This window comes from Acidobacteriota bacterium, assembly GCA_029861955.1.
In the GTDB taxonomy this organism is placed as follows: Bacteria; Acidobacteriota; Polarisedimenticolia; order Polarisedimenticolales; family Polarisedimenticolaceae; genus JAOTYK01.
Genome location: JAOTYK010000027.1, coordinates 1 through 47985, shown reverse-complemented (window position 1 = coordinate 47985; position 47985 = coordinate 1). Strand labels below are relative to the sequence as shown.

At 63.3% G+C, this 47985-nt stretch carries 40 protein-coding genes; 24 read left to right on the top strand and 16 right to left on the bottom strand.

The window, feature by feature from the left end; genetic code table 11:
- The 5 genes from OES25_13200 to OES25_13180 form a co-directional block, all read right to left on the bottom strand.
- On the bottom strand, positions 1-2223 hold a 2223-nt coding region (locus OES25_13200; protein ID MDH3628596.1), incomplete at its 3' end, for a hypothetical protein.
- Entirely contained in the window at positions 2220-3464 is a 1245-nt protein-coding gene (locus tag OES25_13195; GenBank protein ID MDH3628595.1) for a hypothetical protein, read from the bottom strand. The genes OES25_13200 and OES25_13195, both read right to left, overlap by 4 nt.
- 35 nt (positions 3465-3499) lie before the next feature.
- The gene (locus OES25_13190; GenBank protein ID MDH3628594.1) at positions 3500-4639 is read right to left on the bottom strand and encodes an alpha/beta hydrolase-fold protein; all 1140 of its coding nucleotides are present in this window, start codon (positions 4637-4639) and stop codon (positions 3500-3502) included.
- Positions 4636-5559: a hypothetical protein gene (locus OES25_13185; GenBank protein MDH3628593.1), complete on the bottom strand. Its 924-nt coding sequence runs from the start codon at positions 5557-5559 to the stop codon at positions 4636-4638. Before OES25_13185 ends, OES25_13190 begins: the two co-directional genes overlap by 4 nt.
- 149 nt (positions 5560-5708) lie before the next feature.
- The gene (locus OES25_13180; GenBank protein ID MDH3628592.1) at positions 5709-6176 is read right to left on the bottom strand and encodes a hypothetical protein; all 468 of its coding nucleotides are present in this window, start codon (positions 6174-6176) and stop codon (positions 5709-5711) included.
- Positions 6177-6564: 388 nt separating this feature from the next.
- On the opposite strand from OES25_13180, the gene OES25_13175 reads away from it, so the two are divergent.
- From OES25_13175 to OES25_13140, 8 genes are read left to right on the top strand one after another with little or no spacing between them, the layout of a single operon-like run.
- On the top strand, positions 6565-7017 hold the full coding sequence (locus tag OES25_13175) for an SUF system Fe-S cluster assembly regulator (protein MDH3628591.1): 453 nt from the start codon (positions 6565-6567) through the stop codon (positions 7015-7017).
- Between the two features lie 4 nt (positions 7018-7021).
- Positions 7022-8473 (top strand): Fe-S cluster assembly protein SufB, encoded by a 1452-nt coding sequence (sufB, locus tag OES25_13170; protein MDH3628590.1) that lies wholly within the window; start codon positions 7022-7024, stop codon positions 8471-8473.
- A 23-nt stretch (positions 8474-8496) separates the two neighbouring features.
- Positions 8497-9249 (top strand): Fe-S cluster assembly ATPase SufC, encoded by a 753-nt coding sequence (gene sufC, locus OES25_13165; protein MDH3628589.1) that lies wholly within the window; start codon positions 8497-8499, stop codon positions 9247-9249.
- Positions 9246-10577, top strand: a complete 1332-nt coding sequence (gene sufD / locus OES25_13160) for a Fe-S cluster assembly protein SufD (GenBank protein MDH3628588.1) — start codon at positions 9246-9248, stop codon at positions 10575-10577. Before sufC ends, sufD begins: the two co-directional genes overlap by 4 nt.
- The gene (locus tag OES25_13155; GenBank protein MDH3628587.1) at positions 10574-11827 is read left to right on the top strand and encodes a cysteine desulfurase; all 1254 of its coding nucleotides are present in this window, start codon (positions 10574-10576) and stop codon (positions 11825-11827) included. Before sufD ends, OES25_13155 begins: the two co-directional genes overlap by 4 nt.
- Positions 11828-11850: 23 nt before the next feature.
- Positions 11851-12303, top strand: coding sequence for an SUF system NifU family Fe-S cluster assembly protein (locus OES25_13150; protein MDH3628586.1), 453 nt, complete (start codon positions 11851-11853; stop codon positions 12301-12303).
- A gap of 13 nt (positions 12304-12316) precedes the next feature.
- Entirely contained in the window at positions 12317-12646 is a 330-nt protein-coding gene (locus tag OES25_13145; GenBank protein ID MDH3628585.1) for a DUF59 domain-containing protein, read from the top strand.
- A 37-nt stretch (positions 12647-12683) separates the two neighbouring features.
- The gene (locus OES25_13140) at positions 12684-13310 is read left to right on the top strand and encodes an adenylate kinase (protein MDH3628584.1); all 627 of its coding nucleotides are present in this window, start codon (positions 12684-12686) and stop codon (positions 13308-13310) included.
- Here OES25_13140 and OES25_13135 read toward each other — a convergent pair.
- From OES25_13135 to OES25_13110, 6 genes are all read right to left on the bottom strand, one after another.
- Entirely contained in the window at positions 13269-14231 is a 963-nt protein-coding gene (locus OES25_13135; protein MDH3628583.1) for a metallophosphoesterase, read from the bottom strand. The two genes, OES25_13140 and OES25_13135, sit on opposite strands and share 42 nt — an antisense overlap.
- 45 nt (positions 14232-14276) lie before the next feature.
- Positions 14277-14738 (bottom strand): DUF4442 domain-containing protein, encoded by a 462-nt coding sequence (locus OES25_13130; protein ID MDH3628582.1) that lies wholly within the window; start codon positions 14736-14738, stop codon positions 14277-14279.
- Positions 14739-14817: 79 nt separating this feature from the next.
- On the bottom strand, positions 14818-15825 hold the full coding sequence (locus OES25_13125) for a tetratricopeptide repeat protein (protein ID MDH3628581.1): 1008 nt from the start codon (positions 15823-15825) through the stop codon (positions 14818-14820).
- Positions 15826-16059: 234 nt separating this feature from the next.
- On the bottom strand, positions 16060-17412 hold the full coding sequence (locus tag OES25_13120; protein ID MDH3628580.1) for a sigma-54 dependent transcriptional regulator: 1353 nt from the start codon (positions 17410-17412) through the stop codon (positions 16060-16062).
- A 2-nt stretch (positions 17413-17414) separates the two neighbouring features.
- Positions 17415-19028, bottom strand: a complete 1614-nt coding sequence (locus OES25_13115; GenBank protein MDH3628579.1) for an ATP-binding protein — start codon at positions 19026-19028, stop codon at positions 17415-17417.
- Entirely contained in the window at positions 19025-20401 is a 1377-nt protein-coding gene (locus tag OES25_13110; GenBank protein ID MDH3628578.1) for a hypothetical protein, read from the bottom strand. The genes OES25_13115 and OES25_13110 overlap by 4 nt, the downstream gene beginning before the upstream one ends.
- A gap of 100 nt (positions 20402-20501) precedes the next feature.
- Here OES25_13110 and OES25_13105 point away from each other — a divergent pair, with 100 nt between their 5' ends.
- The 3 genes from OES25_13105 to OES25_13095 are packed head-to-tail and all read left to right on the top strand — an operon-like array spanning position 20502 to position 22208.
- Positions 20502-21086: a hypothetical protein gene (locus tag OES25_13105; protein ID MDH3628577.1), complete on the top strand. Its 585-nt coding sequence runs from the start codon at positions 20502-20504 to the stop codon at positions 21084-21086.
- A gap of 26 nt (positions 21087-21112) precedes the next feature.
- Positions 21113-21580 (top strand): hypothetical protein, encoded by a 468-nt coding sequence (locus tag OES25_13100; protein MDH3628576.1) that lies wholly within the window; start codon positions 21113-21115, stop codon positions 21578-21580.
- A gap of 58 nt (positions 21581-21638) precedes the next feature.
- Positions 21639-22208 (top strand): tetratricopeptide repeat protein, encoded by a 570-nt coding sequence (locus OES25_13095; GenBank protein MDH3628575.1) that lies wholly within the window; start codon positions 21639-21641, stop codon positions 22206-22208.
- Here OES25_13095 and OES25_13090 read toward each other — a convergent pair.
- A complete protein-coding gene (locus OES25_13090) occupies positions 22205-23236 on the bottom strand; it encodes a DUF1573 domain-containing protein (GenBank protein MDH3628574.1) in 1032 nt (343 codons plus the stop codon). The genes OES25_13095 and OES25_13090 overlap by 4 nt on opposite strands.
- A 171-nt stretch (positions 23237-23407) precedes the next feature.
- On the opposite strand from OES25_13090, the gene OES25_13085 reads away from it, so the two are divergent.
- Complete coding sequence (locus OES25_13085; protein ID MDH3628573.1) at positions 23408-24736, top strand: M23 family metallopeptidase; 1329 nt, start codon at positions 23408-23410, stop codon at positions 24734-24736.
- On the opposite strand, the gene OES25_13080 is transcribed toward OES25_13085, so the two are convergent.
- Both OES25_13080 and OES25_13075 read right to left on the bottom strand, forming a co-directional pair.
- Positions 24733-25293, bottom strand: coding sequence for a TlpA family protein disulfide reductase (locus tag OES25_13080; GenBank protein ID MDH3628572.1), 561 nt, complete (start codon positions 25291-25293; stop codon positions 24733-24735). The genes OES25_13085 and OES25_13080 overlap by 4 nt on opposite strands.
- A gap of 25 nt (positions 25294-25318) precedes the next feature.
- Positions 25319-26020 (bottom strand): site-2 protease family protein, encoded by a 702-nt coding sequence (locus OES25_13075; protein ID MDH3628571.1) that lies wholly within the window; start codon positions 26018-26020, stop codon positions 25319-25321.
- A gap of 36 nt (positions 26021-26056) precedes the next feature.
- On the opposite strand from OES25_13075, the gene OES25_13070 reads away from it, so the two are divergent.
- The 11 genes from OES25_13070 to OES25_13020 all read left to right on the top strand — a co-directional run bounded on the left by OES25_13070 (position 26057) and on the right by OES25_13020 (position 38076).
- Entirely contained in the window at positions 26057-26752 is a 696-nt protein-coding gene (locus tag OES25_13070) for a hypothetical protein (GenBank protein ID MDH3628570.1), read from the top strand.
- Positions 26753-27172: a helix-turn-helix domain-containing protein gene (locus tag OES25_13065; GenBank protein ID MDH3628569.1), complete on the top strand. Its 420-nt coding sequence runs from the start codon at positions 26753-26755 to the stop codon at positions 27170-27172. It abuts the gene before it with no gap.
- The gene (locus OES25_13060; protein ID MDH3628568.1) at positions 27169-28287 is read left to right on the top strand and encodes a hypothetical protein; all 1119 of its coding nucleotides are present in this window, start codon (positions 27169-27171) and stop codon (positions 28285-28287) included. The genes OES25_13065 and OES25_13060 overlap by 4 nt, the downstream gene beginning before the upstream one ends.
- Positions 28288-28312: 25 nt before the next feature.
- On the top strand, positions 28313-29296 hold the full coding sequence (locus tag OES25_13055; GenBank protein MDH3628567.1) for a tetratricopeptide repeat protein: 984 nt from the start codon (positions 28313-28315) through the stop codon (positions 29294-29296).
- On the top strand, positions 29293-30042 hold the full coding sequence (locus OES25_13050) for a Stp1/IreP family PP2C-type Ser/Thr phosphatase (protein MDH3628566.1): 750 nt from the start codon (positions 29293-29295) through the stop codon (positions 30040-30042). The genes OES25_13055 and OES25_13050 overlap by 4 nt, the downstream gene beginning before the upstream one ends.
- Before the next feature lie 162 nt (positions 30043-30204).
- Positions 30205-31848 (top strand): hypothetical protein, encoded by a 1644-nt coding sequence (locus OES25_13045; GenBank protein ID MDH3628565.1) that lies wholly within the window; start codon positions 30205-30207, stop codon positions 31846-31848.
- A gap of 60 nt (positions 31849-31908) precedes the next feature.
- Positions 31909-33933, top strand: a complete 2025-nt coding sequence (locus tag OES25_13040; protein ID MDH3628564.1) for an arginine--tRNA ligase — start codon at positions 31909-31911, stop codon at positions 33931-33933.
- 214 nt (positions 33934-34147) lie between these two features.
- Positions 34148-35776, top strand: a complete 1629-nt coding sequence (locus OES25_13035) for an ABC transporter substrate-binding protein (GenBank protein MDH3628563.1) — start codon at positions 34148-34150, stop codon at positions 35774-35776.
- Entirely contained in the window at positions 35773-36750 is a 978-nt protein-coding gene (locus OES25_13030) for an ABC transporter permease (GenBank protein MDH3628562.1), read from the top strand. The genes OES25_13035 and OES25_13030 overlap by 4 nt, the downstream gene beginning before the upstream one ends.
- Positions 36743-37636, top strand: a complete 894-nt coding sequence (locus OES25_13025; protein MDH3628561.1) for an ABC transporter permease — start codon at positions 36743-36745, stop codon at positions 37634-37636. The genes OES25_13030 and OES25_13025 overlap by 8 nt, the downstream gene beginning before the upstream one ends.
- On the top strand, positions 37633-38076 hold the full coding sequence (locus OES25_13020; protein ID MDH3628560.1) for a S26 family signal peptidase: 444 nt from the start codon (positions 37633-37635) through the stop codon (positions 38074-38076). The genes OES25_13025 and OES25_13020 overlap by 4 nt, the downstream gene beginning before the upstream one ends.
- Here OES25_13020 and larE read toward each other — a convergent pair.
- Entirely contained in the window at positions 38037-38849 is an 813-nt protein-coding gene (larE, locus tag OES25_13015; GenBank protein MDH3628559.1) for an ATP-dependent sacrificial sulfur transferase LarE, read from the bottom strand. The two genes, OES25_13020 and larE, sit on opposite strands and share 40 nt — an antisense overlap.
- A gap of 324 nt (positions 38850-39173) precedes the next feature.
- On the opposite strand from larE, the gene OES25_13010 reads away from it, so the two are divergent.
- On the top strand, positions 39174-46910 hold the full coding sequence (locus OES25_13010) for a S8 family serine peptidase (protein ID MDH3628558.1): 7737 nt from the start codon (positions 39174-39176) through the stop codon (positions 46908-46910).
- A 218-nt stretch (positions 46911-47128) separates the two neighbouring features.
- On the opposite strand, the gene OES25_13005 is transcribed toward OES25_13010, so the two are convergent.
- A partial coding sequence (locus tag OES25_13005; GenBank protein ID MDH3628557.1) for a hypothetical protein occupies positions 47129-47985 on the bottom strand: 857 nt, incomplete at its 5' end.

The following is a 47985-nucleotide window of genomic DNA, read 5'->3' as shown; positions in this document are numbered from 1 at the left end:
CTCGTCGAATCGGCCGAACGCGGAAAGCACCCCGTTGGTATCGTATTCAACCAATCGCCTGCGGGGGGCGACTCCGTAGATGTCGTAGAGCGTCTCGATGCGAGTTGCGTTCTCGGAGAATCGATGGGCGAGGTCGAGGGTCGTCGTCGGTCCGTGAGCGGGAATCGTCGGCCTTGGCATGCCGACCGGATCAACCGCCCACTCCGCCCGTGGTCCTGCGGCACGCCCACCGGCCGCGGACGCCGCTGCGAGACTCGCCGGGAGCACCGCCGAGGCTCCCGACGTAGCGCCGAACCCCAGTTTCCGCCCTTCCGCCCGGGCCAGCGCGCTCTTCATATCCAGGTCGAGTCCACCGATCGCGACGCTGTAGACCCGAATCCCCTCGCCGGCGCGGACCCGTGGCGCAACACGCTCACGGACATCGTCGCCGGGAGTACCGATCACGGTTTTATGCATTCGCAAACGCTCGGCGCCGAACGCGAGCTGGTCGGCGGCGCTGGCCGACAACAGGCTGCGATCCCTGCCTTCGATCGTCGCCATGAACTGCCTGGACTCCGGTTGATCCGGATCCAGAGCCGCGATCGCCCGTTCAAGGCGTGCATGGGCCGGACCGGGACGATCAGTGGGGTTCAGTCGATCGAGGGCCTCTCCGAATGGAACACGATCGAACACATCCACAGCAACCTTCGAACCGGCGGCCGGGAGTGCCGTGAACGTCAACAACTGTGGGTAGGTGCGTGGCGTGGACATGCCCGGAAGCTCGGCGTTGAGCAGGACGTCGAGATCGGGAATCGTGAGCCCCTCGAGTTGCGCCTGACGCAACCACGTGAACAACGAGAGGAGACGTACGACCTGATCCAGATCGCGGAGTTCGGGAAACACCTGTGCGAGACGGTCGTAGTCCGCGTTGATGCCGCCGACGGTTGCGGCGGTCCATGGTGGAACGCCTCCCCCTCCGCCATCTCCAACCCTCTCCGACGCGGCGGCCATTCGCGGGCGCCGCATGGCGAGCACGTCCCCCTCTGCGGCAACCGTCAGGTCGACGGTATCCGGATAGAACCAGAGACGGGTCTGTTGCGCGCCGACGCTGGCGGAATCGGCATCTGCCGAGAACCGTTCGATGTGAGTCTGGAACCCATCCACCACACGACGCACGGACTCACGAAGATCGTCGCCCTCTCGAATTCCAAGTCCCAGACTGAAGGTCTTGAATCGAATATCGCAGAGGAGACTGACCCAGCCGAGACGCGTATCCCGCAGGCGGCCACCGTAGTTGACCAGCGCCGCCTGGGGAGAGAAACCGCGATCGAGACTCATGTAGGGCTCGGCGAGTCCGCCATGAAAGATCGCGCGATAGGCGACCGCGAGATCCGCAAGGGTGAGCGGTGTTCCCAGCATGGTCGCGCGCTCTGCCGTCTGGCTGCCGAACAGCCGCAGGCCTCCATCCGGCTCCAGCCGCGCACCCTCGAGCTGCAGGCCGCTCGCAAGGAACCGTTCCAACTCGGTCAGGCCCAGGGGCGGGCGCCGACCGTCCGGCGCCACAGCCGCAACCGTCGTCGCAAACGGCTCGCGCCCGAGGACGAATTGCGATCGTTCGGGGGAGTGACGGTAGACGTAACTACTTACCTGCAGTTCGACGGGCGAATCTCCACCCAACCGACGCTGTTCGGCGGCAGCGATGTGCCGAACGATGGGCCATGCCTTGCGATAGGCGGCCTCCGCCTCGATCGAACTCGACTCTTGCGGCGCGCCCCGGCCCGGGTAACGCGTTTCGCCGTTGTCCGCCGGCAGAACCAGACGCAGCCGACCCGAGCCGTTACTCTCCACCACGAGTTGACGCGAGCGCAGGAGTTCGACCCACGCCGGCTGTCGTTCGCCCGGCAGCCACAGAGAGCCCAACTCCACCCAGCCGATTGCTGACCCGCGTTGCGGATCGAGAGAGTCCAGGGTGTCGGACAGAATAAAAGCGTAGGGCTCGAGTAGCCGATCCAGGAGGACGTGCCTGAGTCGGTCCCCGGGACGCTCCCCCGCCGCGGGAAGGGGTCGGCCCTGCAACTTGGCGAGGAGATCCTCGACCGACTCCCCCGAGTGACTCAACTGACGAGAGTCAACCAGTGCCGAGTAATCGATGGGTATCCAGTCGGGACGATCCTGGGCGACCGTCGACGACGCTGCCATCGTCATCAGGCAGACGAGCAGGAAGCGGAGAGCTCGCGACGTCACGATTTCTTGTCCAGTTCGGTCTGACGCCAGAACTGGATCAGACCCCAGAAATGCTCATCGAAACGATCGTGCTCGTTCTCGGGAAACAACGCCTCGACTTTTTCCCGAACGGCGTTACGAGCGACGTCGGTCTGGAAGAAATCCAGCGCGACCTCATCGAAATGGGGCAGGTGCTCCCCACAGAAGTCCTCGAAACGCTTCGTATCAAGACGCTCCTCGGCGATGGCGGCATAGCGGCGGACCCGTTCTCTGTACGGAAGGTCTTCTTGTCGGATCTTCTCGAAAGGCGCCCAGTCCAGGTTCTGGTGCATCTTGCGATTCGTTGCGGCGCAGTACAGCGCCCAGCGAACCTGCGCCATCACCACCCAGGGGAAGTGGTAGTGCAGTGAGGTCACCTGCGAGTCCGGACAGGGGTTGGCGAAATCGATCGGGTAGAAGACATCTTCCTGTCTGAGACACTCGCACGAATTGAAGTCCCAGCCGAAGTAGGAATTGATCGTCAGCGTGATATCACGCAAGAGCGAATGCTCCTCGGAGGTCACGACATCGAAGTCGACCTTGTAGCGGTCGTGAAGCGGCGCAGCGGGGTCGTAGCGGATCACGCGGGTCTGCGGACCGATACCCACGATTCGGACAAAGAGATCGAACGGATCCACGGCCGACTGCAGGTGCATGACCCGGGTGCCGCTCTCCTCGTAGGCATCCTTCAACTTCTCGGCGTTATCGATCCGACTGACACCGACCCACGCGCCACCGTCATACGGCTTCATGAACATCGGGTATTCGAGCTTGGTACCGATCTCGTCCAGATCGAAGAGACGTGCGTAGTTCTTGAGTGTGGGTTCGAGATCGTCGGAAGGGAGGTGTTCTTTGGGGGGCACCAGCCAGGTTCTCGGAACCGGGAGGCCGAGATGCATCATCGCCGCGTAGGTCGTCGCCTTCTCCATCGACTGCACGGACCACGGATTGTTGAAGACGTACAGGTCGTCCATGATGATCGACTTCTTGATCCACTCGCGACTGGTGTTGAACCAGTGCGTCAGCCGGTCGACGACGACGGAATAGTCGCAGGGCTGCTGAAGATCGAACGGTTCGATGGTCACCCGTTCGACCTCGAATCGAAGGCTGTCCTTGCCACTGGGAACCGTCAGGTCGAGACGACGAACGAGTTCCTCGAAGCAGACGGGCCAACAGATGTCCGCCCCGAGCGAAAGGCCGATCTTCTTCGTGATTACCGCCATCGCCTACTCCTTCGGCCCGCAGCCGTCGCAACAATCTACTCGTAAACCATCCATAGTGGGCCGGGAAACAGCCAGGACAATCCCTCCCGCAGATGATCCCGCCAGTTGTCCCAGTTGTGCCCGTCCCTGGACTCACGGTAGCGGAGATCGATCCCGAGAGCCTGAATCCTCGGAACCATCGAACGATTCTCGTAGATCAGCGACTCGTACATCCCACAGGTCATGAACATCCGCTCGCAGGGCCGGCCGGGGTTCTCGCGGAATTCGTTGACAAACTCCACGACGGGATCGAACAGCGGCCCCCGAAGATGCTCGCCGATATCCGTGAACGCAAACGACCCCGACTGGAGAAGAAGCTTGCCGAACGCTCCGGGGTAGCGCCAGGCCGTCGAGAGCGCAGCGACCGCTCCGAAGCTGGCGCCGACCAGCGCGCGGGTGGACGGGTCCGGGTCGATCGGGAACCGATGCTCGAGCTGTGGGAGCAGCTCTTCAACGACGAAGCGGGCATGCCGCGGGTCCGCCGCGTACTCGTTCAGTCGATCGCGAGATTGGATCAAGACGGCGATGACCGGCGGAATCTCCAGTCGATGGATCAGGTTGTCCAGCACGGTCTTCATTGCTGCGAATCGGACATACTCGGGGCCGTCGTGAACCACGAGCAAAGGGTATCGACGTCGTTTTCGAAAACGCGGTGGCAGGTAGACCTGTGCACGTTGCATCCGACCCAGGGCCTCGCTGCGAAACTGCGCCGTCCGCACGATCCCCGGTCGCGCCTCGGGGTCCGGATGGACCCAGTCGGGAACGACGTAGCCATGGGCCTGGCAGACGGAGTTTGCGCCGAAGGGGTCCCGCGCGAGGCTGGGGTTGTAGGGATCCAACATCAACGTGTGGTCGTCACCCTGGACCCGCTCGATCTTGTATTCGAATCGTGATCCCGCGGGGATGTCCAACGTCAGATGCCAGAGACCGGTGTCATGAATCTGTTCGAACGGCTGGCTTGACGGAAGTCCGAAGATCCAGTTTCGCAACAAGACCGCGTCCGCCGCTCCGAAGAACAGGAAAGTGACCGAGTTTTCGTCGGCGTGCGGGATGGTCTCGCGTTCGATGAACCGCCCGATCGACTCGCGTGTGAGGTCCCCTGCGTCGACGAATTCCTTCAACCACAGAGACTTCATGACCCGACCTCGCGGAGATCGCCCTCGGGGTGGAGGATCCTCGCTCCGGACACGACATTCCAGCCGCCGTTCTCACGATCCACCCGACCGCCGTCGTCGAACGCCACGGAGAGATCGGGTGTAAACCGTCTAGCGAACAGACCGACGCGAACGGGATCGTCGAGACGAAGACGTCGAGCGGCGTGCGGAAGGGGGACGAGCCCACCGTAGATCCCGAGGCCCTGATCGAACACCTCGGGATTGCCGGGGCCCTGGGGCGGGTGATCGTGAAAGAGGACGATTCGTGCGCCGAGGGCCATGGCCCCCGCGGACCAGGCGAGGATCGTATGCTGCTTCAACGTATCCTTCGGGATGAGGAGACGCATCCTCGTCAACAAGACGGCAACGTGACCGCCCGCGATTCCCAGCGCCGCGCAGTCACGCAACGCGCGTCGGATCTCTCGTCGATGTCGCGCCACTTCCGGACGATCGCCGGGGTTCCAGCGACTCTCGAACTCGTCATGCACCTCCGTCAAAGCGACGAGGTGCTGACGATCGAGTTCACGCACCGCGTGGATCGCCGCTCGCTGATGGAAACGGTGCGCGTCGGATTGCGGGGTCTCCTGCAACTCCCGCGCAGCGTCGAGCCCGTGATTCAAACGCTGACGGTAGTAGCGTTGCAATTCACGGAGTTGGGCCTGGCGTTCTTGAAGCGCCGTTGCCAGCTCCGGGTCCCGGCGAAGCACCCGCTCTGTGCGGGCGTAGAGCCTCAGGTTCACAACCTCGCGGCCGACGTGCTCACGCAGTTCGTCGACTTCGGACTCTCGCTCCTGCCAACCCGCCGAGATGAGGGCGAGGGCCCCCTCGCCATCGAGAGCATCGAGTGCTGGGCCCACCGTGGGTTGGAACCGCTGGGGACCAAGAAGGCTTAACGCGGGCATGAGGCAAAAAGCCTAGCAGGCGTCAGGTGGATTGCGCACTCCCCATGGAAACTCGGCCGCGAGACCGTCGGTTCCGGGAGGGAATGGCCGACGGCCTCGCGGCCTGCCTTGGGGACGTTGGATGGACCCGTGCCCGGGATCCTTGCAGATCAGTCTCGGGCCGCGGCCAGATAGATCTCCTCGGTCGTCACACGTGGAGTCGCCGGAACCGGCCGGCTCTTGCGACGCGGCGGTGCCGGTCGGAAGGTGTCCATGCCGTCTCCGCCGGGGACGGCGAACGCTGTGAGGTGGAGTCGGCCCAGAATGTCGCGGGAGAAGGTAAAGAACGGGACGAGGGACGTATCCGACTCGCTGCTGCCTCGCTGACTCATCATCGTGGAGACCGCCATGCCGTTCCAGCGAACCGTGTGTCGCGCCAGGGACGGCGAGAAATCGGGCTGGCGGCAAACCGAGAGCCGACCGGCGTTCACCGATGCGCCGCCGGGAAGTACGGTGGCCGATGGAAGATCGACGTGGCTGCACGCGGCCGACGCCGTCGGGATGCCGGCGACGAGGGCCAGCGTCAGGACGACGAAGAGATTCCTGTAAAAGCTCATCGGGATCGTTCGGTTGCGCATCGTCTACCTCCAGGCGGTTCCGGCCGCGTGTCCCCCACTCCTATCGCAAGATCGGGTCCAGGTGGGGCCGTGAGGCGAAAATTTTTCCTAAGTCCATGAAACAAATGAGGTTAGGCCACCCTGGTCCGTCCGTCCGAGAGATCCCGCCGTCTCATTCCTGAGACTCGATTTGGGGCCGTTTTCCCGATATGGGGCGGCCCGGTGAGCTTTCTCGTCTGCTGAGACGGAAAACCTGGATTGTCTCAGATTCGAGACGCTCCGGGGCCGGGGTATTTCTTTCGGTTTGCCAAGTTTTCGTCCCGATTCCCTGGAAAAATTCGGGGATCGCGGTAAACTACCTAATCCATACTATTTAAGTAGGCTTTAGAATTCACGGCCGAGGTTCGACATGATTCGGATCACCAAGGAGTCGGATTACGCGGTGATGGTGCTGGGCCATCTTGCCGGACACCCGCCCGGCGTGGTCTACACCGCCCGGGAGATCGCCTCCTGGTGCGGTCTGACCGTTCCGATGGTCAGCAAGATCCTGCGCAGCCTGGCAAAAGAGAAGATCCTCACGTCCCATCGCGGCGTCAGCGGTGGCTACGCACTGGAGCGATCCGCCAGCGAGACTTCGGTGGCGGAAGTCGTGCGCGCGATCGAGGGACCGATCAGCATGGTCCAGTGTGGCGCCGAACCCGGCGTCTGCGATCAAGAGGCCCGTTGCCCGACCCGCCCCAACTGGGGTCGAATCAGCGCCGAGATCGAACGGGCCCTCGAGGGTGTTCCAATTTCAGAGATGGTGATCCACCGCTCAAACTTAACCCAGGTCGTCGACACCGCACCGACTGAGGACAGCTAACGACATGAAACCGACAACGACCGAGACTGTAGAACGACTGGCCGCACGAGATTACGAGTGGGGCTTCGTGACGGACATCGAGGCGGACTCCTTCCCCCCCGGCCTCAACGAGGACGTCGTCCGCGCCATCTCCGCCAAGAAGAACGAACCCGAGTTCATGCTCGAATGGCGACTCAAGGCCTTCCGTCATTGGAAGACGATGACGGAACCGACCTGGGCTTTTGTTGATTACCCACCGATCGATTACCAGGAGATCGTCTACTTCTCCGCGCCGAAGTCCGCCGAAGACGCACCCAAGAGCCTCGACGACGTGGATCCAGAGCTCCTTCGCACCTACGAGAAGCTCGGCATCCCGCTGGAGGAACGGGCACGCCTGGCCGGTGTCGCCGTTGACGCGGTCTTCGATAGCGTCTCCGTGGCTACGACGTTCAAGGGCAAACTGTCGGAGCTCGGAATCGTGTTCTGCTCGTTCTCCGAAGCCGTCCAGGAACACCCCGAGCTGATCCGGAAGTGGCTCGGCTCCGTGGTCCCTTACACGGACAACTTTTTTGCGGCACTGAACGCGGCGGTTTTCAGCGACGGGTCCTTCGTCTATATCCCCAAGGGCGTCCGCTGCCCGATGGAGCTGTCCACGTATTTCCGAATCAACGCCGCAAACACCGGCCAGTTCGAGCGCACCCTGATCGTCGCCGAGGAAGGCAGTCAGGTCAGCTACCTTGAGGGCTGCACGGCGCCGATGCGCGACGAGAACCAACTCCATGCGGCTGTCGTCGAACTCGTGGCGCTCGACGATGCGCAGATCAAGTATTCGACCGTTCAGAACTGGTACCCGGGTGACAAGAACGGCAAGGGCGGAATCTACAACTTCGTGACCAAACGGGGCATGTGTCAGGGACGCAACTCGAAGATCTCGTGGACCCAGGTAGAGACCGGCTCGGCCATCACCTGGAAGTATCCCAGCTGCATCCTCAAGGGCGACAACTCCGTTGGAGAGTTCTATTCCGTCGCGTTGACGAACAACTTCCAGCAGGCCGACACCGGCACCAAGATGATTCACATCGGCAAGAACACGAAGAGCACGATCGTCTCGAAGGGCATCTCTGCCGGGCGAGGCAAGAACACCTACCGCGGTCAGGTAAAGATCAACAAGGGAGCGGACTCCGCACGCAATTACTCGCAGTGCGATTCGATGCTGATCGGCGATCGCTGCAGCGCCCACACGTTCCCTTACATCGATGTCGCAAACCCGACCGCGACGATGGAGCACGAGGCAACCACGTCGAAGATCGGCGAGGACCAGATCTTCTACTGCCAGCAACGCGGCATCTCCGCCGAGGACGCCGTCTCGATGATTGTTAATGGATTTTGCAAGGAGGTCTTTCGCGAACTACCAATGGAGTTCGCGGTCGAGGCTCAGAAACTACTCGAAGTCAGTCTTGAGGGCAGCGTCGGATAACGACCGCGCCCGATGAGGAAATCATGCTAGAGATTCGGAACCTGCACGCGCGGGTTGATGGCGAGAATGTCGAGATTTTGCGTGGCATCGATCTGACCGTCGGTCAGGGCGAGGTTCATGCGGTCATGGGGCCCAACGGCTCCGGCAAGAGCACACTGGCCGGCGTCCTGGCCGGACGCGAGACGTACGAGGTCACCGACGGGAGCGTCACGTTGGACGGGACCGACCTCCTGGAACTGAGTCCCGAAGAACGAGCCTGCGCGGGCGTGTTCATGGCGTTCCAGTACCCACTGGAGATCGCCGGCGTCAGCACCGTCCAGTTCATGAAGACCGCAGTCAATTCGATCCGCAAGCATCGCGGCGAAGGAGAGCTTGACGCCATCGATTTCATGGCACTCGCCCGCGAGAAACTGCAGCTTGTCGAGATGGACGAGAAGTTCCTCAAGCGTTCGGTGAACTCCGGATTCTCCGGTGGCGAGAAGAAGCGTAACGAAATTTTTCAGATGAGCGTCCTCGAACCCAAACTCGCCGTCCTTGACGAAACGGACTCGGGTCTCGATATCGACGCCCTCAAGATCGTGGCGGAGGGTGTCAACAAGTTGCGCAGCCCCGATCGCTCGATGGTCGTGATCACCCATTACCAGCGTCTCCTCGACTACATCGTCCCCGACAAGGTCCACGTCCTCGCGGGTGGACGCATCATCCGATCGGGTGATCGGGGGCTGGCACTTGAACTGGAGGAGAAGGGCTACGGTTGGATCGAGGCGGCATCGTGAGCGACACCATGGATCGTCAATCGGCGGATCGGCTTCTCGAGCGGTTCGATACAAGAAGCCGACGACTGGAGGCCGACGATCCTGAGTGGTTACGCCCCAATCGTGCCGCGGGGCGCTCCAGCTTCTCGGATCTGGGCGTACCGACGACTCGGAACGAGGCGTGGCGCAGCACCAACATCTCTTCGATCGTCAACGAGGAGTTCGTCACCTCCGACTTCCCCGCAGGCTCGCTGAACGATGCAGAGTTCGACGGCGACGCGGGACTGGATTTCGGCGGACCGCGCATCGTGCTGACCCATGGTCGGTTCGACCCCGAGCACTCTCGACTGGACTCGCTGCCGAAGGGGCTCTTCGTCGGCCGCCTCGGCGACGCCCCCGACAAGGTTCGAGATCTGGCGACCCAACACTTTTCCAGCGAACGCGATCGTCAATCGTTCCGAGCCCTCAACGATGCGCTCTTCGATGACGCGGCGTTGATCCACGTGGGCGACGGCTGCTCGATCGCGGAACCCATCGAGATTCAGCACCGCTTGCGTGCGGACTCTGTTCTCCTGAATCAGTGCAGGAACCTCGTCATCGTCGGTGACGGCTGTTCCGTCACCGTGATCGAGCGCTACTTCGGTGCCGGCGAATCGCATTATCTCAATAACTGCGTGACGGATTGGAAGATCGGCGATCGAAGCAACGTCAAACATTACCGGGTCCAACACGAGTCCCCCGTCGGCTACCACATCGCCACGACCGAGAGTGTTCAAGGACGCGACAGTCACCACACGACGCTGCATGTGGATCTCGGCAGCCAGCTCTCCCGCCACGACATTCGAGCGGTCCTGGACGGCGAGGGGGGCTACTGCGACATGGGCGGCCTGTACGTCACACGCGACCGTCAACACGTCGACAACCACACCGTCATTGACCACGCCCGGCCCAATTGCGGTAGCCGTGAGCTGTTCAAGGGCATCCTCGACGACAAGTCTCGAACCGTCTTCAACGGACGCATCATCGTCCGAGAAGATGCCCAGAAGATCGACGCGAAACAGAGCAATCCCAACATCCTGTTGTCCAAGACGGCTCTGGCCCAGACACGACCCCAGTTGGAGATCTACGCGGACGACGTCAAGTGCACGCATGGAGCGACCATCGGCCAACTCGACGACGACGCGATCTTCTACATGCGGAGCCGCGGCATCCCGGTAAGCGAGGCCAGGAGATTGATGCTGGCGTCATTCGCCGGCGAGGTGCTCGACAAGGTCGACATCGAACCCCTTCGCGAGTCCCTCGAGAAGGCGATCGCGGAGCGTCTCCCCGCCGTGGAGCGAAGTGCATGACTCGGCCGGTTCAGGATGCCGTCGATTCCTCCGAGCTGGACACTCGCTCGGTTCGTGCCGACTTCCCCTTGCTCGCCAAACCGGTGCGGGGCAAGCGACGGGTCTATCTGGACAGCGCCGCGACATCGCAGAAGCCGCAGGTCGTCCTTGACGCGGTACGGGAGCACTACGAAGAATCGTGTGCCAATGTTCACCGCGGGATTCACGACCTCAGCACCTCGGCCACGGTGGCCTACGAGTCTGCCCGAGACAAGCTGCAACACTTCGTCGGTGCCGCGTCCCGCGACGAGATCGTCTTCACGAGCGGAACGACGAACGCGGTCAATCTCGTGGCCCACGCGTTCGGTCAGCGCTTCGTTCATGCAGGCGATGAGATCATCGTCACCCGCCTGGAACACCATTCGAACCTGGTCCCGTGGCAGATGCTTTGTAAGCGCGCCGGCGCGAACCTGCGGGTGGTTCCGATCGGTGAGAACGGCGACCTGGAGCTCGACGAGCTGAAGCGGCTACTGTGTGATCGAACACGGCTGGTGGCGCTCTCCCATACATCCAACGCCCTCGGCACCAGAAACCCCCTCGAGACGATCATTCCCCTCTGTCACGACGCCGGCGCCCAGGTGTTCGTCGACGGCGCGCAGGCGATGGTTCACGAACCGGTCGATGTGAAGGCCCTCGACTGCGACTACTTCGCCCTGTCGGGGCACAAGATGCTGGGACCCACCGGCACCGGCGTGCTGTACGGCAAGTACGAGCGACTCCTCGAGCTACCCCCGTTCTTCGGGGGCGGCGAGATGATCCTGTCGGTACAGGCCGGTCACTCGACCTACAAGGATCCGCCTTATCGGTTCGAGGCCGGCACGCCCAATATTGCCGGACTCATCGGACTGGGGGCGGCGGCAGATTACCTCGGCTCGTTGGGACTCGACCGGATCCAACGCCACGACCAGCGGGTCGTCGGCTATGCGGCACAGCGATTGTCCGATCATCCCCATATCCGGATGATCGGCCATCCCCGGGTCCGATCCGGGGTCGTCTCGTTCGAAGTCGACGGGATCCACCCCCATGACGTGGGCCAGATGCTGGACGCCGAAGGGGTCGCCGTTCGGGCGGGCCACCATTGTGCCCAGCCCGTCATGGATTTCTACGGGGTGCCCTCGACGGTCCGCGCCTCGTTTGCCTGCTATAACGATACCGACGATGTCGATCTCCTGATCGAGGCGATCGACTCAGCGATTCGAATGATGGGATGACGGGATGAACGGGTGACGGACTGATGTCGGACCTACGCGAACTCTACCAGGAGACCATCCTCGACCACGGCAAGCGGCCCCGGAACTTCGGGGCGCTCGACGATGCCGATGGAACGGCGGACGGCCACAACCCGCTCTGCGGGGACCGGATCCGTGTCTACGTCAAGAGCGACGGCGACAAGATCCTGTCCGTCAAGTTCGACGGTTGCGGCTGCGCCATCTCGACGGCATCGGCCTCGATGATGAGCGAGGCCCTCCCCGGGATGACCCACGAGCAGGTTCGGACGCTCTTCGATTCGTTCACCGAACTGGTTCGCGGTGGCGACACACCGGTCGAGGCGCTGGGGAAGCTACGCGTGTTCGCCGGAGTGCAGGAGTTTCCAATGCGGGTCAAGTGTGCAACCCTGGCCTGGCATACCCTTCGAGCGGCGCTCAAGGCGGGCGAAGCCCCCGACCAGCCCGTGACGACCGAATAACGAGAACTTCAAGATGACAGAAGCTCAAAATACACGCGCTGCGGAAATCGAGCAGGCGGTCACCGAGATGATCAAGACCTGCTATGACCCGGAGATCCCTGTCGACATCTGGGAACTCGGCCTGATCTATTCGGTCAAGGCCGATGACCAGGACAACGTCGACGTGAAGATGACCCTGACGTCGCCTGCGTGCCCCGTGGCCGGGTCGTTGCCCGGTGAGGTCGAGACGAAGATCCGCAGCCTCGAGCAGGTGAAAGAGGTTCGGGTCGAACTCGTCTGGGATCCTCCGTGGGACAAGGACATGATGTCCGAGGCCGCCAAGGTCACGCTTGGTTTTTTCTGATCCCACACGGGACCGAACTGCCCTCTGGAGCTAGCCCATGAATCTGATCTTCCTCGGCCCCCCGGGTGCAGGAAAAGGCACCCAGTCCAAAAACCTCATCGAACGATTCGACATCCCGCAGATATCCACCGGAGACATCATCCGCGCGGCAATCCGATCCGGCAGCCCGCTGGGAGTCGAGGTCGCCGAGTACGCCAACACGGGCCGGCTGGTCCCCGACGATCTCGTCAACCGCCTCGCCTCCGAGCGTCTCGCCGACGATGACTGTCGCGGCGGGTTCCTGCTCGATGGCTACCCGCGTACGGTGGCTCAGGCCGAGGCGCTCGACGGCGTCCTGCTCGAGCGCGGTGCCCCACTCGATCACGTGCTCCTGCTGGAGGTCGACGACTCGGAGCTTCTGGATCGCATCACCGGACGACGAAGCGATCCCGAGAGTGGCAGGGTCTACCACGTTACCTTCGACCCACCGCCCGAGGACCTCGCGGCCCGCCTGATCCAGCGACCCGATGACACCGCCGAGGTCTTCGGAAAGCGTCTGCGGGAATACCACCAGAAGACGGCGCCGCTGATCCCCTACTACGAGGATCGTGGTCTCCTACGACGGATCGACGGCCGTGGATCGTTAGGGGAAGTCACCGAGCGCGTCACTCACGCCGTCGACTGACTCCCGAGAATCCTGCAGGGTCAAGATCCACGCCTCCGGGTCACACGCGGCACGGATCGGCAAGCCGACGACGCCCATGCCCCGCGAGACGAGCATGCGTGTTCTCGCGCAGCGGAATCGTCCCTCATGGAAGCCCAGCCGACTCTGTCGGACCAGCGGCGGGAATCCTCCAAATCGAATCTGGCCGCCGTGTGTGTGTCCCGCCAGCACTAGATCGACACCGCGCTTGGCCGCCTCGTACATCACATCGGGATGGTGCGTGAGAAGCACAACCGGCCCGGAGGCCTCTCGCAGCGCAGCGGTGAAGTCGGGCCGCCCCATCAGGAGGTCGTCGATACCGGCGAGCGTGATCTTCGCGCCGCATCGCTCGAGTGGGACACTGCGGTTGGTCAGAACATGAATGCCGTCTTCTTCGAGCAGTGACTGTAGATCGCCCACTCGGTCGGCATAGTGATCGTGATTGCCGAGAACGGTAAAACAGTCCGCCGCCGCGGTCAGACGACGGAACGACTCGCGGACGGCGACGTACTCGGCGATCGACGACGTGACGATGTCCCCTGCGATGACGATCAGGTCGGGCTCTCGGGCGAGGAGTCGAGTGACGCAACGGCTCAGCGTCGCAGGACGGAGAAACGGTCCGGCATGGATGTCCGATAGAAACAGGATCTTGAAGCCGTGGAACGCAGACGGCATGCCGTCGATCGTGACCGCCAGATTCCGAACCTGTAGTTGACGCTCCAGGATCGCCGAGTAGGGGCGATCGATTCCCGGCACCCAGGGCAGCAGATAGCGTGCGAGAAAGTGGGAGGCGTCCCGCTCGACTCGACGGAACCACCCCGGTGACGGCAGCTGCGGCAGCGATTCCTCCGCAGACGATGTCGGCGGAGGATAGGGCAGCAGAATCTCATTCGTGTGTCGCATCACACCTAAATATGCTGCGGCGCGCAGATTTTGCCAGTGGCCGCGTTATCGCGACTCGTTACTGGCCCCAACCTTCCAGGTCGCCTCGACCGTCGCCACGTGATGACCGTCTTCGTCATGAAGCCGGCCCTGGACGACCGGCTCCCCGTCGGGCTCCCCGTCGGGCTGCCACGCGGCCTCGGCGATGATCCGCCCGCGGGCCTTGTGGAGATACTGAACCCGAAGTTCGACAAGGATCGCCCGGCGACCGGCGGGCAAGGCGGTCAACAACGCCAGCCCCGTCGCAAACTCGCCGAGGTTGGCCAGCGCGATGGCATGGATCGAGTTCAGATGATTGTGAATTCGCCGCCGGTCGTTCATCGCGACTCTGGCCTGGCCTCGCTCGAGACTCAGGATCCGTGGACGGACCGTACCCGTGTAGGGCACGAATCGCCGGATGGTGCGATGAAAGAGGAATCGTCCCCACGGTATGCGTGTTGCCTTGTTCCACGATGCGAGTATCTCCATGGGCCTACAGTGCCCGCACGCCGCTCCAACGTCAAACGGCGGGAGGGGCACCCTCCCGCCGTCCAACCAACGTTGTCGACTACTGCAAGAGCGAGACCGAGATCGCCTCTTCCTCCGTCGTGTCCGCATCGAGCGCTCCGCCGAGCCGGGCCAGGTTGTCGGCACCGCGACTCGACTCTCCTGCCAGCTCTGCCGAACGACGGTACGCCAACACCGCGGCATCCCGGTTTCCGACTCGCTCGTGGGCCATGCCGAGGTTGTTGTGAACGAAGGACACGCTGGGCAGCAACACGGCAGCCTGTTCGAACTGCACAAGTGCCTGTTCGACTCGGTGTTGCTTGAGGTGGATCAGACCCATCAGGTTGCGGACGTACCCCTGGTCGGAATCCAACGCGAGGCTCTTCTCGAGTTGGATCACCGCCTCGTCGCCCAGACCCTTGTTGGCCAGCGAGCGACCCACCAGGAACAATGCCTCGGCGTTCTCGGGTTCAAGAGCGACGGCGTTTTCGGCGGCGGACAGGGCTTCGTCGAAATTGTTGCGATCATTCTCGACTCGCGACAGGTTGATCCAGGCTTTCGTGTAGGTGGGGTCGGCGACGGTCGCCGCCTCAAGAGACGCCGCGGCATCGTCCGCGCGGCCGGCCTTCCACTGGCTCAGTCCAAGCATGTATCGAGTCCAACGACCGTCGGGTCGAGAATCAACCTCAGCCTCGAAGTAGGCGGCCGCTGCGTCGTATCGACGCTCGTTCCACGCGGCCAGCCCCTCCTTGACGAAGTCGGCGCTAGGATCGATCTGGATCGCTGGCTCGGTCGACAGGACCGACTCTACGATCGAACTCTCGAGAGGCTCGATCAGCGGCTCGGTGACTGCCGGCTCGATGGGTTTGAGGGGGCGGTAATCCACCGGCACGACTTCTGCGGCAGGAGATGTCGTCCCCGCGGCTCGTGTCGTCGGGCGATTCTCTTTCTCGTCGTCCCGTGCGGCCATCCCGCCGACCACCGCGACGCCGAGGGCACCGACAATGACGAGACCGATGACGCTGAGGATCGTCTTCGTGTCGTTTCGAGGTTCCGGCTTTTCTTTCATGGCAGACTCCGTCGCCTCCGAGACCGGTCAGGGAGGCTGTGCAGCTTTCGGAGCCCGGTCGCCCCGTCGATGGCATCGATGCCAATCGCACGCCGACCTATCGCGAAGGCGATGCCAACACGGAGTATTCTGCATAAGTCATTATTGTTCAGTAGTTTATGGCGGACTCGCATCGGTCGCCTGACCCGAGAATTCGTGTCACGGGGGACACGGTTGTGGCGATCGAGCCTCGCTCTACTCGGGCCGCTGGATCTCCAGGACCTTCAACTTCTTGTAGAGATGGGACCGCTCCAGCCCCAGCGTCCGGGCCACCTCACTCATCCGCCATCCGGACTGTTCGAGGGCGGACAGCACCAGACGCCGCTCGACCTCGTGCATCCGCTCACGAAGCGTCCCCGTCGCGGGCAGCGTCTCCGATGAGGACGATGCGGACCCCAACTGCGCCACGACATCGCTCTCGTGGATCTCACGCCCGCGACTCAGGATCAGCAGTCGCTCGACCAGGTTGCGGAGTTCCCGAACATTGCCGGGAAAGTCGTGACACGCGAGCCGTCTGATCGCATCGTCCGCGATCGATCGTCCTTGTAGATGGTGCTGCTCGGATGCCAACTGCACGAACCGTTCCACGAGTGGAGGGATATCTTCCTTACGCTCACGAAGCGACGGTGCACGCAGCGTGACGACCTGCAGACGATAGTAGAGGTCTCGCCGGAACCTACCCTCCTCCACCGCGCGCTCGAGATCGCAGTTGGTCGCCGCCAGCACGCGAACATCCACCTGGACTTCGCGCTCGCTACCCACCGGCTCAACCTCGCCCGACTCCAGAACTCGCAACAGTTTGGCCTGCAGCTCCACGGGGATCTCCCCGATCTCATCAAGGAACAGCGTTCCGCGATGCGCCCGCTGAAACTTCCCCCTCCGTCGATTCGTGGCCCCGGTGAAGGCTCCACGTTCGTGACCGAAGAGTTCCGATTCGAACAGGTCCCGAGGGACCGCCGCACAGTTGACCCGGATGAACGGCCCCTCGGCGCGGCTCGAATGTCGATGGAGCGCATGAGCGATCAGTTCCTTGCCGGTGCCGTTCTCACCGACGATCAACACGCGAGCTTCGGTCGGGGCCGTCAACTTGATCTGTTCGAACAGCTTGGTCATCACGGGCGCGGCACCGATCATCGAGGTGTCATGCCACTGCTCTTCCCGCAGCTCACGGTTCTCCAATTCCAGTTGCGAGTGGCGTAATGCGTTCCGGGCAACCAGCAAGAGGCGATCGGCATGCGGTGGCTTCTCGATGAAATCGAATGCCCCCAGTCGAACGGCCTCGATCGCGCGATCAATGGTGCCGTGGGCCGACAGGAAGATCACCGGCAGCTCGTGTCCCGCGGCTCGCAAGGCGGTCAGCGCCTCCAGACCGTCCATGCCGGGCATGCGGAGATCCATCACGATCAGGTCGATCCCGCCCTGCTGCAGACGCGGCAACACATCCTTTCCGTCGCCGACGGTCTCCACTCGATAGCCTTCCAGCGAGAAGGTGGTCGTAAGCGTCGAACGGATATTCTTCTCGTCATCGGCGACGAGGATCGTGTGCATCGTCATTCTCCCCGCTCGTTCTTCTTCCTCGGCAATCCGATTCGAACCCGCAGGCCACCCGAGCTTGCCGATTCTAGACGAATCCATCCGTGGTGCTCCGCGACGATCCGTCGGCTGATCGCCAGACCGAGCCCGCTGCCGTCGGCCTTGGTCGTAAAACCCTCGTGAAACACGGCAGCAGGATCCTCGGACTGCAGGCCGGGACCGGAGTCCGCCACCGACAGTTCGTAGCCACCGGAGCGACACACCAGCGTCACGACCAGACGACGGTCCGGCAGGTCGCGCATGGCCTCGACGGCGTTACCCACGATGTTCTTCAACACACGAAGAAGCTGATCCGGGTCCGCCTCGATGGGTGCGTCTTCGGGTAGGTCACGTGCGACGGACAGGCCGTCGTCCGCGTCGTAGAGGTCGAGGGTCTGAGAGACGAGTTCGACGAGATTGGTGTCGCAAAACTGCGGAGCCGGGAGACGGGCAAACTCAGCGAACGACGCGACGAGTCGGTCGAGTTGCTCAACCTCTTCGAGAATCGTCTGAGAGCCTCGCTCGAGTAGATCGTCGAGCTGTTCCGGAGCTCGCTCACGGGCCCTCTGGATGTTCTGGATGGTCAATCGAATGGGGACCAACGGGTTCTTGACCTCGTGAGCCACATGACGCGCGACGTCGCTCCATGCCGAGACACGTTCGGCAAGTCGTGCACGCTCCGTCTGTTCGTCCAGCGTGCGTCGAAGCTCCGAGAACGTGACGGCCAGTTGATCGACTCGGTCCGTCGGTGCCGAGAACGTATAGTCGGCACCCCCGGCACCGATCTCATCGACCACCTGCTGCAGACGAGTCAACGGTTCTCGCTCACGACGGGTCAGAAGCCATGCGATCGGGAAGGCCAGCAACCCGGCGGCGATCGCCCCGATCCACCAGATCCTCCGTGCCTGCCGGGCAGCCGACGAGGGTCGTCGGGGGGCCACGACGATTCGCCAGTTATCGCCGGCGGCGACGGCTGAGCAGGCCGCCGGGTCCAGCGTCGCCTGCCGCACCCGGGGTCCGTCGGCCGTTGCGGAGTACGACCCCGAGCTCAGGATCGTCGCCCCGTTCCCGGCATCCAGCAGCGCCAGCCCGACACCGGCCTGCCCCGAGAGCTGCCGATCGAGATCGTTGCGGTCCCAGTCGACCCGTCCATGCAGGGTGAACTCGTGCCGACCGATCGTGAAGGGCCGGTCGCTGGCGGCAGGCCACGTCCGACCCGGCTCGCTGGTGGTGTCGTGGTCGGTGTCCTCCACGGAGACCGCGAGCGTGCCATCGACACTGACGACCGTCAGACTCCGGAAGGCGGAACCCCGCAGGGATCCAGCCAGCCAGTCCTGGATTCCCGGCTGCTCCGCCGCCAGGAGCCGCTGCATCGAGGGCTCGTCGTTCAGCAACTCATCGACGATGGATCGAAGCCGGCGTTCGTCACGAACGACTTGATCTTGCAACCGGGCACACCAGCGGGCTGTCTCCCCTTCGATGCGGTCATCGAGTTGGGCAGCGACGGTTCGATTCAGCGCCAGTCCACCGGCGCATGCGGCGATCAACACACCGACCCAGAGCGCAAGCAACTTTGAGGCTAGACCCGTCATCGCGGATCGATCTTTAGCGCTTGCAACGATCGCTGCGTCGCACCGCACTCGACGCCCACGGTTATCCCGGCGCGTGTTAAACAATGTCCGTGCGTCACGATCAGCGGCAGGACCCGAGGCTCGAGAGCCGCGTGAAGGGATTGCAGGGCTTGCCCACGCGCGTCCACACCCCGTGCCCGACTGGCGACCTGGAGACGGTTCAGGAGACCCTCGACGCCGGGTGACGCATCGTCACGGTCGATCACGTCCACCCAACGAAGCACCGGATCGTTGTCGAGTACCGGTCGCCAGTCCAGCGTCATCGCCACCCGCGACTCCGTCCCATCGCCTTCTTGCAACTCGAGACGGATACCGGAGGTGGCCAGCCGCTTCACAAGCGACGCTGCGATCGCGCGCGCCAGCGGATCCGCGCTGTCATGGGCCATGCGCAATCTCGGGCGGCTATCCGTGGAAAACGGTCGTCGAGTGGGTGGCTGCGACGCCCTTCGAGGCGACGCATCGTCCAGTCGATCAACTCGGCCGTGACCTGCAAGCAGCCGGGTCGCCAGGCTCTCCCGATCGATGTGGTGTCGGAGCCATTGCCTGAACAGCGGATCTGCCAGCCATCGATGCCCCGCTTCCAATCGAAGGAAGTAGCGACGATCCGCCACGGCAGCGCGTCGGATCTGCAGGTTCACGGGGTCGGTCATCGTCAACAAAAACGGAAGACGTGCGACCTCCGCCTCGCCCAATCGAACCCAGGACTCGGGAGCAAGCTCGCCGGCCGACAGGATCTCGATCGACCGACCGCTCATTCCGGACTTCCTCGATTTCCAGAAATCGCCCGCCAAGGAGACCAGGCGATTTGACGCGGACCCCGCCTGAAACGGAGCCGACTCCGGCCAGAACTCGTCGACGTGCAGTGCGGGATGTGCGAGTCGCTGTCGAAGATCGGGGGTCGCTCGATGGACGCAGATCTCGAGGCCACGCGATGCCGCACGCAACGACCCGCCCCGACTCTCGAACGCGGGCTCCAGAAGCCACGCGACCGTCCGGTCCCCCGCGTCCAACCGGGTGTGCCAGACATCGATCATGCGGGCCGTATCCCGTCGCGCGGCGCGGCGCCCCTCGTCCGTCAGGCCACGCGCATAGCGAAACAGGCGGCATTCGACGGACGGTGATCGGGGCGAGATCGCACGTCCCTCGTCAGCGCGCCATGGGAACCAGAGGGGACGAGATGCATCCGTATCGATGACCACCAGATGAACCGGCTCCCGCGAGTCGTCCTCCGCCAGGAGTGACGACGACGCCAGGAGCATGACCGCCAGGGGGAAAACGGCCAGCCTGGGGAAGGTTCCCGCCATATAGGGCAACTCTACACGGGTGCCACGCACGCGGCAATTCTGCTCCATTCCGAGAAACACGAAACCTTTTCGGATCCTCGACCGTTGTTGAAGTGCCGGCCAACGAAATTAGCCAGCATCGATTCGATCGATGCCCGTCACGGAAGGACAGATCATGAACCACTCGAAACAGCTCAAACACAGACTCTTCATTGGATTAATGGTCAGTATCCTGGCCATCGGCGTCGCCGCCGCCAACGACAGTTGGCTTCACGTCCGCGTGGACGAGAACAACGGTGGCGGCGAGGACGTTCGCATCAATATCCCTCTCGCACTCATCGAGTCGATCCTTCCCGCCATCAACAGCGACGAATTCAGTGGCGGAATCATCCGTCTCGACGACTTCGAGGCGGAAGGCATCGACCTCCGCGAGTTGGTTTCCGCGCTACGCGATGCGCCCGACGCGAATTTCGTTACGGTCAATAGTGACGACGGTGACGTTCGCGTTATGAAGGAAAACGGCTACATCAAGATTCACGCCGATGATGACGGGGACAAGGTACGCGTCAGCCTGCCACTGGATATCGTCGACGCGATGCTTGAAGGTGGAGACAACGAACTGAACATCCTGGCAGCTCTCAAGGCGCTCTCGCGTGGGAATCACGGCGACCTCGTCACCGTCGAGTCCGACGACACGTCCGTACGGGTCTGGGTCGACTCGAACGCGGATCAATAAGCACGAACTCGTCCGGAGAGACCCCCATGTCCAACGGCACCCGCGTATTTCTAATCGTCGCCGGCATCGTCATGCTGGCGACGACCGTTACCGTTGTCGGCGCCGGAGCGGCCGTCTACAACTCCGGATCGATCGAGATCGAGGTTCGCCAGCAACGTGGCGCCGATCTGTCGGTGAGGGTCCCGGCGGCGGTCCTGCGGCTGGTCCTCGCTCTCGTTCCGGACCGAGCGATCAGCGAGGCCCGCGGCGAGTTGCGCAACGAGCTGCCGGCGGACATTCGCGGTCTGGATCGTTCGCTGAGAGAACTGAGAGACGCGCCCGACTTCACGATCGCCGAGATCAACGGGCAAGATCATCACGTCGAGGTTCGCAAGACCGATGGTGAGTTCATCGTGGACGTCACCGATGGACCGGATACCTTCCACGTCTCGGTCCCGGTCGATACGTTCCTCTGGCTCCTGAATCGCGTCGATCGGCCCCGGGAAGGCGTCTAGTTCGCCTCGACTTGCGCCTTCCACCACCGGCCTCATATTTGCCGGTGGAGACCTTGCCATGCGACGACCCCTCACAGCACCCGCCGCGATTCTGTGTTTGCCGCTCCTCGCCGGCGTGCTATGCGCCGAGCCTGTCGAGTCCGGCAGCAAGAACCAACGGCCGATCCTGTCGGCCGCCTCGGAACAACGGGCGGAGGCGGCGATCGAGTGGCGAGCCACACTGGTCGAGGCAAATCTTGCTCTGGCCGGGGGTGCCCACGATCGGGCCGAGGGTCTCCTTGTGAAGCTCCTCGCAAGACCGGACGCCGCACACCCTTCCGGACTGCTGCGTGCACGGGCCTCTGACGAGTTGGCCGATCTGTATCGGATCACGGACCGCCCGGCGTTGGCGATCCCGCACTATCGCAACAGCATCGAATCCCTCAGTCGGTTGCTCGGACCGGACCAGCCACGGGTTGCCGTCTCGCTTCACAACCTGGGAGTCTGTCAGGGGCGCGCCGGGGATCGTGCGGGTGCCCGGAAGTCTCTCGACGCGGCCCTCGAGGTCTGGCGTCGAAACGACGGCGAGCAATCAGAAAACTATGCCAACACCGTGCGAGCCCTCCAACGCTTCGTCGGCGACGACTAGTCCGCCGCCTTTCGAATGACCGGGATGACGTAGGGCGTCATTTCTGCAACGCTAATCGATAGCGACCCTTCCTCCGGCTGCTCCCCATCCCAGCGCACCGCGACCGAATAATGTCGTGGCCCCGTTGACTCGACGGTCACGTCGATCGTCTTCGGTTCTGCAGTGATCTTCAAGGTCGATGGATCCAACTTCCTTCGAACGGTCAGGAGGAGCGGTTCTACGGGACTACCCGGAACGATGGTCAATGCCTCGTGGGATAGATTGACGGGTGGTCGAACGACGACTCCGACAGGGAAGGAGATCTCGGGCTCGCGCGTGAGCCCGGTCTTGAATGTGATCCGTTCGTTGCGCGAGCCGTACTCGACGTCGGCACCGATTCCCAATTCGATGACCCAATCACCGGCACGCCCCGTCGGCATCCCGTCGCCCGCCGGGCGGACCTCGGTGAGTCGGGTCGCCTGGGTCGTGATCCACGGAATAGTCGCCTGCAGATCGCGGATCTCCAGGGATCCCAACTCCGTCGGCTCCTTCTTGACCAGGATGAACGCCTTCTCCATCCCGTTACGAACGTTGCTCATCCTCGCGTTCGCGCCCGGGAGCAGCATCACGCTGTACTTGACGTCGGCACGCACGATCAAGCTGATCCTTGCGGCTTCGGGATCGTTGGTGTCGACACCGATGCTGCGGGCGATCGGCCCTTGAAGGGTCTCGGTGTGTACGGTTACGCGGATCTCCCCGCTCTCGCCCGGGGCGATCGATGCGTCGTAGTCGGCCAACGTGCAGCCACAGGCCGGCTTCACGCGATGGATGAGGAGTGGCTGGTCCCCGCGGTTATGGAGGGTGAAGGTCCCGTCGCGAGACTCGCCCCTCGTGATCTCCCCCAGGTCGATCTCTCGGGCCTCAAATTCGAGCAGCGGTCCCGCCAGCAGGCCGCTGACGGCCATCCACGAGAAGACGAGCAGGGCCGTAACTCCCCGGAGAATACCGGGTGGGCGAACGGCGAAAGTGGACCCTATATTTAGTCGCATGGACGAAGTCTCCGGGGCCGCGGTGGCCTGGCATGCATACGATCATACGGTGTGGTCTGCCCGGTGCCCACTCGACGGGAGTGGTGTATCCTCTGCCCGGGGCCAGATCCGCCATCGGGCGTCGTTTGTGAAAGGCTTTCCTTGCTGAGATCGAGCCGTTCCCCCGGCCCCATGAGCTTCCAGTTCTGGCTTGCCATTTTCCTGCTGACCCTTGCGGTCAGTTGTGTGGGTCGTCCGGACACCACCGCGTCGTCCGGGGGTCCGGTCCGTTCCGCGGACGACGTCTCGGCCGACGCCACGGGCAGCACCCGGATCGTCCGCGAGACCCTGGGTCGGGGCGGCACGCTGAGCGGCACGCTGGATCGTCTCGGCCTCGAACCCGACCTACGAACCGACGTCCTCGCCACGGTCGGTCGCCACCTGGATCTCCGTCGGCTGAAACCACAGACGGGGCTCGTTGCGACCTATACGCTGGACGACGAGATCCTCTCGATTGCGGTACGTGACCAGACGGATCGTTTTCTACGCATCCATCTCGACTCGGATGGCCATCGAACCGAACTCCTGCCGCTTCCGCTCATCCGATCGACTCGTCACGACGGCGGCGTCATCGAGTCGTCGGTCGCACAGGCGCTTGGACATCTCCCCAACGGAGCGTCGGTCACGGCAGCGTTTGCCGACGTGATGCAGTGGGATGTCGATCTCTACGTCGACCCGCGACCCGGCGATGCCGTCCGGCTCGTCTACGAGGTGCTGACGCTCGGTGCCGTCCCTACCGATCTACCCCATTTCGGCTCCGCCGCCCGGGAGACCGGCGAGTTCGTGTCCATGGGTCGCATCCTCGCCGCGCGATACCACGGCGCCGTCGCCTCGGCAGAAGGTTTCTGGGTTGCGGATGGAAGCAGTGCCGGCGACTTCTACGATCGTGACGGACAACCGCTACGTAAGAGCTTCCTCAAGAGTCCGCTGAACTATCGCAGGATCAGCAGTCGATTCTCGAGAAACCGACTGCACCCGGTGACCCGCCGGGTCTCCCCGCATCACGGTGTCGATTTCGCTGCAGCACCGGGGACGCCCGTCGTTGCGACGGCCGACGGCCGAGTCGCCCGAGCCGGTTGGGATGGCCCACTCGGGCGGGCCGTTCGCGTCCGACACAACGGGGAATACACCACCATCTACGGTCACTTCCAGCGTCTGGCCCGTGGCATTCGTCCCGGCGTCAGCGTAAAGCAGAATCAGGTCATTGGGTTCGTCGGATCCAGCGGTCGCGCCACGGGCCCCCATCTGCACTACACGGTCCTTCGCAACAAACGCCCCATCGACCCGATGCGCATGGACAACCCGTCGCGAGAGCCGCTTGCACCATCGCTCCGTCCCTGGCTGGACCAGGCCGCCGATCGTTGGGGCGACCACCTCCATCGCGAAGACCCGATTCGAGAGCGCGAGCGTCAGATCGCATCGACCGACGACGGCAACCCCACGGTCGGGGTCGGCAGCTAGCGCGGCTCGTCCAGGAGCTGACGACCGACACGCATCAGCGAGCGTCGTGAGACTACGCCACGATGGGCAGCCCGGACGCGACCCTTCCGATCAATGACCCATGTCTGGGGAATCACATCCGACACGGCGAAGCTCCCAACCAGGCGCGCTGCCGGAGCGTAGACCGGGTAACGGATCCGGTGCCGCGCCTTCAGGTCGGTCAGCGTCCCGGCCGACGGGTCATCCAGGTTGACGCCCAGAATGACGAGTCCGCGATCGCCGAGCGCGTCGTGAACGTCGTTGATCGCGGGGATCTCACGCCGACAGGGCCCACACCAACCCGCCCACAGGTTGACCACGACCACCTGCCCCTCGAACGCGGACAGGTCGACGACGCGACCCGATTCGTCGGTAAGAACCAGCTTCGATGCCGGCGAGGCCTCGGCGGGCTCGACAAGACGCAGTCCCGTCGCGAACTGCGCCCACAGCAGGTAGACGATGACGACGCCCCCGATCATCATCGCGGTGCGAAGCCACGATCGACGAGACGACTCTTCTTCGTGCCCTTCGGTTGACATCGGACCATTCTAGTCCTGATGGCCGCTAGCCGGTCAGACCCAGCAACAGGAGCGGCAGCACGAACCCGAACAACCGATCGAAGATCATCCACGCGACGAGCAAACCGATCATGCTTCCGGGTCCGGCGCCGACCTTCTCGTAGAACTCACGAGCCGACGGCACCAACGCCTGCAGTACACCGTAGCCGTCCAGCGGTGGAAACGGGATGAGGTTGAAGATGCACAGGGCGCTGTTCAACACCATCGAGATGATGAGGAACCGTCCGCCTGCGAGACGCATATCGCCCTGCTCCCCCACACCCGCGATCAGGTGCGCGATGGACGTGGCCTCCCGGTTCAACTCCCACCAGCCACCTGACAGGCCGGCGCGCAATGCCAGCAACGCGAGGACCGCGAGGATGAGATTCGCCACCGGTCCCGCCACGGACATCAATGCGGCCCGTCGCGGATAGCGACGCTCCCAATCGGGGTCGTAGGGTGCGCTGGCCCACCCCATCATCCACCCGGCAAACAGGTACGTCAGGAAGGGAACGAGGATTGTTCCGAACGGCTCTCGTTGGATGTGGGGAAGCGGATTCAGCGTGACCTGCCCGCCCAGATAGGCCGTCCGGTCGCCTCCACGGAGCGCAACCCAGGCGTGAGCCGCCTCGTGACAGGTGAGTGCCAGCAGGAATGCGACGAACCACAATGGCAAAAGTGCCAGTTTCTCCGTGGAAAAATCGAACACGGGTTGTCTCTCGCTCTCAGGGGATATATTCGCCAGGTGACCGATCAAGAACCAATGCAGGTGCCCCGGCCCGCGGAACTCGGGGCGCTCCTGAGGGATCCCGCGACGACGGCCCAGACGCTGACCGACATCAGCCAGGACCGGCGCGTGACATCGTCCCACGAATTCCGGTTCTTGCTGGTCAACCACCCTCGCACGCCGACGCGAATCTCACGAACCCTAGTCCAACACCTGCTCTGGAAACAACTCGCCGATGTCTGCCGCAGCCGGAACGCTCACATCCTCGTCAGACGCGAAGCGGAGCGGTATCTCTCCCAGCGGCAGAAGAACCTGGCGCTCGGTGAGAGAATCACGTTCGCCAGGCTTGCCACCCGCGGCGTCATCCCGTCGCTCCTGAAGGCCGCAACCCCGGAAGTCCTGGTGGCCCTGCTGGACAATCCGCTCCTGCGCGAAGACGAGATCCTTCGCCTGGCCGGGGCGCCCCAGACTCCCCCGAGGGTTCTGGCCAAATTGGGTGTTCACTCAAAGTGGATCTGCCGCGGGCCGATCCGGCAGCGACTGCTCCACAACCCCGCGCTGCCCGTTGCCGATGCGCTGAGGATTGTCGCCCGGGCAGACTCCCAGGACCTGCATCGTCTAAGTAACGATGCTAAAGTTCCACGGATCGTGCGATTGGCTGCCGAACGCAGGCGGGAGTCCGTAACCCGATCCGGGCGATCGGAGCAACGATAGATGCCGTCATTCGGGGAAGAACTCAGGCGAGAGCGAGAGCTACGACAGATCTCGCTGCGTGAGGTTGCAGAGGCCACCAAGATCAGCCTGCGGCACCTCGAAGCCCTCGAGCGAAATGAATTCCGGCAGCTGCCCGGCGGCGTCTTCAATCGCGGGTTCGTTCGGGCCTACGCGGAGTTCATCGGAGTCTCCGCCGACGACATGGTCAACGCGTACCTGATGCAGGAACAGCAAACGAACGGCAGCAGCGCAGCCGAAGACGGACTCCTGCGTGGCTCCCGTGGTGGCGGGGTTCCGGTCGTCGAGTTCACCGAGTCCCCCGAGCATGGAGATCGACGGATCTACTTCTGGGGCGGAGTCGTCATTGCGGTCCTCCTGGGTCTCGGTTTGACCGCGTGGTTGATGGGGTGGTTCGGATGAGTCAAGACTCTCCAATCGAGACCCTCGTCAACGGGATCCTGGACGGGACGGCGGCTGCGCATCTTCGTACGGCCGCAGCCCGAGGCGCCCTCCCGCTACCGCGACCGACGTTGGTTCGACTCTTCATCGCTCTGTCGGAAGACAACGACGAGGAGGTCAAGTCCGCCGCCGCCGCGAGTCTGGGTGCACTCACGAACGAGGAAACCCGCACGGTGCTGGCGGATGCCGACTGCCCACCACAGGTCCTGGTGCACTTCGCTACCCAGGCCAGCCGGGCGATCGATCTGGCCGAACCGATCGCGTTCCACCCGGCGGTACCGGATGCCGCGTTGGCCATCCTGGCCGCGGGAGGAAACGCCGATGTCTGCCAGTTGGTTCTGACCAACGAGGAACGACTACTGGCTCGCCCGATGCTGCTCGAGCGGCTCATGCTGAACCCGGCGATCTCTGCCGGTCAGCGCGGTCGCATCCTCGAGTTCCTCGAACGTGCCAGCGACCTGGCCGAGAAGGCACGCGAGGAAGCCGGCGATGCCCCGGAGACGCCGGAGGGCGACGAGAACCTTGACGTCGACGACGTCGAGACGATGGCCCGACTACTGGACGTCGATGTCGGCGAACTCATGTCGGTCAGCGAGATCATGGGCGCCGAGGAACTCGAACAATCCGACGACCCGCAGATTCGAAGCACGTTCAGTAAGATCGTCACGCTGTCCGCCGCCCACAAGGCTATCCTTGCGATGAAGGGCGGACGTGAGGAGCGGTCGATCCTGATTCGGGATACCAACAAGGTCGTCTCGTTGGGAGTTCTCAAGAACCCGAGACTCAGTGACACGGAGATCGAGACGATCGCTCAGATGCGAAATGTCTCGGAAGACGTACTGAGAATGGTGGGCGGCTCCAGGGAATGGATCAAGAGTTATACCGTGATCAAGTCGTTGATCAACAACCCGAAGACGCCACAGAGTGTTTCGATGAATTTTGTGTCACGACTACAGAACAAGGACCTCCGCGACCTGGCGAGATCGCGCGAGGTTCCTCAGTTGATCCGTCGGATGGCCAAGCGGACCTTTGACACACGGACGCAACAACAGGGAAACAAACTTCGTAAGAAGTAGCGTCGACAGCGAGGGGTAGAGTTCGATGCGTCTGCTGAAAGAGATCCAGCAACTGACGGGTAATTACCAGGTCAAGTCTGGGATGTACCATTACGCTCGCCGAGAGTTCCGGCAGGCCGAGGAGTTCTTCCGCAAGGCTCTGAAAAAAGAAGAGGAAGACGAGGAAACGCTCTCGGACGAAGACCTGGCGTCGGCACGCCATTATCTGACTCTGGCTCTTGTGGGACGGGCCGAGCGGCTCGAGTCCCGCGAGGAGATCGAGGAGGCCATCGCCCAACTCGAACGGGCGACCGAGATCTGCGACGACTTTCCCGATCTCCAGTTCCGGATCGGACAACTCAACGAGAAGCTCAACCGCTTCGACGCGGCCGTCCGAGCCTACCGGGCCGCCATCAAGATCTCCGACAGCTATCTGCAGGCCCATGTCGGCCTCAGCTTCTGCCTCCTGGATGCCGGCCGCCTCCCCGACGCGGAGAAGGCGTTCTCCCGGGCCCTGGAGATCCGCCAGGCCCGAACGACGGAGCCCTTCAATGTGGGCCTTAAAGCGTTGAAGAAAAAGGATGTAGCCGTCGCGCGCGACCAGTTTCACCGGGTCTTCCGGAGTGCCCCCGAGTTGTGCGAGGCCTACAGGGTCACGGCGATGGAGTGGCTCCAATCCGAGGACTACGAGAAGGCGCTGATCGATTTCGATTGCGCGCTGGAGCTGGGGCCACGCTACCCGGATCTCCACAATTTCCGCGGCGTGGTACTCTGCGAACTTGAACGTTACGAGGAGGCCGTTGACGCATTTTCAACGGCCGCCGATCTTTCACCCGATTTCCGCGCACCTCGGATGAATCTGGCGTTTACGCTGATTCGGGCGGCGGACTACAAGCAGGCGGAGGAGAAGTTACAGGCGATCGTCGACACCGACCCCGGTGAGTCCGCCGCGGTGACGAAGCTGGCCGAGCTTCGCTCCGGGATTTTTCCGGAAAAACGCCGACCCGTATCTCGAGGCAATTCCCTGTGAAGGTATTTGGCAAAACAGACGTCGGCAAACGCCGCGCCAATAACCAGGACCAGTTCGTCGTCGATCGCGACTTACAGTTCTTCGCCATCGCCGACGGCATGGGCGGTCACGCCGCCGGTGAGGTCGCCTCACAGATTGCCATCGAGACCCTCGTCGAACGAATCCCGGCCAATGGTAGGACCGAGAGCGACGAGACCGCCCCCCAGCCGGAGACTCGACTCGTCGAGGCGATCCTCGAGGGCAACCGTCGGATTTGCGAGTCGGTGACGACCCACGAAGAACGTCGCGGGATGGGGACGACGCTGGTGACGTTCTGGCATGTCGCCGATAACGCACTGATCGGTCACGTCGGCGACAGCCGCGCCTACCGTCTACGAGAGGGACAACTGGATCGGCTCACGGAAGACCATTCCTGGGTCGAGGAGCAGGTTCGACGCGGGGTCCTCAGCGACGAGGAGGCCCACAACCACCCGATGCGCAACGTCGTCACCCGGGCCATGGGGAGTGCGGAGAGCCCGGAGGTCGAGTTGAACCATGCGGAGGTTCGCCCCGGCGATCTCTACCTGCTCTGCTCCGACGGCTTGAATTCGATGGTCAGCGACGAGGAGATCCGGCAGACCCTGGCTCGCTACGCCGACTCCCCGGAGGAAGCCTGTGGCGGGCTGATCGAACAGGCCAACGCCAAGGGCGGCGACGACAACATCACCGTGATCGTCATCGGCATCGAAGAGCAAGATATCTCGTAAGCCTCTGTGTCTATATGGGTTCGTGTTGACGGGGCCCAAAATCGCCCTTATATTGTTGCCGTTGCGGTCCTCATGGGGGCATGGGGCAGTTGCATGCGGTCACATAGAAAATACCTGAACTTTCGGGCTATATTGGCGCTCTGCAGCGTCTTGGGCCTGGCCTTGCCTGCCCTCGGTGCCCCGGCTCTCGACGGCCTTTCGGAGCGCCGCCTGGAGGGGGCCAGCTCGACCGGGCGGGCCCAGGCCGTCCGCCAGCTGACCGGTGGACACTCCCAACCCAACGCCTGCCTGACACCCCGCATCGAGGGGCTGACCACCTCTCTGGGGACCTCGACACCGATCCAGGGGCTCCTGGGCGCCCTCAGCCATCGCCGCCCGTCGCTCTCGGAACGAATCCGCCCAACGAACTCCGGAGTCGCCCTCCGCTACCTACCGGATCGAGGTCGCTTACCCGGTGCCTCGCATCCCAGCATCGACGAGACCCTGACGGCGGTCGCCGCCGCCCTGGACAACACGTTGCGTCTACTCGTCGATCAGGTGGGGCTGGCCGCTCCCCGACCGGTGGAGGTCATCCTCACGGACCTGGAAGATGTCGTGACCGGTTACCGCGCCGGCGGGTCGCTGGGTCGTCAACGACAGACGGATCTGATCGTCCTCGATCGCAGCTCCCCCGGTGGCAGCTCGCAGATCGCACGCGCCGCCGCTCATCAGATGGCCCACCAGATCGCCGCCTCGCAACACCCGGCGATCCAGGGCCCATGGGCCGAAGCCCTCGCGGGCTGGGTCGAGTTGACCCTCGACGCCGCACCCGCCATGGAGATCCAACGACTCCTGCAACATCGACTGAACGAGGCCGGCCGCGGTCTGTTCGATGCGGACCCGGAACTCGTCGCGGGGAACGCACTCTGGCTGGCATTCCTTGCCGAAGCGCAAGGAGCCGGAACCGTCGCGACGTGGCTGGAACTGACCGCCGGACTGCCTGCCGGTGAGGTCCCTGCCGGTCCGACGCGGGAACGCTACGACGAGACCCTGAAGAGCCGGACCGGTCTGGATCTGGCGGGTCTGTTACGCGAGTTCCATCTGTGGAGTCTCCTGACCGGAGAACGCAGCGACGAGCACCACTTCAGTTTTGCGTCGTCCCTGACCGCACCCGCCTTTTCCCATCAGGCCGATGGCCTCCCCTCGGTCTCGGTGCGCAACGACCCGGCGGTCGCGCCGTTCGGCACCGCCCAGGTTCGTCTGCGCCCGGAGTTCGACGAGGGTGGCATGCGGATCCGGTTTGAGGGATCGTTCGAGGGGCAATGGGACGCCGACCTGATCCTCGTACAGAGCAACGGCGAGCGACGACGACTGCCCTTCGACCTGCAGGACGGCACCCGAGGCGATCGCACGCTACCCCTTCAGCAGATCGAATCGGCCTGGCTGTTGATTCGAAACCTCGGCGAAGACTCGACGCCGCAGACCTACACGGTCCTGGCCCACGAGGAGCCCGGGTTCCCGTTCGAGCTGCTCTCGGTAGAGGCGGTTGCGACGGGATCCGGTGTCGATATTCGATGGGAGACCGCGGCCGAGCACCAGATGATCGGCTTCAACCTGGTACGTCGCGTGGTCGGTGGCGAGACCACCGTCGTCGTGAATCCTGTCTGGATCCCATCCCTGGGCGATGCGACCCATGCCACGTCGTACAGCTTCTTCGATCGAGGAGCAGACCCCGACATCGATTACGAGTATCGAATTGTGGGCATCACCCGCGATGCCCTCGCCGTACGATCGGGGTTCATCACGGTTCTCAGAGACCGGCGCTGACGCCGTATTGAACCGTTCGCTCCCGCTGGGCTATAGTGGCGCCCCGCCGGAGCGCCCACAGTGCATCCTGATTCAAATCAACCTCACACCCAGACTCCGGAAGACGCACTAAGGCGGCTCCTTCAGGCTGCCATCCGCGATGCGTGGCAGATCGACGACCTGGCGCTGGATTCGATTCCGCTGACCTATCCGCCCAAGGCCGAACTCGGCGATCTGGCATCCCCGATCTGTTTCGAGTTGGCGCGTCGCCTACGTAAGGCGCCTCGGGAGATCGCCACATCGATCGTCGACAAGCTGTCGACCGACGGGACCATCTCACGGGTGGAGGTTGCGGGCGGCGGCTATCTCAACGCTTACCTCGACCGTGATGGGCTGATCGCGGCGCGTCTTCGTGAGACACCCACCGATGCGAAACCCACCGGGGACCACAAGACCATCGTCGAGCACACCAACATCAATCCCAACAAGGCCGCCCACATCGGGCATCTTCGGAACGCCGTTCTCGGCGACACGTTGGTTCGCTTCCTACGACGGCTTGGTGCTCGGGTCGAGACCCAGAACTACATCGACGACACCGGGGTCCAGGTCGCGGACCTGGTCGTTGGATTCCGGTTCATTCGCGAGATGGATCTGGAGGCCGTTCAGACACGCTACTCCGCCGACGAACTGGATCGACGTGGGGAGCGTTTCGACTACGTGGCCTGGGACCTCTACGCCCAGGTGACGAAGTACTACGACGAGGATGCAGAGCGGCTGGAGCAACGGAAAGAGACGTTGCACCTCATGGAACAGGGTGACAACGCCGTCGCAGAGCTGGCAGCGTTCGTCGCACGACGCATGGTTCAGCATCACCTGACGACCATGTCTCGTCTCGGCATCCGTTACGACATCCTCCCCCACGAGAGCGATATCCTTCGTCATCGATTCTGGGAACATGCCTTCGAGCGACTCAAGAGTCTCGGCGCCATCCAGCAGGCCGCCTCCGGAAAGAACCAGGGTTGCTGGGTGATGGACCTCGAGGGTGTCGACGAGGGCAGCGGCGAAGATCAGAAGGTGATCGTCCGCTCCGACGGGACGGTGACCTACGTCGGCAAGGACATCGCCTACCAGATGTGGAAGTTCGGCCTACTGGGTCGAGACTTCGCGTACACCTCGTTCAACTGGTCCCCACAGCGCGCGTGTTACGACGTCTGGACGACTACACATCCCACGGGCGACGAGCCGCATCCGGCCTTCGGTGCCGCCCGGACCGTCTACAACGTGATCGATATCCGTCAGGCGTTCCTTCAACGAGTCGTGAAGCAGGCGCTTCGGCAACTGGGTCACACCGAGGAGGCCGAGCGTTCGATCCATTACTCCTACGAGATGGTGGCCCTCTCCCCTGCGGCGGTCGAAGCGATGTTCCCCGCGTACGCACTCTCGGACGAGGAGCGGGCCAAGGCCTACCTCGAGATGTCCGGCCGCAAGGGGCTGGGCTTGCGGGCAGACGACCTTCTGGACGCGTTGATTCAGCGTGCCGGGGCGGAGGTCGCGCAACGAAACGCCGATCTGGGTGACGACGCGTCTCGCGAAATCGCCGAGCAGATTGCGATCGGTGCGCTCCGTTACTACATGCTGCGCTTCTCCCGAAACCGTGTCGTCGCATTCGACCTGGACGCGGCGCTGGCGTTCGAGGGCGAGACGGGTCCTTATCTTCAATACACGGTCCTGCGCGCGCGAAACATCCTGCGAAAGGCCGTGGGGGAATTCGGCGAGGCATCCCAATCGACCGAGAGCCTCACCGAGGCGGCGCTGCTGGACGCGCTCCCCGAGGAGAGCCGAGCGGATCACTGGAATCTTGTACTGCAACTCCTACGCGTTCCCGCGACGTTGCGGCAGGCAGTCGATAGTCTCGAATTGTCGTCGGTCGCCAAACACGCCTACGTCCTGGCGCAGGCGTTCAACTCGTTCTACCACCGCTACCCCGCGATCAAGGAACCGGATCCGTCCACGCGACAGACACGGCTGGCGGTCATCCGCATCTTCCACGACGGAATGGTCGATCTTCTTTCGCTGATGGGTGTCCCGGTTCCCGATCGCATGTAGCATGTGACTCGGCAATCATGAGTCGCGCCTCGTGGGGTTTATGATGATCGTTCCGAGCGATTCGTTCTGGAGCTGCCGGGCGACAAGGCCGACCTCGCGGTGCGCGGTGTCGATGCCGCGGGAAACGAGCCTCGGATCGAGCTACCGGTGGCAACCGAGTGACCCCGGCGTAGTGTCTCTACGGGGGGCGCTGCATGACGCAGGGGAGGGAACCATGAGGCCGTTCGCGTTGCGTTTGATTTCGTGGATGCTGCCGTTGCTCGTCTGCATCGGGTGCATCGGGTGCACCGCCCCGGCCGGCACCGGCAGTGCCGGCAACCCCTCGACCGTCCGCGTCTCGATCCTCTCCGCGGACCCGCCGTCCCTGAGTCTTCTGGGGAGTAGCGATCTCAACTCCCAACGGCTTGCGGTCCAGATCACCGACAGCCTGGTGCAGTACGACCCCAACATGAAACTCGTTGGACGGCTCGCGACCGACTGGACGGTCAGCGAAGACGGAACGTCGATCACCTTCAACCTTCGTCGCGACGTACGGTGGCAGGACGGTCAGCCGTTCACCTCCCGCGATGTCCTCTTTACCGCAGAGGCGGTGCGTCGACCGTCCGTCGCCAACACCATCTTCGCTCCACAGCTCGAAACCCTCGCCGCGATCGAGGCGCCGGACGACTACACCGTCGTCGTTCGTTACGAAGAGGGATTCCCCGACATGCTGGAGCCCTGGCGAATGCCGCAGCTCCCGGCTCATCTTGCGGGCCTGGACGAGGACCTCGTCACCGGCAAGTACGCAAAGCATCCTGTCGGCTGCGGGCCGTTCCGTTTCGAACAACACATCCCCGGCCAGGAGATCGTCCTGTCCGCCAACGACGACTACTGGGACGGACGACCGTCCATCGATCGGCTGGTCTTCAAGATCTACCCGGAAATGCAAACCGCCTATCAGGCGCTCCTGGCAGGCGAGATCGACCTGATGCCCATGAGCCCCGATCTGCATCGCCAGGCCCGCGAATCCGATCGAGCGGATCGCTGGACCTTCGATGTCTACCACACCTTCAGCACATGGCTGATGACCTGGAACCAGACCGGCTCCAACCCCTTCTTTGACGACCCCCGGGTGCGAAAGGCGATGGTGCATGCCCTCGACCGGGATACCTTCATCGAGACGGTTCTGGGTGGGCATGCGCGCTCCGGGGTCACGACGTTCCATCCGGACCTGGTCTGGGCGGATCCAGACGCTCGACCGCTCGAGTACTCGCCGGAGACTGCGCGGCGACTGCTGGCCGAAGCTGGTTGGCTGGACCACGACGGCGACGGTTTGTTGGACCGTGACGGCACCCCATTCCGCTTCACGATCCTGGTCGCCGCGTCGACCATGAAGCTCGTCGATCACATGGCCGCGTGGCAGCAGGAGTCCTGGAAGGCGTTGGGAATCGACGCACGCATCGATCGACTGGAGTGGCAGGCGTTTCGGGAACGTCGCAACGCGGGAGAATTCGACCTGGCCTCCTACACCCTTCGCTTTTCGCCCAACCCGGATCAATCCGATCTCTATCATTCGACGGCACGCGAGAGCGGCATCAACTACTTCGGCCTGGCCGACGATGAGCTGGACCGCCATCTCGAACGGGCCCGGGAACTGGGGCTCGACGACGACCAACGCCGGGCGATCCTGCATCAGGTTCAGCGACGGCTACAGGCGCTCGAACCGGTGACCTGTCTGTTCTACTTCGCGACGCCGTTGGTCTACGACCGCCACCTTCAAGGTGTCAAGACCACCCCTCTGGGTCTGGTCGAAACGACGGCGGGACCACGTCATTGGCGCTGGTCGGAGGTCGATGGCGAGTGATCGTCCTGATCGTCCGTCGGTTGGGCAGCGCCCTGGCAACGTTGTTCCTGGTCTGCGCCGCGGTCTTCCTCCTGATCCAGTTGGCACCGGGAAGCGCCGTCGACGAGAGTTCGGATCAAGACGGTTTCAACCGACTCACGACGGAATCCCGAGAAGAGCTGCGAAGGATCTATCGACTGGATCGTCCGTTGCCGGTCCAGTTCGGACTCTGGCTGTCCGACCTGGCACGGGGTGACCTGGGACAGTCGTTCGCCAACCGTCAGCCGGTGCGCGAGAAGATCACCGAACGGCTCGGCGTGACGCTGACGCTGAACGCGTTGGCATTGACGCTGATGATCGGCCTCTCGGTTCCTCTCGGAACGTTGGCGGCCTGGCGACCCGGATCCCGGCTCGACCGTTGGACCGCGACGGGGCTCTACGCGCTCTACGCCATCCCGGCGTTCTGGGCCGGACTCCTGTTACAGAATTTCCTGTCGGTCCGCCTGGGCTGGTTTCCGGTGGCCGGCAGCGGCTCCGCGGAATTGGCCGGTCTCTCGTGGGGGGCGCGATCCCTCGATGGGATCCTCCATCTGGTCTTGCCGGTGCTGACGCTGAGTTACGGCGGCATCGCCTATCTCTCCCGATTCGTTCGGGCGACGCTCCTCGAGCAGGTCGGTGGAGAGACCCTCCTGGCGGTACGTGCGCGGGGTCTGTCGCGCTGGGTCGCCCTGTGGCGACACGGCTTCCGACTTGCGGCGGTGCCGATGTTGACGCTGGCGGGATTCCTCCTGCCGGCGTTGTTCAGTGGTTCGGTGATCGTCGAGACGTTGTTCTCGCTTCACGGGGTCGGTCGTCTGTTCGTCGATGCGGCGCTCCAACGGGATGTCCCGGTCCTGATGGGGCTGACACTCGTCTCCGGCGCCACGACCCTCGCCGGCATCGTGCTGGCGGACATCTTTTACGTCGTCTTCGATCCGAGGGTCCATCGTGGATAGCCGCCGAACACGGTCGTTGCGTGTGGGGTTGGTGCTGGCCGCAGGGCTCGCGCTGGCGGCGCTGCTGGCCCCCATGGTCGCGACCTCCACACCGATCTGGGCCGACCCTGACGAACGTCCGTCCGTGACGGCGCCGATCCCCTACGACCCCGGCGCGATCGACCTGCGGGCCCGGCTCTCCCCTCCGTCCCGTGCCCACTGGTTGGGCACCGACGCGTTGGGTCGCGACGTGGCCTCACGACTGCTGCACGGCTCCCGGGTCTCGCTCTCGGTGGGGTTGCTGGCGGCGCTGGCGGCCCTGGCCATCGGCATCCCCCTCGGCGCCGTGGCCGGTTACCGAGGAGGCTGGATCGACCACGCCGTCTCTCGTTGCATGGAATCGATCCTCTGTTTCCCGTCCCTCCTGCTGGCGCTGGCGCTGTTGGCGGCTCCGCCGGCAATCTTCTCCGGTCTGTCGGCGATCGTTCGGGTCTCCCTGGTGATCGCAGTCAGCGGTTGGATTCCCATCGCCCGTTTCCTCAGAGCCGAGATCCTCACGCTGCGGGACTCGGATCTCGTTCGCGCCGCCGAGGCCTCGGGACTCCCCCGTCGCCGGATCCTGGTGCGTCATCTCCTGCCCGGTGCCCTGGCTCCCGTCCTCGTCACCGCGGCGTTCGCGGTGGCGGGTGCGATGACCCTCGAGGCGGCACTCTCATTCCTGGGGCTGGGGGTTCCGCCGCCGACACCGACCTGGGGAGGGTTGCTGTTCGATGCCCGGGAGCATATCTACGAGGCGTGGTGGCTGGCGCTGTTTCCCGGTGTCGCGCTGTTCGCGGCGGTGCTGACCTGCAACCTGATCGGCGAGGGGCTGCGAGATCGGCTGGACCCTCGAACGCCGCGGCGATGAAGTCCATCCGGCTCGCCGTCCTGGCCATCCTTGGTTGGGGCGTGCTCTGGATAGCGGTCGGCGGCACCACCCTGGTAGGTACCCAGACGATGCGAGGCATCTCGATGGAACCTGCTCTCGGTTCCGGCGATCGAATCTGGGTCGATCTCTGGACTCCCCACGGGACCCCGCCCCCGGTCGGCCAGACCTGGCTGTTCCGGGATCCGGAGGATCGTCTGGTCGTCAAACGGGTCGCCACAGCACCGGGGTTCCCCGAGGATCGCCCCCGGGCAGGGCTGTGGTCCGAACCCCCGGGAGGGCCGGGGGTCTGGCTCCTGGGGGACCACGCCGAGGACAGCGACGACAGCCGTCGCTATGGTCCGGTCCCGCTTCAGCGCCTCAGGGGACGGGTCGTCGGGATCTACTGGCCCCCGGAGCGGATGGGTCCGATCCCGCCGTAGCCCGCGGGGTCGATCTCGACGTTGGCAAAGCCCGCTCCCCGGACCACCGACTCGATCCGGCTCCGGAACGCGTCCCGACCGCTCCGGCTGAGCCCCTCGGCATCCAGCTCGACCCGGGCCAGCGGGAAATGGTCCCGCACTCGGAATTCGGTCAACCCCAGGGCCCGGAGCCCCGTCTCGGCGACCTCGATGCGGGCCAACCGCTCCGAGGTGACGACGGTGCCCACCGGCAGCCGCGAGGCCAGGCATGGAGAAGCGGGCTTGTCCCGGACCGGGAGCCCGGCGGCCCGGGCGACCTCCCGGATATCGGCCTTGGTGAGTCCGGCGTCCAGGAGGGGGGAGCGGACGGACCGCTGCTCCGCCGATCGCATCCCCGGGCGGTTGTCCCCCAGATCATCGACGATCGCCCCGTAAGCGATCTCCAGGATACCCAGGCGCCGGCCCAGATGGGCCAGACGCTGAAAAAGCTCTTCCCTGCAATGAAAACAGCGATCCCCGCGGTTGGCGACATAGTCCGGCTGCTCCAGTTCGTAGGTCGCCACCCGCTCCAGGCGTACCCCCACGCAGCGGGCCACCGCCTCGGCGTCCTCCAGATCGCTCCCCGGGACGGCGGCGGACTGACCGGTGGCCGCCACGACGTTCTCGGCACCCAGCGCCCGAACCGCCAGATGGAGCAGCACGGCACTATCGACGCCTCCACTGAGCGCGACGATCAATTTCCGACTCTTCTTGAGAGTCGCGATTGCCGTGGTTGTCTTGGTCTCGAGTGACATTTGATCGACCGATCGGACCCACGGTCGGGTCCCCTGCTTCGCCGTCCATGGTCCGCGATTCCGCCCCCCGTAAGGGATGCCGGAAGGGCGCCTCGTCATGCTGCGTCATCACCGCAAGAATGCGCGGAATAATCCGCATTTTAGCATCGAAATCGAGGCTGCCGTTGCGGTGATCGAGACCGCATGGAGCTCGACGTATCCGCTTGACAACCTACAGGACTCACCGTACAAACTCCCAATCCCACTGGGGGGGTTGTGTGTAGTTTTTGACGACGCACCGATCTTAATTCATCAACAGATCGGATGCAGGAGGAGGGTGTTCAGATGCAGTTCCTCTCTGGCAGGCGGTGGTTTGTCCTCGCCGTGGCCATTGTGAGCTTAACCGTCAGTCCTTTCTTGACCTTCGCGGGTAAACAGGAAACGGCCATCAATAATGATGATTCGTCCGGTTTTTCGCGGGCCGAGAAGGATATTGACACCGAAGGAACAGTGATTCCTTCGACGTTTGTCCGATCCAATTACGTCTGGCCTTACGCGGCCGGTCCGTATTACGGGGATGTCTCTGCAAATCTGCAGAAGGCCCCCGGTACGCTGCGAACCGCCGTCGGTTCCTTCCGCCTGGCGGAAGGTCTGACCACGCTGCCCGGTGAGTTAAGAACCACCAACAAGCTGGATCAGGTCGGTGCGCAGTACTTCATTTTCCAACTCAGTCGAGACGCGATCATCAGCGGTAGCCTCGACTCGATGCGCGGCAAGATCAACGCCGGCGGTGGACAGATCGTCCGTCACCTGCAGGTTTCGTCGTTCATCGCTCGAGTCGACAAGGCCACCATGGGTGCTGTCGTCGACACGCCGGGTCTCCTGGCCGTCGAGCCGTACCACGCGGCATTCAAGCTGGACCCGGCCATCGGTCGCTCGCCGCTGGTCAACCCTCTGGATGCAACCTCCGATATTTACAAACTCGAGATGCGAATCTTCGAAGGCGAAGACAGCGCCTCCGTTGCCCAGGCGATCGCCGCCATGGGTGGCAATGTGCTCTCCGTCCGCCCCGGCTCGCTGGTCGCGGAAGTCCATCGTGAGCGACTTGCCCAGCTGGCATCTCTCGAGCCGATCGAATGGATCTACGAGAAACTGCCGACCCTGATGCACGCCGAGGAGACCACCTCGACCATGCAGGCCGGCTTCCACGGCGGCGTGCCGAACAAGGGCGTAGCGCCCTACAGCGACGCCGGCATCCGTGGTCAGAACCAGATCCTGATGGTCCTGGACAGCGGCATCCAGCTCGATGCCGCCGACCTCTCGAACGATCACCTCATTTCTTCCGGGGACACCGACCTTTCGGACGACGCCACCATCAACGGTAGCCATCGCAAGGTCATCCTCTACGAGACCACCAACCAGTTCGCACCTGGCGACGGCGACCTCCTGGGTTGCGACGCCAGTAACGTCGGTGGCTTCACCCACGGTCACACCGTGTCCACAACCGCCCTCGGTAACGCCGATCACACGCCCGGTGGTGGCAACGAGTTCCTCGCCGAGGACACCGTGGCCAACGGTGGCGACGGTCAGGAGTGGAACCTCGACGGCGTCGCTCCCGATGCCAAGCTGATCGCCTATGACGCCCAGCGCACCCCGGCGGCAGCCTCCTGCTCCGACCCCGGCAACGGCTCCCTCTTCGTCGGCACCCTCTACTCCGGCGGCGTGACCGGCTCTCTCGGTGAGAGCTACAGCCTCGGTGCGACGGTCGCCAACTTCTCGTGGGGCAGTGACACTAACACCTACTCGAGCTCGGCTTCCGAGATCGATTCGTTCATAAGCGACAAGCAGAACGCGCTGGTCTTTGTCGCCGCCGGCAACTCTTCGCTGGACGCGGACAACGACAACATCCCGGACGAGGGTACGCTGGACGAGCCGGCCACCTTCAAGAACGGCTTCGCCATCGGTGGTAGCGGTAACGCCAACGACACCGGTGCCGGGGGATCCCTCCTCAGCCGCTACTTCTTCAGCAGCGTCGGCCCGGCTCCGGGCGGTCGTATCGCTCCGCAATTGATGGCCCCCGGCACCGACTTCGGTGGCGCCGGCAACATGGGCATCGACTCGGAGTACAGCTGCCTCACCACCGACAACGGGCAAGACGGCACGGTTGAGTGCGACCTGGTCGAGGGTCTCAGCGGAACGAGCTTCGCGTCGCCGGCAGCCGCCGGCGCGGCGTTGATCGTCAGCGAGTACTTCCACCAGGGCTTCTTCCCCGACGCCACCGGGTCCAACCCCGCTAACGCCGGTGATGTGGCGACCGATGTCTCCGCAGCCCTGCTGAAGGCCGTCCTCGTGGCGTCTGCCGAGTACATGCCCGGCGGCAACCTGACCGTCGCCCATCGTTTCAACAACGAGCAGGGCTACGGTCGTATCGAGCTGGACAACGTCCTTCCGCTGCAGAGCTGGCCGTTCTCGGTCACCGGTCTTCTTGTGAAAGACGGCGGGCTGATCGGCGGAGCGGGTATCGGACCGGCAAACCTGACCCTGCCCGGCGCCATCGACGCAGTGGGCGGCGGCTCGCAGTCCACGATGTTCGAGGTCTGCGACGACTCCCAGCTGCTCAAGGTCTCCCTGGCCTGGATCGAGGGATCGGGTAGTGCCCTTGCCAACGATCTCAACCTGACCGTCACGGCTCCGGCCCCAGACAGTCGGGTCTACTACGGCAACTACTTCACCGACGATGACAATCGCGACGGCGCTATCGACGGGGTTACCGAGGACTGCGGCTCGATCGTCGGCGGCGCCGGCGGCATACTCGACGCATCGCGGTGGAGTCTCCCGGTCTGCGTCCGTGGCAACGCCACCACGTCCCCTCAGGATGGCAGCAACCCGACGGAGGCGATCTACCTGACGCCGGACTTCGACGGCGACGGGACCGAGAACGATCCCAACGACCCGTTCCAGAACGACACCAACCCCGCCGACGACCGCCAGGTCATCGCGGGTATGTGGACGGTTGAAGTCTCCAGCCCCGGTGGCGGCACCGATGCCTCCCAGCAGTACGCGGTGGTCATCGCCGGCGGTGTCTGCGGCGGCTCGTCCGTCCGTCTGGATCAGGCCCAGTACGTCTGCAACGCGGAGGCGGAGATCACCATCACCGATGTGGACGAAGCCGGTGACCTGGCTGCCGGTGTCACGATCGGAGAGGTCTCCGGTCGAACCACGGTCGAGGTCCTCGACCCCAACGACGTGGTCGTCGACACCGAGACCGGTCTTACCTTCACGCAGGTCGGATCGTCGCTCAAGTTCGAGTCCAGTATCGTCATGACCGACGCCACGGCTCCGGATCCCGGCAACGGTGTTCTCGATGTGAGCAGTGGCGACTCGATCCGGGTGACCTACGCGGATGAGATCGGTGGAACGCCCGATGTCAACAAGGTGCGGGTCAACACCGCCGATGTCGACTGTCGCGCTCAGCTGAGCGTCGGCACGATCACCTTCGGTCTCTTCGGAACCGACACCAACTTCTTCGTCAACGGTGGCTGCGAGCGAAACGCCCGTGGCAACTTCGAGTTCGGCTTCCCGGATCGTTATCTGGACGCCGGCGAGAACATCGTCTTCAACTTCACCTACGGCTCCAACGAGACGACTCCGCTGGAGAACGCTGAAGTCAGCATGCGATGCGTCATGGCGAACGACGCGTTGGCCAATGAGGACTGTCGACCCGGCACTCCCTCGGAAGCGGGTTGCACCAACTCCAACCGAACCCTCGAAGGCGGTCACCTGGCCTGTGGCGCGGGGATCATGTCGATCCTCAACAGCCCGCAGACCGTGGGACTGATTCCGGGTGGTGCGGCGATCGCGTCGAACTTCGCGATTCAGTTGCCGGAGTCTCTGGCTGGAACCCCGGAAGTCGAGCTGGTCATCGAGTTGACCGCCGCGACGTCCGGCAAGACCGGCAAAGCGGTCGCCGTATCTCGTCAGACGCTGAACGTCGACGAGACCGAGGTTCTCTACTCCACCGACTTCCCTGGCGGTGGTGTCGAGAATCGCGACCGAAACAACAACGAGCTGCTTGAGGCTCCCACCACGAACATCGGTGACTTCCTGGAAGACTACCGATTTGAGAGCCGAACGTTCCTGCCGTTGACCGCCAATAGTAAGAACGCCAATCTCGGATCTCCCTGGAACTTCGACTCCAACGACGGTGGATTCGTCTCCGGCATTACGGCCAACACGGACATCACCGCCATCTCCCAACTCGCACGTCCCGCTCAGTGGGGCGAGGATCAGAACTTCGACGGTGCCCTCGGTCTGGCTTGCGCCATCGCCGGTACGCCGTGCACTACGTTCGGTTCCCCTGCTGAGTGTCCGATCGGCGGCGATCTCTGCATCTTCCTGGAAGATCGCGATCCCCGCGATGGGCAGATCCAGAAGAGTTGGAGCACCCTCGGCGGTTGCGGCTGGCAGACCAAGGCTCCTGGAACCTGCTCGCTCGATCCCAGCATCGGTTGCTACAACGACGGGGATTGCGCCGCCGGCGGCGACGGCGTCTGCAGCGGCGGCGGGCAGGCCACGGGTGGTGTCTGGCATACCGGTACCATCGGTGACCCGGCAGCCACCAACTGTCTGGTCGTCGGCCCGGGTGCCGGTGACTGTCAGGCCTACGAGATCATCGGTGGCGACACCGGTCAGGCGGCCTGGCGCGAAGTTCTCATCTCCCCCGAGATGGAGAAGGTCAGCAACGACCCGGATGTGGAAGTCCGCCTCGTCACGGTCGAGTGGAACCAGGCCATCGAGCTTGGTGACTCCAACGCGGTCTACTTCTGGTCGGTGGATACCGACACCAGCTCAGCCCTCCCCGTCGACATTAAACGTGACGGTGGTGCGCTGAACGCAGGCGGTGGTTCATACGGTGCGGTCTCGGGAGGCGGCAACCCCGCGCTGTCGGACGGATACAGTATGTTCACGACCCTGGACCCGGGTACGCGTCAGAGTATCAACGGTACGGTCGGCAACAACCGCGAAGGCAAGAGTTCTTGCTACTTCGAGGATCCGCTGGCAATTGCCCTCGATACTCTCCAGGACGATCTGGGTCTCGCCGGTCCGGAAGACGACGATATCAACAACCGATATTGCATCGATGCTCCGAACCGTTCTTGCACCAGCAACGCCGATTGCAGCGACCTCACGGACACGACGTGTGCCGCCGCAACCGGAATCACCGATGACTACGTTGCGAAGAACGGCCCGGCCCGTAACGCCGACCTGAACGACTGGAACGGTCTCGATATGCGTTTCTTCACGCTCGAGGATGTTTTCGGCCCGACAGGCGACACATGGGAGACCGCGATCGGTCTCTCCGTCTTCGAGAAGCTCAGCCCCAGCGACAGCGACCCGGTCGCCGACTTCGGTCTTGCGGTCGACGACTGGAACGTCGAGTGGAAAGAGGTCAGTCTCACGGTTGACAACACCACGTGTACCACCGGTGGCGATTGCGCCGTCCTGGACCTGGATACCTTCCAGTTCTTCGAGGGCAACTCGCTGGTCTCCATCACGTTGCTTGAACGTTCCCCTTCGGTGAACGACTGCAACGACGACGGCGACTACATCGATGCTGAGGACGACTTCAACTGCGACAACGACGCAACCAACGACGTCCGCGTCAAGGTCACGTCGGAAGCCGAGATCGAGGGCGAATTCGTCAACCTCGAGCTGACGTCCGCCGCCTGTAACTGCGAGTATCGCGGCCAGATTGCGGTGTCCGTTTCCTACGATGTCGATCCCGGCGTGCTGTTCTTGCAGCAGTCCGGTACCGACCCGCCGACGGTGACCGTCACCTACGACGATCGCTTCGACGGGATCTCGGGCCCATGCGACAACAGCATCGACCCCGAGGCCAACGGTCTGGTGCAGGCGGCGACGCCTGTCTTCATCACGACCGGTAACGTCCAGGTTCTCGACTACGCGTTGGTAGACAACCAGCCCCTCAACGACGGCTGGGCCGATACCAACGAGACCGTCGATATGTTCCTGACCATCGGTAACAAGACCGGTGTGCCCCTGACGGGTGTTTCGGCACGACTGCAGACCAACGATCCCAAGATCGACTGCGTCACCAAGCCCTTCATCGAGATCGGCGATTTCGAAGAGGGCGAGACCCGGATCACCCCGGTGCCGTTCACCTTCCATGTCTCTCCCACTGCCAACCGCGCGGGTGAGTTCGAGGAGTTCACCTCCGACTTCCAGATCATCCTGGAGTCGGACCAGCTGCTCGCACCGACGTTCCCGCAGACGCTGACGATCGATCTCGATCTGTCGGCAAGCGGCGGATCGGCCCCGGCCATCTTCTTCGATGGGTTTGAGGGTGCCGTGGAGGTTGCTGACTCGTTATTCGAGATCGACAACATCGACAGCACGCTGTTCGGTCCTGTACCGTCTGATGGCTTCCGATGTCAGTACTCTGACCCGGACTACGTCAACTCCAACTCGTATGGTCAAATCGATGACTGCTGGGTCGGTTCCAGTGGAACTGCCGCAGCTGCGGTCAACTGGTGGATCAATACGACGGCCAACCCCAACGGTGGACGTGGTTACTCCGGCGACCAGTCGTTGTACTACGGCGTCGACCCTGAAGACGTCGCCTTCGACGCTCAGACGACTCGTCTGGCCGTCATAGAGGCGGTTCAGACGACCGACCCGATCAACATCGGCTGGGACACCGTATGCAGCTTGACCCGTACGACGATCTGCGCCAACGACGGGAACTGCCCCGGTGGTGAGACCTGTGTACCTGTCGCGCCGACACTGTCCTTCAAACATCAGATCAGTGTGATGGACAGCCGTTCGGTCAACGTGAACGCCGGCGAGTCTGCAGATCGCGGTGTGATTAGTGTGCAGCTGGCTGATGGAGCCGGCGTCGGAAGCGGGAACTGGATCAAGATCACTCCCTTCGACAACGTCTACGATCAGCAGGGCACCGACAACTACCAGGAGTGTCTCTTTGACCCGACGGACGATGGTACGACCGAAGACGATTTCTTCGATCCTACCGACCCCAACCGTCGTCTTGGCCCTTCATCCACCTGCTTCCCGTCGCTGTCGTTCGTATTCCTCGGCGACACCTTCGAGCAGAACTCGTTTGCCGAGCTGAATCTCGGTAACGCCAGTGACGGTCCGGGTCTCCTGGGCAACAACGGCGCCGGCACCTGGGTCGAGTCCAAGTTCTCCCTCCAACGATTCCGAGGTCGACGAATCCGTACGCGATTCCTCCTCTCGAGCATCAAGGTGGGCGGCACGGAAACCTACGAGGCGGCGTTCGACTTCAACCCGGATCCGGGCGACGATGGCTGGTGGATCGATGATGTCACCATCACCGATACTCTGACCAACGCTGCGACGGTGATCGTAGATAACGACGACAACTCCGCACTACCCGGTTGTGGCATCAACTGTTCGGGTGTCATTGCGGGCTTGACCGTCGACCCGGCGGGTGTCATTCCGGCACCTGGCCAGGCGGTCGAAGTCACCGCAGATACATCCTCAGCCACGGCCTGTCTCGACGGCGTTCTCCAGTTCCGTTACTCGATCGACCTGAACGGCGACGACATGAGCGGCGGGCCCGGAGAGTTGTTCCGCGACTGGACCGACAACCCGGATCTGCTTCAGGCACCGACTGCAACCACGACGTATGTGGTGGACGTCCGTTGCTCGAACCAGACTCCGACCCTCTGTCAGGACTCGGCGGCCATCGAGGTCGTCGTCACCTGTCCGTCGACGGGCACGCTGACTTCCGGGTTCCCGGATATCACAGCCACCGACGTCAATACACTCGTGTGGAGCCCGGCGACGTTGGGTACGTATGCCAAGGGTCTGGATGCCACACTGTCCAGCTACACGCCGTCCGGTACGGGTGGCGTGGTCGGAACATCCCACGACATGACGCCGGATAACCCGGTTAGTGGGGAGTTCTACTGGTACCTGATTCGTGACAATGCGGGCGGTTCCGGACCGGCCTGTAACGTCTCGGGTAGCGGATTTGTCTGGGGTAACGCGGCGCGTGATGCGTCACCGAATCTGCCCTAGGTAACGCCTTGACTCTGATTCGCTCAGAGGGGGGGAGGAACTTCGGTTCCTCCCCCTTTTTCTTTTTGCGGCGACTCCTCAACGTGGATCGTTGATTGCGGCCGGCCTCGACAGAATACGGCTCGCGGGTCCGGTTCTGAAGGCGACTCCGAGTACGGATGGGGCGACGCTCCTGCGGAGGCATCCCGGGAAGTCTGTCGCGAGCCGTCAGGCGCAGCTCAGGTAGCGGGCAACTCTACTCTCTGCTCGAAGAGTCGCACCGCCAGCACATCAACCCAACTCCAGATTCGATCGGTCAGCCCGAGATCCATCGCGGGCGAACTCCGCGACACGCGCCTCTCGGACCTTCGTTTAACAAAGTTGCGCCAGACGGCGAAAAGCGCGAGTCGACCCACGGTGTAGTCGACCCTCCGACCGAAGGCGATGGTCTCGCGTCGGTGATGGGCCTGGCTGTGACGGATCAATTTGTGTACCAGGTCGACTGCAAACATCCCGCGGTCCCGCCGACGAGCCCGAGCGCGGTCGCGTTCCGGCGAGCGATCGGGATTGGCGAAGATTGAATGACGGATCGGCACAGCGCCTCGTTGGAGCTTCCGAACAACCGACGTGTAGGCGGGGTGGTGATCGCTAACCAGGTCGAGACCCCCTGGCGATTTGGCGAGAAGCATTTGCAGCAATCGTGCGGTGGAATCAGTGATTACGCCCTTTCGGACCGGACTTGGAGAACGCTTCAGAGCTCGCTTTCGGGTCGAGCGACCACCGACACGCAGGTACCTCGCGCCGTCGAGTCCGTAGACGAACCAGGATCGATCTCCGACGGCGGTGCCAACGCCCAGTCGCTCGACTTGCGATCGCACGAAGGTCTCAAAGTGATCGAAGACGATCGGCTCACGAATTTCGTCGACCTGAGCAAGCGTCCATCGCTGGAACAGCGTGGCGTGTCTGCCGAGCCGCACACTCATCCGTGTGACCGTCGAGTGGGAGCAGCCCAACGAACGTGCGATCTGACGATTGGCCGAGCCGGCGACCAGCAGTGCGGCGACCGGTGCCAGGAGCTCGGGCCGCTTCAGCCGAT

Coding starts and splice junctions, on each gene's coding strand:
- OES25_13055 (MDH3628567.1), top strand. CDS start 28,313: ATGCGTCTGCTGAAAGAGATCCAGCAACTGACGGGTAATTACCAGGTC.
- sufC (MDH3628589.1), top strand. CDS start 8,497: ATGCTAGAGATTCGGAACCTGCACGCGCGGGTTGATGGCGAGAATGTC.
- OES25_13060 (MDH3628568.1), top strand. CDS start 27,169: ATGAGTCAAGACTCTCCAATCGAGACCCTCGTCAACGGGATCCTGGAC.
- OES25_13100 (MDH3628576.1), top strand. CDS start 21,113: ATGTCCAACGGCACCCGCGTATTTCTAATCGTCGCCGGCATCGTCATG.
- OES25_13155 (MDH3628587.1), top strand. CDS start 10,574: ATGACTCGGCCGGTTCAGGATGCCGTCGATTCCTCCGAGCTGGACACT.
- OES25_13115 (MDH3628579.1), bottom strand. CDS start 19,028: ATGACGGGTCTAGCCTCAAAGTTGCTTGCGCTCTGGGTCGGTGTGTTG.
- OES25_13140 (MDH3628584.1), top strand. CDS start 12,684: ATGAATCTGATCTTCCTCGGCCCCCCGGGTGCAGGAAAAGGCACCCAG.
- OES25_13120 (MDH3628580.1), bottom strand. CDS start 17,412: ATGCACACGATCCTCGTCGCCGATGACGAGAAGAATATCCGTTCGACG.
- OES25_13130 (MDH3628582.1), bottom strand. CDS start 14,738: ATGGAGATACTCGCATCGTGGAACAAGGCAACACGCATACCGTGGGGA.
- OES25_13090 (MDH3628574.1), bottom strand. CDS start 23,236: ATGCGACTAAATATAGGGTCCACTTTCGCCGTTCGCCCACCCGGTATT.
- OES25_13095 (MDH3628575.1), top strand. CDS start 21,639: ATGCGACGACCCCTCACAGCACCCGCCGCGATTCTGTGTTTGCCGCTC.
- OES25_13150 (MDH3628586.1), top strand. CDS start 11,851: ATGTCGGACCTACGCGAACTCTACCAGGAGACCATCCTCGACCACGGC.
- OES25_13135 (MDH3628583.1), bottom strand. CDS start 14,231: ATGCGACACACGAATGAGATTCTGCTGCCCTATCCTCCGCCGACATCG.
- OES25_13080 (MDH3628572.1), bottom strand. CDS start 25,293: ATGTCAACCGAAGGGCACGAAGAAGAGTCGTCTCGTCGATCGTGGCTT.
- OES25_13010 (MDH3628558.1), top strand. CDS start 39,174: ATGCAGTTCCTCTCTGGCAGGCGGTGGTTTGTCCTCGCCGTGGCCATT.
- OES25_13145 (MDH3628585.1), top strand. CDS start 12,317: ATGACAGAAGCTCAAAATACACGCGCTGCGGAAATCGAGCAGGCGGTC.
- larE (MDH3628559.1), bottom strand. CDS start 38,849: ATGTCACTCGAGACCAAGACAACCACGGCAATCGCGACTCTCAAGAAG.
- sufB (MDH3628590.1), top strand. CDS start 7,022: ATGAAACCGACAACGACCGAGACTGTAGAACGACTGGCCGCACGAGAT.
- OES25_13185 (MDH3628593.1), bottom strand. CDS start 5,559: ATGCCCGCGTTAAGCCTTCTTGGTCCCCAGCGGTTCCAACCCACGGTG.
- OES25_13180 (MDH3628592.1), bottom strand. CDS start 6,176: ATGCGCAACCGAACGATCCCGATGAGCTTTTACAGGAATCTCTTCGTC.
- OES25_13195 (MDH3628595.1), bottom strand. CDS start 3,464: ATGGCGGTAATCACGAAGAAGATCGGCCTTTCGCTCGGGGCGGACATC.
- OES25_13020 (MDH3628560.1), top strand. CDS start 37,633: ATGAAGTCCATCCGGCTCGCCGTCCTGGCCATCCTTGGTTGGGGCGTG.
- OES25_13035 (MDH3628563.1), top strand. CDS start 34,148: ATGAGGCCGTTCGCGTTGCGTTTGATTTCGTGGATGCTGCCGTTGCTC.
- OES25_13085 (MDH3628573.1), top strand. CDS start 23,408: ATGAGCTTCCAGTTCTGGCTTGCCATTTTCCTGCTGACCCTTGCGGTC.
- OES25_13190 (MDH3628594.1), bottom strand. CDS start 4,639: ATGAAGTCTCTGTGGTTGAAGGAATTCGTCGACGCAGGGGACCTCACA.
- OES25_13105 (MDH3628577.1), top strand. CDS start 20,502: ATGCCCGTCACGGAAGGACAGATCATGAACCACTCGAAACAGCTCAAA.
- OES25_13175 (MDH3628591.1), top strand. CDS start 6,565: ATGATTCGGATCACCAAGGAGTCGGATTACGCGGTGATGGTGCTGGGC.
- OES25_13125 (MDH3628581.1), bottom strand. CDS start 15,825: ATGAAAGAAAAGCCGGAACCTCGAAACGACACGAAGACGATCCTCAGC.
- OES25_13065 (MDH3628569.1), top strand. CDS start 26,753: ATGCCGTCATTCGGGGAAGAACTCAGGCGAGAGCGAGAGCTACGACAG.